General features: G+C 67.4%; 49 protein-coding genes. 34 read left to right on the forward strand and 15 right to left on the reverse strand.

What is annotated here, in order from left to right:
* Window positions 1–305: 305 nt before the first annotated feature.
* Window positions 306–3,161, reverse strand: a complete 2,856-nt coding sequence (locus WCE59_RS11175; RefSeq protein ID WP_343258855.1) for a TonB-dependent receptor — start codon at window positions 3,159–3,161, stop codon at window positions 306–308.
* A gap of 290 nt (window positions 3,162–3,451) precedes the next feature.
* Between WCE59_RS11175 and WCE59_RS11180 the strand changes: the two genes are divergently transcribed.
* Both WCE59_RS11180 and WCE59_RS11185 read left to right on the forward strand, forming a co-directional pair.
* Entirely contained in the window at window positions 3,452–4,528 is a 1,077-nt protein-coding gene (locus WCE59_RS11180) for a phytase (protein WP_343258856.1), read from the forward strand.
* Between the two features lie 44 nt (window positions 4,529–4,572).
* Window positions 4,573–5,946, forward strand: a complete 1,374-nt coding sequence (locus tag WCE59_RS11185) for a metallophosphoesterase (protein WP_449284156.1) — start codon at window positions 4,573–4,575, stop codon at window positions 5,944–5,946.
* Window positions 5,947–6,041: 95 nt separating this feature from the next.
* On the opposite strand, the gene WCE59_RS11190 is transcribed toward WCE59_RS11185, so the two are convergent.
* Window positions 6,042–7,523: an aminotransferase class III-fold pyridoxal phosphate-dependent enzyme gene (locus WCE59_RS11190; protein ID WP_343258858.1), complete on the reverse strand. Its 1,482-nt coding sequence runs from the start codon at window positions 7,521–7,523 to the stop codon at window positions 6,042–6,044.
* 176 nt (window positions 7,524–7,699) lie between these two features.
* Here WCE59_RS11190 and WCE59_RS11195 point away from each other — a divergent pair, with 176 nt between their 5' ends.
* The 9 genes from WCE59_RS11195 to secF all read left to right on the forward strand — a co-directional run bounded on the left by WCE59_RS11195 (window position 7,700) and on the right by secF (window position 17,570).
* Window positions 7,700–8,131: an Lrp/AsnC family transcriptional regulator gene (locus WCE59_RS11195; RefSeq protein WP_343258859.1), complete on the forward strand. Its 432-nt coding sequence runs from the start codon at window positions 7,700–7,702 to the stop codon at window positions 8,129–8,131.
* Window positions 8,131–9,174, forward strand: coding sequence for a tRNA preQ1(34) S-adenosylmethionine ribosyltransferase-isomerase QueA (gene queA / locus WCE59_RS11200; RefSeq protein WP_343258860.1), 1,044 nt, complete (start codon window positions 8,131–8,133; stop codon window positions 9,172–9,174). The genes WCE59_RS11195 and queA overlap by 1 nt, the downstream gene beginning before the upstream one ends.
* A gap of 94 nt (window positions 9,175–9,268) precedes the next feature.
* Window positions 9,269–10,363: a Fe(3+) ABC transporter substrate-binding protein gene (locus tag WCE59_RS11205; protein ID WP_343258861.1), complete on the forward strand. Its 1,095-nt coding sequence runs from the start codon at window positions 9,269–9,271 to the stop codon at window positions 10,361–10,363.
* Between the two features lie 73 nt (window positions 10,364–10,436).
* Window positions 10,437–12,083: an ABC transporter permease gene (locus WCE59_RS11210; RefSeq protein ID WP_343258862.1), complete on the forward strand. Its 1,647-nt coding sequence runs from the start codon at window positions 10,437–10,439 to the stop codon at window positions 12,081–12,083.
* Entirely contained in the window at window positions 12,080–13,093 is a 1,014-nt protein-coding gene (locus tag WCE59_RS11215) for an ABC transporter ATP-binding protein (RefSeq protein WP_343258863.1), read from the forward strand. Before WCE59_RS11210 ends, WCE59_RS11215 begins: the two co-directional genes overlap by 4 nt.
* A complete protein-coding gene (gene tgt / locus WCE59_RS11220) occupies window positions 13,090–14,214 on the forward strand; it encodes a tRNA guanosine(34) transglycosylase Tgt (RefSeq protein ID WP_343258864.1) in 1,125 nt (374 codons plus the stop codon). Before WCE59_RS11215 ends, tgt begins: the two co-directional genes overlap by 4 nt.
* 108 nt (window positions 14,215–14,322) lie before the next feature.
* Window positions 14,323–14,658, forward strand: coding sequence for a preprotein translocase subunit YajC (gene yajC / locus WCE59_RS11225; protein ID WP_343258865.1), 336 nt, complete (start codon window positions 14,323–14,325; stop codon window positions 14,656–14,658).
* Window positions 14,659–14,722: 64 nt separating this feature from the next.
* Window positions 14,723–16,588 carry a protein translocase subunit SecD gene (gene secD / locus WCE59_RS11230; RefSeq protein WP_343258866.1) on the forward strand — a complete coding sequence of 622 codons (1,866 nt, stop codon included), beginning with the start codon at window positions 14,723–14,725 and terminating at the stop codon, window positions 16,586–16,588.
* A gap of 16 nt (window positions 16,589–16,604) precedes the next feature.
* On the forward strand, window positions 16,605–17,570 hold the full coding sequence (gene secF, locus WCE59_RS11235; protein ID WP_343258867.1) for a protein translocase subunit SecF: 966 nt from the start codon (window positions 16,605–16,607) through the stop codon (window positions 17,568–17,570).
* A gap of 72 nt (window positions 17,571–17,642) precedes the next feature.
* Here secF and WCE59_RS11240 read toward each other — a convergent pair whose 3' ends face one another.
* Complete coding sequence (locus WCE59_RS11240; protein ID WP_343258868.1) at window positions 17,643–18,497, reverse strand: inositol monophosphatase family protein; 855 nt, start codon at window positions 18,495–18,497, stop codon at window positions 17,643–17,645.
* 86 nt (window positions 18,498–18,583) lie between these two features.
* On the opposite strand from WCE59_RS11240, the gene WCE59_RS11245 reads away from it, so the two are divergent.
* The 3 genes from WCE59_RS11245 (at window position 18,584) to WCE59_RS11255 (ending at window position 22,483) form a co-directional block, all read left to right on the forward strand.
* A complete protein-coding gene (locus tag WCE59_RS11245; RefSeq protein ID WP_343258869.1) occupies window positions 18,584–19,372 on the forward strand; it encodes an RNA methyltransferase in 789 nt (262 codons plus the stop codon).
* 82 nt (window positions 19,373–19,454) lie between these two features.
* The gene (locus WCE59_RS11250; protein ID WP_449284151.1) at window positions 19,455–20,372 is read left to right on the forward strand and encodes a phosphate/phosphite/phosphonate ABC transporter substrate-binding protein; all 918 of its coding nucleotides are present in this window, start codon (window positions 19,455–19,457) and stop codon (window positions 20,370–20,372) included.
* Window positions 20,369–22,483 (forward strand): putative bifunctional diguanylate cyclase/phosphodiesterase, encoded by a 2,115-nt coding sequence (locus tag WCE59_RS11255; RefSeq protein ID WP_343258870.1) that lies wholly within the window; start codon window positions 20,369–20,371, stop codon window positions 22,481–22,483. Before WCE59_RS11250 ends, WCE59_RS11255 begins: the two co-directional genes overlap by 4 nt.
* A gap of 10 nt (window positions 22,484–22,493) precedes the next feature.
* Here WCE59_RS11255 and WCE59_RS11260 read toward each other — a convergent pair whose 3' ends face one another.
* Together WCE59_RS11260 and WCE59_RS11265 are read right to left on the reverse strand one after the other, a co-directional pair.
* Complete coding sequence (locus WCE59_RS11260; protein ID WP_343258871.1) at window positions 22,494–23,156, reverse strand: exopolysaccharide biosynthesis protein; 663 nt, start codon at window positions 23,154–23,156, stop codon at window positions 22,494–22,496.
* Window positions 23,146–24,477 carry a hemolysin family protein gene (locus WCE59_RS11265; protein WP_343258872.1) on the reverse strand — a complete coding sequence of 444 codons (1,332 nt, stop codon included), beginning with the start codon at window positions 24,475–24,477 and terminating at the stop codon, window positions 23,146–23,148. The genes WCE59_RS11260 and WCE59_RS11265 overlap by 11 nt, the downstream gene beginning before the upstream one ends.
* Window positions 24,478–24,777: 300 nt before the next feature.
* On the opposite strand from WCE59_RS11265, the gene WCE59_RS11270 reads away from it, so the two are divergent.
* The 3 genes from WCE59_RS11270 to WCE59_RS11280 all read left to right on the forward strand — a co-directional run bounded on the left by WCE59_RS11270 (window position 24,778) and on the right by WCE59_RS11280 (window position 27,284).
* Complete coding sequence (locus tag WCE59_RS11270) at window positions 24,778–25,404, forward strand: DUF47 domain-containing protein (protein WP_343258873.1); 627 nt, start codon at window positions 24,778–24,780, stop codon at window positions 25,402–25,404.
* Window positions 25,405–25,416: 12 nt separating this feature from the next.
* The gene (locus WCE59_RS11275; protein ID WP_343258874.1) at window positions 25,417–26,544 is read left to right on the forward strand and encodes an inorganic phosphate transporter; all 1,128 of its coding nucleotides are present in this window, start codon (window positions 25,417–25,419) and stop codon (window positions 26,542–26,544) included.
* Window positions 26,545–26,630: 86 nt separating this feature from the next.
* The gene (locus WCE59_RS11280) at window positions 26,631–27,284 is read left to right on the forward strand and encodes a rhomboid family intramembrane serine protease (protein WP_343258875.1); all 654 of its coding nucleotides are present in this window, start codon (window positions 26,631–26,633) and stop codon (window positions 27,282–27,284) included.
* Between the two features lie 39 nt (window positions 27,285–27,323).
* Here the strand turns inward: WCE59_RS11280 and WCE59_RS11285 are convergent, their stop codons facing one another.
* Window positions 27,324–29,342 carry a M13 family metallopeptidase gene (locus WCE59_RS11285; protein WP_343258876.1) on the reverse strand — a complete coding sequence of 673 codons (2,019 nt, stop codon included), beginning with the start codon at window positions 29,340–29,342 and terminating at the stop codon, window positions 27,324–27,326.
* Window positions 29,343–29,741: 399 nt separating this feature from the next.
* Between WCE59_RS11285 and WCE59_RS11290 the strand changes: the two genes are divergently transcribed.
* Entirely contained in the window at window positions 29,742–31,073 is a 1,332-nt protein-coding gene (locus WCE59_RS11290) for a DEAD/DEAH box helicase (protein WP_343258877.1), read from the forward strand.
* 88 nt (window positions 31,074–31,161) lie between these two features.
* Here WCE59_RS11290 and WCE59_RS11295 read toward each other — a convergent pair whose 3' ends face one another.
* Window positions 31,162–33,198 (reverse strand): bifunctional serine/threonine-protein kinase/formylglycine-generating enzyme family protein, encoded by a 2,037-nt coding sequence (locus WCE59_RS11295; RefSeq protein ID WP_343258878.1) that lies wholly within the window; start codon window positions 33,196–33,198, stop codon window positions 31,162–31,164.
* A 117-nt stretch (window positions 33,199–33,315) separates the two neighbouring features.
* Here WCE59_RS11295 and WCE59_RS11300 point away from each other — a divergent pair, with 117 nt between their 5' ends.
* Window positions 33,316–34,662: a hypothetical protein gene (locus WCE59_RS11300; RefSeq protein WP_343258879.1), complete on the forward strand. Its 1,347-nt coding sequence runs from the start codon at window positions 33,316–33,318 to the stop codon at window positions 34,660–34,662.
* Between the two features lie 7 nt (window positions 34,663–34,669).
* Here the strand turns inward: WCE59_RS11300 and WCE59_RS11305 are convergent, their stop codons facing one another.
* Window positions 34,670–35,119 carry a DUF4442 domain-containing protein gene (locus WCE59_RS11305; RefSeq protein ID WP_343258880.1) on the reverse strand — a complete coding sequence of 150 codons (450 nt, stop codon included), beginning with the start codon at window positions 35,117–35,119 and terminating at the stop codon, window positions 34,670–34,672.
* Between the two features lie 7 nt (window positions 35,120–35,126).
* Window positions 35,127–36,023, reverse strand: a complete 897-nt coding sequence (gene trxA, locus WCE59_RS11310) for a thioredoxin (RefSeq protein ID WP_343258881.1) — start codon at window positions 36,021–36,023, stop codon at window positions 35,127–35,129.
* A gap of 133 nt (window positions 36,024–36,156) precedes the next feature.
* Here trxA and WCE59_RS11315 point away from each other — a divergent pair, with 133 nt between their 5' ends.
* Genes WCE59_RS11315 through WCE59_RS11325 form a run of 3 tightly spaced genes read left to right on the forward strand, consistent with a single transcriptional unit; the run spans window position 36,157 to window position 37,579 of the window.
* The gene (locus WCE59_RS11315) at window positions 36,157–36,774 is read left to right on the forward strand and encodes a hypothetical protein (RefSeq protein WP_343258882.1); all 618 of its coding nucleotides are present in this window, start codon (window positions 36,157–36,159) and stop codon (window positions 36,772–36,774) included.
* Window positions 36,771–36,989 carry a helix-turn-helix transcriptional regulator gene (locus WCE59_RS11320; RefSeq protein ID WP_449284152.1) on the forward strand — a complete coding sequence of 73 codons (219 nt, stop codon included), beginning with the start codon at window positions 36,771–36,773 and terminating at the stop codon, window positions 36,987–36,989. Before WCE59_RS11315 ends, WCE59_RS11320 begins: the two co-directional genes overlap by 4 nt.
* Complete coding sequence (locus tag WCE59_RS11325; RefSeq protein WP_343258883.1) at window positions 36,986–37,579, forward strand: DUF998 domain-containing protein; 594 nt, start codon at window positions 36,986–36,988, stop codon at window positions 37,577–37,579. Before WCE59_RS11320 ends, WCE59_RS11325 begins: the two co-directional genes overlap by 4 nt.
* A gap of 86 nt (window positions 37,580–37,665) precedes the next feature.
* Here WCE59_RS11325 and WCE59_RS11330 read toward each other — a convergent pair whose 3' ends face one another.
* Complete coding sequence (locus WCE59_RS11330) at window positions 37,666–37,917, reverse strand: SemiSWEET transporter (RefSeq protein WP_343258884.1); 252 nt, start codon at window positions 37,915–37,917, stop codon at window positions 37,666–37,668.
* 181 nt (window positions 37,918–38,098) lie between these two features.
* On the opposite strand from WCE59_RS11330, the gene leuS reads away from it, so the two are divergent.
* The 6 genes from leuS (at window position 38,099) to rlmH (ending at window position 44,191) form a co-directional block, all read left to right on the forward strand.
* Complete coding sequence (gene leuS, locus WCE59_RS13800) at window positions 38,099–40,864, forward strand: leucine--tRNA ligase (protein ID WP_449284153.1); 2,766 nt, start codon at window positions 38,099–38,101, stop codon at window positions 40,862–40,864.
* A gap of 106 nt (window positions 40,865–40,970) precedes the next feature.
* Window positions 40,971–41,471 (forward strand): LPS-assembly lipoprotein LptE, encoded by a 501-nt coding sequence (locus WCE59_RS11345; protein ID WP_343258885.1) that lies wholly within the window; start codon window positions 40,971–40,973, stop codon window positions 41,469–41,471.
* Window positions 41,468–42,535 carry a DNA polymerase III subunit delta gene (holA, locus tag WCE59_RS11350; protein WP_449284154.1) on the forward strand — a complete coding sequence of 356 codons (1,068 nt, stop codon included), beginning with the start codon at window positions 41,468–41,470 and terminating at the stop codon, window positions 42,533–42,535. Before WCE59_RS11345 ends, holA begins: the two co-directional genes overlap by 4 nt.
* Window positions 42,535–43,209 carry a nicotinate-nucleotide adenylyltransferase gene (gene nadD, locus WCE59_RS11355; protein WP_343258886.1) on the forward strand — a complete coding sequence of 225 codons (675 nt, stop codon included), beginning with the start codon at window positions 42,535–42,537 and terminating at the stop codon, window positions 43,207–43,209. Before holA ends, nadD begins: the two co-directional genes overlap by 1 nt.
* Window positions 43,210–43,237: 28 nt before the next feature.
* Complete coding sequence (rsfS, locus tag WCE59_RS11360; RefSeq protein WP_343258887.1) at window positions 43,238–43,660, forward strand: ribosome silencing factor; 423 nt, start codon at window positions 43,238–43,240, stop codon at window positions 43,658–43,660.
* 60 nt (window positions 43,661–43,720) lie between these two features.
* On the forward strand, window positions 43,721–44,191 hold the full coding sequence (gene rlmH, locus WCE59_RS11365; RefSeq protein WP_343258888.1) for a 23S rRNA (pseudouridine(1915)-N(3))-methyltransferase RlmH: 471 nt from the start codon (window positions 43,721–43,723) through the stop codon (window positions 44,189–44,191).
* A gap of 56 nt (window positions 44,192–44,247) precedes the next feature.
* On the opposite strand, the gene WCE59_RS11370 is transcribed toward rlmH, so the two are convergent.
* Window positions 44,248–44,451, reverse strand: coding sequence for a hypothetical protein (locus WCE59_RS11370; protein WP_343258889.1), 204 nt, complete (start codon window positions 44,449–44,451; stop codon window positions 44,248–44,250).
* 12 nt (window positions 44,452–44,463) lie between these two features.
* Complete coding sequence (locus WCE59_RS11375) at window positions 44,464–45,192, reverse strand: SIMPL domain-containing protein (RefSeq protein ID WP_343258890.1); 729 nt, start codon at window positions 45,190–45,192, stop codon at window positions 44,464–44,466.
* 123 nt (window positions 45,193–45,315) lie between these two features.
* On the opposite strand from WCE59_RS11375, the gene WCE59_RS11380 reads away from it, so the two are divergent.
* The 4 genes from WCE59_RS11380 to tldD all read left to right on the forward strand — a co-directional run bounded on the left by WCE59_RS11380 (window position 45,316) and on the right by tldD (window position 52,867).
* The gene (locus WCE59_RS11380) at window positions 45,316–45,972 is read left to right on the forward strand and encodes a Maf family protein (RefSeq protein WP_343258891.1); all 657 of its coding nucleotides are present in this window, start codon (window positions 45,316–45,318) and stop codon (window positions 45,970–45,972) included.
* Window positions 45,969–47,459 (forward strand): ribonuclease G, encoded by a 1,491-nt coding sequence (rng, locus tag WCE59_RS11385; RefSeq protein ID WP_343258892.1) that lies wholly within the window; start codon window positions 45,969–45,971, stop codon window positions 47,457–47,459. Before WCE59_RS11380 ends, rng begins: the two co-directional genes overlap by 4 nt.
* A 21-nt stretch (window positions 47,460–47,480) precedes the next feature.
* On the forward strand, window positions 47,481–51,335 hold the full coding sequence (locus WCE59_RS11390) for a YhdP family protein (RefSeq protein WP_343258893.1): 3,855 nt from the start codon (window positions 47,481–47,483) through the stop codon (window positions 51,333–51,335).
* An 80-nt stretch (window positions 51,336–51,415) separates the two neighbouring features.
* Window positions 51,416–52,867 carry a metalloprotease TldD gene (gene tldD, locus WCE59_RS11395; protein ID WP_343258894.1) on the forward strand — a complete coding sequence of 484 codons (1,452 nt, stop codon included), beginning with the start codon at window positions 51,416–51,418 and terminating at the stop codon, window positions 52,865–52,867.
* A gap of 24 nt (window positions 52,868–52,891) precedes the next feature.
* On the opposite strand, the gene yjgA is transcribed toward tldD, so the two are convergent.
* Window positions 52,892–53,434, reverse strand: a complete 543-nt coding sequence (gene yjgA / locus WCE59_RS11400) for a ribosome biogenesis factor YjgA (protein ID WP_343258895.1) — start codon at window positions 53,432–53,434, stop codon at window positions 52,892–52,894.
* Between the two features lie 55 nt (window positions 53,435–53,489).
* Between yjgA and pmbA the strand changes: the two genes are divergently transcribed.
* Window positions 53,490–54,893, forward strand: coding sequence for a metalloprotease PmbA (pmbA, locus tag WCE59_RS11405; RefSeq protein ID WP_449284155.1), 1,404 nt, complete (start codon window positions 53,490–53,492; stop codon window positions 54,891–54,893).
* A gap of 159 nt (window positions 54,894–55,052) precedes the next feature.
* Entirely contained in the window at window positions 55,053–55,388 is a 336-nt protein-coding gene (locus WCE59_RS11410; protein WP_449284157.1) for a DUF4870 domain-containing protein, read from the forward strand.
* Window positions 55,389–55,433: 45 nt separating this feature from the next.
* On the opposite strand, the gene WCE59_RS11415 is transcribed toward WCE59_RS11410, so the two are convergent.
* Both WCE59_RS11415 and WCE59_RS11420 read right to left on the reverse strand, forming a co-directional pair.
* The gene (locus tag WCE59_RS11415) at window positions 55,434–56,336 is read right to left on the reverse strand and encodes a polyprenyl synthetase family protein (protein ID WP_343258898.1); all 903 of its coding nucleotides are present in this window, start codon (window positions 56,334–56,336) and stop codon (window positions 55,434–55,436) included.
* Window positions 56,329–56,589, reverse strand: coding sequence for an exodeoxyribonuclease VII small subunit (locus WCE59_RS11420; protein WP_343258899.1), 261 nt, complete (start codon window positions 56,587–56,589; stop codon window positions 56,329–56,331). The genes WCE59_RS11415 and WCE59_RS11420 overlap by 8 nt, the downstream gene beginning before the upstream one ends.
* Between the last annotated feature and the right edge of the window lie 289 nt (window positions 56,590–56,878).

Raw genomic sequence — 56,878 nt, forward strand, 5'->3', positions numbered from 1 at the left:
ATTCACGCGGCTTCGCGCGCATGGCGCGCTCCTACAAAAAAGCAGTCCTCGAGCCGCAAGCCGGGGCCGGCACTCAGCCTTCCCGGAGCCGAGCCCCGCCGTGGCCGGGAGGCCTTTGCGCGTAAGTAAAGGAGGAGGCCTGCGCCTTGGCGCAGGCCGGGGGACATGGAGCGCAAAGGCCTGCCGGCCGCGGCGGGGCCCTTCAGATCACGGCGGAGGCTCAAAACGCGGATAGCCCTCCGGCTGGCGATAGAAAAGGGGCCGGATCAACCGGCCCCTCTCATATCTTCCAGGCGTCGCCCGGATCAATAGTCGTAGCGCACGCCCACCAGCCACGAGCGGCCGAAGCCCTCCATCTCCAGCACCCGGTTGCGCTGGCCCTGGTACCGGACCTGGCGGGTGTCGTTGATGTTGTTGACCTCGCCAAACAGGCTCACCCCGTTCCCGAACCGGTAGCTCGTAGTGAAGTCCAGGCTCGAACGACCATCCCACAGGATGTTGAGGTCCGGGTTGGTGATGTTGAACTCCTGGATGAACTCCGACCGGTGGTTGTAAGCCAGCCGCGCATTGAAGCCCGACTTCTCGTACGTCAGCGCCAGATTGTAGTTGTGCCGCGAAGTGCCCGGCAGCTCCGTCTCGCCCAGCCCGAACGGCAGCTCCGCCTTGGACTTGGCCCAGGTGTAGTTGGCGTACACGCCCAGACCGTTCCACGCGCCCGGCAGCATGTCGAAGGTCTGCTGCCACGCCAGCTCCATGCCGTAGATGCTGCCCTTGTCGCCGTTCTCCGGCCGGGTCACTTCCTGGCGGATGTCGCGCACCTCGCCGTCGTCCATCACCACGTCTTCCCACACCACGGTGCTGCTGGCCACGAACAGCGGATCGTTGATGCGCTTGTAGAAAGCCGCGGCCGACACCAGGCCCAGCGGGCGCAGGTAGCGCTCGTAGGACACGTCGAAGTTGTGCGCGTAGGCCGCCTTCACGTTCGGGTTGCCCACCGAGACGTCGTCCCAGTCACGCTCGCCGCGGATCCGGTAGGGCGCGGTGTGCATGAAGTCCGGGCGGTTCAGGCCGGTCGAGTACGAGGCGCGCAGGATGGTGTCCTGGTCGAACTCGTAGCGCAGGTGCACGCTCGGCAGGAAGTGGCCGTAGCTGCGGCTGGCATGGCGCGGCGCGAACTCCTCGGTGTCCTCGTTGAACTCGGTGGCGCTGCCTTCAAGTTCGGTGCGCTCGTAGCGTGCGCCGGCCAGCAGGGTCAGCTTGTCCCAGGTGGCATCGACCCGCACGTAGCCGGCGTAGACATCCTCGGAGGCGCGGTAGTCGCCGGTGATCGAGTCTTCAAGCAGGCGCTCATGGTTGCTGCTGGCGCGCAGCGGCTCGCCATGGTTGCTGAAGATGTCGCGGCAGAACCGGCGGCCGGTGAGGAAGTAATCGAAGTTGTTCGACCAGCTGTCGCACAGCATGTCCGAGTAGCTGATGCCCAGCGCGTCGAAGTCATCGCCTTCGCCGTTGCGGTGGCGCTCGTCGTTGAACAGCTTGTCGCGCTGGCGGGCGCGCAGGCCGAACTTGATGTCACCCATCTCGCCGAGGAAGTTCTGCTCGCGGGTCAGGTCGATGCGGAAGCTGTTTTCCTTCTCCTCGCTGTACTCGTAGCGGTCGTTGAGGCGGCGGAACTGGTACCAGTCCTCCGGCAGGTTGACGCCGCTGGCCGGCGCGTCGGCCACGTCCAGGATGTTCCAGACCGGGAAGTCCGGGTTGCTGTAGTCGTAGGCCATGCGCGGCCGGACCTGCGAGCGGAAGATGTACTGCATGCGCGGGCTGGTGGTCTTGTCGGCCTTGCTCTGCGCGGCCTGCCAGTCCAGCTTCCAGTGGTCGCCGATCCAGTGCTCGCCACCCAGGTTGTAGGTGCGGATGGTCTTGTCGTAGGTGCGCTCGCGCAGTTCCTTGTCGAAGGTGGCGCGGCCGGCCACGCCGGTGATTTCGCCCGAGCCGGGCTCGTGGCGCTCCAGCTCGATGGCCATGGCGTCACGGAACTCGCGGTCTTTGAAGTTGGAGTCCGAGGCGATGAAGTACAGCAGGTTCTCGGGGTTGATGCGGATGTCGAAGCGGCCGGTCAGGCCGGTGCGGGTGCGGGTGCCCTCGTAGTCCTTGATCTCGATCTCCGCCGGCATGATCTCGCCATCGAAGTCGTCAAACACCGCTTCCACGTTGTCGGTGTAGCGCTCCTGCTTGCTGCGTGAGGCGGCGATGAGGATGCCGATGTTGTCGTCCGGCCCGAAGCGGTTGCCGATGGTGGCGTTGTAGCGCTGGTTGTCGCCACTGCCCAGCTCGAACTCGCCCCGGGCCGCGGAAGCGCGCAGGGTCAGGCCGTCACGGTCCAGCGCACTCTGGGTGCGGATGTTGATGTTGCCGGCGATGGCGTCGGCGTCCATGTCCGGCGTCAGCGCCTTGGTCACTTCCAGCGCCGCGATCACGTCGGCCGGGATGGTGTCCAGCTCAACGCCACGGCTTTCCGCGTCCGGGTTGGCCAGCTGCACGCCGTCGATGGTGACGGTGGTGAACTCCTTGGGCGCGCCGCGCACGGTCACGTAGCGGCCTTCGCCCTGGTCACGCTCGATCGACACGCCGGGGATGCGCTGGGTGGACTCGGCGATGTTGTTGTCGGGGAACTGCCCCAGCAGGTCGGCTGACACTACGTTGATGTAGTTGGTGGAGGCGCGCTGCTGGTTCAGGGCCTGCGCGTTGGCATCGCGGGTGGCACGGACCTCAACGGTGCCGAAGTCGACGGCGTCGGCAGCCGCAACGGTGCTGTACAGGCTGATCTCGACGCGGGCGCCTTCGTTCGCAGGCAGCTCCACCTCGGTATCCACGCTGTGGTAGCCCAGGTAATCGATGGTGACGGTGTGGCGGCCGGGCGAGACGCTGGCGATGCGGAACTCGCCGTTGCGGCGGGTCACGGCCACCTGCTCGCCGTTGAGCGAGACGATGGCGCCATCAAGCGATGCACCAACCGAGGATTCACGCACCCGGCCGACGATGGTGCCGGCGGAGACGGCTTCGCCGACCAGGGCAGCCGCCTGGGGCTCGGCATGGGCAGGGGCAGCAGCGGCGAACGCGAGCGCCGAAGCAATGGCGGCAGCGATCAGTGAGCGTTGGATGGTCATTGACTACTCTGGTAACGGACAGGTGGAACCGCGGTCGCAGGCGATCGCGGATGCCGCATATGGTCGTGAGCGCTGATTGCCGCCCCATGACCGAATTGCTGCAGTTCGTTTACAGCGCAGCGGCTGGCCTGTAACCGGATGGACACATGCGCTGGCGACAATCGCCGCCTTTCCAACGCCTTTGTGACCAGTCAATGACAAACCGCCGCATCTCCCGAGCTGCTTCCCCGTCTTTCGCTTCCGGCAGCCGTCCCCCGGCGCTGGGTTGGCGCCTGGCTGGCGCCAGCCTGATGGCGCTTGCATTGGCTGCCTGTACCCAGCAGGAAGCGGTGGTCCCCGCCGTCGCTGATGACATGGCCGACAGCGCCACGCTCGGCCCGGTGCTGGTGAACGAGGCGTTCGCCACGCCGATGACCCCGGATGACAACATCGATTCAGTCGCCAGCTGGAGCAGTCCGGATGGCGATGTGCTGGTGCTGGCCACCGCCAAGTCCACCCATCGCCTGGTGGTATATGACGGCTTCACCGGCGAGTTCGTGCGTCACGTGGGTGAGCCGGGCGTGGGTCGTGGCGAATTCGATCGCCCCAACGGCATCGCGGTGGCCGATGACCTGGCATTCGTGGTTGAGCGTGACAATCGCCGGGTGCAGGTGCTGCAGCTGCCGGGCATGGAAACCGTGGCGATGTTCGGCAGCGATGTGCTCGAACTCCCCTACGGTCTGTGGGTGCAGGCCGTGGGCGATGGCTACGAGCTCTACGTGACCGACGCCTATATGGCCGGTGAAGACGAGGAGGGCGAAGACATCCTGCCGCCGCTTTCGGAGCTGGATCGGCGGGTGCACCGCTTTGCCTTCGATCCCGAAGCGGGAGACGCCGGTGCGCGACATCTTGGCGCGTCCGGCGACACCTCTGCCGAAGGGGCGCTGCGGGTGGTGGAGTCGCTGTGGGGCGACCCCGATAACAACCGCCTGCTGGTGGCCGAGGAAGACGAAACCTATTCCAACGAATTCAAGGTGTACGACCTGGAAGGCAGGTTCACCGGTGAGCTGGTAGGCGACACCGTGCTGGAAGCACAGGCCGAAGGGATCATGCTCAAGACCTGCGGCAATGGCGGCGGCTGGTGGATCACCACCGCCCAGGGCCGTGACCGGACCACGTTCCACCTGTTCGACAGGCTCAGCCTGGAACATGTTGGGGCCTTCACTGGCACCACCGTGGCCAACACTGATGGCATCTGGTTGCACGACCAGCCCACGCTGCGATTCCCGGCGGGTGTGCTGTATGCGGTGCACGACGACCAGGGCATGGTGGCCATCGACTGGCGCGGGATTGCGGTGGGCCTGGGATTGCAGGAGTGTCCGCGATGAAGCGCTGTGCCCTGCGTACGGTGAATCACGGCTTGGCGGCACTGGTGCTGGCGGGCCTGCTTGGTGTTCCGGGCCTGGCGCTTGCCGACACAGCCGCCTTACCTCCGACGCGGCAGCTGGAGCCCAATGTCCTCGTGCCGCCGGGCGACCTGCGCTATGCCCCTGCGGCGCAGCCGGACAGGATCATCGCGACTCCTGCAGCCGATCCCGCGCACGGTTTCCAGGTGGCATGGCGCACCTCGCTGGCCATTGAAAACCCGCTGCTGGAGCTTGCGCTGGCCGGTGATTCTCCGGATACCGGAGAGACCAGGAAAAGGGTAGCCCGCAGCACCCGCCTGGAGTCCGAAACCGGTGCGGGCTACCAGCACCAGGTCGAAGTGGACAGTCTGGATCCGGACACGCTGTACGCGTTTCGTGTGCAGGGCGCGAATGGCTGGTGGAGCCCTTGGCGGCAATTGCGCACGGCGGGCACCCCGGCTCAGCCGCTGGAGTTCCTGTATTTCGGCGACACCCAGAACAAGAACGCCAGCCACTCCACCCGGGTGATCCTGGAAGCGCTGCGCCACGCACCCCGCGCGCGGCTGGCGCTGTTCACCGGTGACCAGGTCAGCGGCGGCGACGGCGAGGATGACAGTGAGTGGGGCGAGTGGTTCGATGCCGCCGCCCCGGTGACGGCGACCATGCTGCTGGCCCCCGTGGCCGGCAACCACGAATACGCCAAGGAGTTCGAGGACACCCCGCAGGAGCGCCGCGTACTGGGTGCCCATTGGCCGCACGTGCATGCACTGCCCGGCAATGGTGCACCGGGCGCGAAGGCAACCACCTACTGGTTCGATATGCACGATGCGCGCTTCGTGGTGCTGGACGGCACCTCAGCGCTGGATCTGGGCACTGCCCGGGCACAGGCACGCTGGCTCGAAGAAGTGCTGTCGACCAACCCGCCAGAGTGGCTGATCGTGGCCATCCACCAGCCGATGTTCTCGCCCCGCCAGGACCGCGACAATGTGCTGCTGCGCGAGCAGGTGCTGCCGGTGCTCGAGCGTCATCGCGTGGACCTGGTGCTGCAGGGCCATGACCATGTCTACGGCCGCCGCGGCGGGCTGGTGGAAGGGCAGGGCACGCCGCAGTACCTGGTCAGCGTGGTGGGTGCCAAGCAGTACCGGCTGTCACCGCAGGCTCGTGACACGATGGCCCCCGTGGCCGAGGACACCCAGCTGTTCCAGGTGATCCGGATCGAAGGCGGCGAGCTGCACTATGAATCGCGTACCGCGACCGGCCGTCTGTATGACGCGTTCTCGCTGGCCGGAGATCGTGCTTCGGGCCGCCGGCTGGTGGAGCGTACGGAAGGCAGGATCCAGCAGCGCGACTGCCCCCGGCCGGCCACCCTCAAAGGCCGCACCGACCGCTGCTGGGAATGAGCAACGCGCGTCAGGCGCATCCCGCACAATCAAAAAGGCCCGGGCAATGCCCGGGCCTCCAGTGCTCAAACCCTGCTTGCTCAGGTCCGGCGTGCTCAGGCCTTGCGCGGGCCTTCCTTCAGCACCCGGCGGACCATGTCGACCAGCAGGTCGAGCTCGTCCTCGGCCATTTCAAAGCGCGGGGTGAAGCGCAGCGAGTTCTCGCCGCCGTGGATCACGCCCAGGCCGTTCTCACGCAGCCACTCCTCGCTCGAGCCCGCGCCGTAACCCTTGAACTCGCCCGACAGCTCGCACGAGAACAGCAGGCCGGTGCCCTGCACCTTGGTGATCAGCCCGCCCAGCTCGGTCTTCAGCGCTTCCAGCTTCTCCACCGCCTGGCGGCCGCGCTGCTGGATATTGGCCCGCACCTTGGGAGTCACCATGCCCAGTACCGCCGTGCCCACATCCGCTGCGCGCGGGTTGGCGGTCATGGTGTTGCCGTAGGTGCCGCGCTTGTAGATGCCGGCAGCACGCTCGTTGACCGCCAGTACCGACAGCGGGAACTGGCCGGCGTTGAGTGCCTTTGAATAGGTTTCCATGTCCGGAGCTTCCTGGCCCTCGAACCCGGGGTAGTCAACGATCGACAGGGTGCCGGTGGCGCGCAGGCCGGCCTGGATCGAGTCGATCAGCAGCAGCGATCCGTGGGCTTTGGTCAGCTCGCGCGCAGCGGCGTAGAACTCCGGTGGCACGCTGCGGCCGGGGTCGCCTTCGCCCATCACCGGCTCCAGGAACATCGCCTCGATGAACCAGCCGTTGGCATCGGCATCGGCAAATGCCTGCTTCAGCGCGTCCAGGTCGTACGGCGCGATCACCAGCACGCTGTCTTCGGTGCGGTAGCTTGCCAGCGCGCCCTGGTAGGCCTTGCGGGTGGAATCGGAATACAGGGCCGGGGCCTCGGTGCGGCCGTGGAAGGCCCCCTTGACCACCAGGCGCTTGACCGTGCGGCCGGCGTGGCGGCCATCCGGATCGGTCATGGTCTTGGCGTTGGTGTCGGCAATGCGCGCGGCCAGCGAGACCGACTCGGAGCCGGAGTTGAGGCACATGAACGCCGTGAACGGGCAGCCGCTGCCGGTGTGGCCGATCTCGGCCCGCAGCATCTTCGCCAGGCGCATCTGCGAAACGTTCGGGGTCATGATGTTGGCCAGCGCCTGTGGCTTGCTCATGGCGTCGATCACCGGCTTGGGCGCATGGCCGAAGCCGAGCATGCCGTAGCCGCCGGTGTCATACAGCACGGCGCCCTTCAGGGTCACGATCCAGGGGCCGCGGGCGGTCAGCGCCACGTAGGGGTTCACGCCGTCCTGCGGGTAGAAGTTGACGAAGTCCGCCTGGGTCTTCTGGATCTGCTGGTCTTCATCCAGGTCCAGCAGGTCCGCATACTCGGTGCGGATCAGCGCGTATTCCTCCGCGGCCGCCTCGATCGCTTCCACCAGCTCCGGGTGGCCGGAGGCGAAGCGCTCGATGGTGGCGTCATCCAGGCCATTGGTGCGGCGTGCGCCGGCGTGGGCGCGGAGCGCGGAAAGCTTGTCGATCACGGACATGGGCGTGTTCCTCTGGTTCAAAAAAGTGTCGGGGCGCCCCGGTTGGGACGCGGCGTGCGCAGCGGGTGGGAGGCACGCACGTGGTCCATTGTCTGAAATTAAATCGTCGTTTGAAAGGTATGGATTGCACGGATTGGTGCATAATTTCGTCATATCGACGATAAAGCGAGGCCTCCATGAAGCTCACGACTGCCGACGAACAGCTGCTTTCCCTGCTGCGAGAGGACGCGCGCCTGTCGACCGCAGAGATCGCGCGGCGGCTGCAGCTCTCGCGCACCACGGTACACAGCCGGATCGAACGCCTGGAGCGGCGCGGAGTGATCGAGGGCTACACGGTGCGCGTTTCCGATGATTACGAGCGGGCCCAGATCAGGGCCCACATCCTGATCGCGGTGCTGCCCCGGCAGATGGCGTCAGTGGTCCAGGCCCTGCATGACATCCCGGAAGTGCGCGCGCTGCATTCGGTCAGCGGGGCCTCGGATCTGGTGGCGCTGGGGGCCGCGCCGACGGTGGGCGACATGGACGTCCTGACCGATCGCATCGGCGCCATCGATGGTGTTGAACGCACCACATCCTCCATCATTCTCTCCACCAAATTTTCGCGCTGATGAAAAAGTCCGACTTCCATTACGAGCTTCCACCCGAACTGATCGCCCAGGAACCATTGCCCGAGCGCTCCGCCAGCCGCCTGCTGCTGGTGCCGCCGGACAGCACGGGGTTCGATGACCGCAACGTGGCCGATCTGCCCGATCTGCTGCAGCCCGGCGACCTGCTGGTGTTCAATGACACCCGGGTGATCCCGGCGCGCCTGTTTGGCAACAAGCAGAGCGGTGGCAGGGTGGAGCTGCTGATCGAACGGGTGCTGTCGGATTCCAGGGCCCGTGCGCAGCTGCGGGCGAGCAAGCCGCCCAAGCCCGGCGCGGTGATCGAACTGGATGGCGGCGGCAGCGCCGAGGTGCTGGAGCGCGATGGCGGCTTCTATCTGCTGCGCTTTGACGTGCCGGAGGCGCTGGAATCGTGGCTGCTGGAAGCGGGGCGCATGCCGTTGCCGCCGTATATCCAGCGGGCCCCGGGCCGGGATGACGCAGAGCGCTACCAGACCGTTTTTGCACGCGAGTCCGGGGCGGTGGCGGCGCCAACGGCGGGCCTGCACTTCGACGAGCGGCTGCTGGAAGCGCTGCAGGCGCGCGGGGTGGAATTCGGCCACGTCACCCTGCACGTGGGCGCAGGCACGTTCCTGCCAATGCGGGTGGATGACCTGCATGCGCACCGCATGCACAGCGAATGGCTGAACGTGGGGGCGGAGCTGGTGGCGCAGATCCGCCGCACCCGCGAGGCCGGGGGGCGGGTGATTGCGGTCGGCACCACGGTGGTGCGGGCGCTGGAAAGTGCCATGCGCCTGAACGAAGCCGGCGAGGGTGCGCTGCATCCGTTTTCCGGAGAGACGCAGATCTTCATCTTCCCGGGCTACCGGATCCGCAGCGTGGATGCGCTGCTGACCAACTTCCACCTGCCCGAGTCGACGCTGCTGATGCTGGTCTCGGCATTTGCCGGCAAGGAGCGCGTGTTTCAGGCCTATGCGCATGCGGTGCAGCAGCGTTACCGGTTTTTTTCCTATGGCGACGCGATGCTGCTGTTCCCCAGCCCGTGACGTCAATGATTATAATTCCCATCTGCGCTCAGCACCTTCAGCCGGGCTCGCCAGAGCGTCATCCCCCCAATTTGTGGAGTTGTTCATGCGCCTGATGTCCCGATCGTTCCGCCTGTCCCGTCCCACCGGCCTGCTGGCCGCCGCCTGCGCCGCGCTGCTGCTGGCCGCGTGCGGAGGGCAGGAGGATTCCACCTCCGCAGCCGCCACCGGCGCGTCGGACGCAGCGGCTTCCGGCGAGGTGAATCTGTACACCACCCGTGAGCCGGGCCTGATCCAGCCGCTGCTGGATGCCTTCACCGACAACACCGGCATCGCGGTCAACACGGTGTTCCTGAAGGACGGCCTGATGGAGCGGCTGGGCGCGGAAGGCGAGCGCTCGCCGGCCGACGTGCTGATGACCGTGGATACCGGCAACCTGCTGGACGTGGTCAACGCCGGCTACACCCAGGCCGTGCAGTCCGATGTGCTGGAATCCGCCATCCCCACGCACCTGCGGGGCGGGGATGGCCAGTGGTTCGCGCTGTCGCTGCGCGACCGCGTGCTGTACGCCGACAAGGACCTGGAGCTTGAAGGCTTCACCTACGAGAACCTGGCCGATCCGCAGTGGAAGGGCCGGGTGTGCATCCGCTCGGGCCAGCACCCGTACAACACCAGCCTGTTCGCGGCGATGATCGCCCACTCCGGCGCCGAGGCCACCGAGCAGTGGCTGCGCGGGGTCAAGGACAACCTGGCCCGCAAGGCTGCCGGCGGCGACCGCGATGTGGCCCGCGACATCCTCGCCGGCATCTGCGACATCGGCATCGCCAACGCCTATTACGTCGGCCGGATGAAAAACAGCGAAGAGGGCAGCGAGCAGCGCCAGTGGGGCGATGCGATCCAGGTGGTGCGCCCGGTGTTCGCCAGCGCTGAAGACGGCGGCACCCACGTGAACATCAGCGGTGGCGCGATTGCTGCCAACTCGCCCAACCGCGACAACGCGGTGCAGCTGCTGGAATACCTGGTGTCCGACGCGGCCCAGAGCATGTACGCCATGGCCAACTACGAGTATCCGGTGAAGGCGGGCGTTGAGCTTGACCCGGTGGTGGCCAGCTTCGGCGAGATGGAGATCGATCCGCTGCCGCTGACCGAGGTGGCGCGCTATCGCAAGCAGGCGAGCGAGCTGGCCGACAAGGTCGGGTTCGACAACTGATGCCTGGATGCCGGGCCAGCGCGGTAGCGGGATGACGCTGGCATCGACCTGGCGGGCGCAACCGGTTTCGCGGTTGCGCCCCGACTTCTGGCAGCCCGCGGCAACGGTGGTCGCCGCGATCATGCTGTTGCCGCTGCTGGCGCTCGGCTGGAGCGCCCTGCAGGGCAGTGACGGGCTGTGGTCGCATATCGCGGTCCATGTGCTGCCGCGCTCCGCGCTCAATACCCTGATCCTGCTGGGCGGGGTGGGCGCGCTGGTGATCGCGATCGGCACCGGCGCGGCCTGGCTGGTCACGGCCTACGAGTTTCCCGGCCGGCGGTTCGTGTCCTGGGCCCTGCTGCTGCCGCTGGCGGTGCCCACCTATATCGTCGCGTTCTCCTACCTGGACCTGCTGCATCCGCTGGGGCCGGTGCAGGGCGTGCTGCGCAGCCTGCTGGGCTACGACAGTCCGCGCGATTTCCGGCTGCCGGATATCCGCTCGCTGACCGGCTGCATCGTGCTGCTTGGCTTCGTGCTCTATCCCTATGTGTACCTGACCACCCGGGCCATGTTCATGACCCAGGCGGCGAGCCTGCTGGAAGCGGCGCGCTCGCTGGGCGCCTCGCCGCTGCGGGTGTTCACCCGGGTTGCCCTGCCGATGGCGCGCCCGGCGATTGCCATCGGCGCGGTACTGGCGCTGCTGGAAACGCTCAACGATATCGGCGCTTCCGAATTCCTCGGCGTGCAGACCCTGACCGTGGCGGTCTACACCACCTGGGTGACCCGCAGCGACCTGCCGGGGGCTTCGCAGATCGCGATGGCGATGCTGGCGATCGTGGTGCTGCTGATCCTGATCGAACGCTACGGTCGCCGCCGCCAGCGCTACGCCGCCACGCAGCGGCCCCGGCCCATGCGCCCGCTGCAACTGCGCGGTGCGCCGGCCTGGCTGGCGCTGGGGCTGGGCGTGGTGCCGGTGCTGATCGGCTTCGCCATCCCGGCATCGCATCTGGCGTGGGAATCCTTTGAACGCCTGGGCAGCAGCGGGGTGTCTCCGCAGCTGCTGGCCAGCGCCCGCAACACCCTGCTGATCGCACTGGCCGCAACGGTGGTGACGTTGGTGGCCGGGCTGACGGTGGCCTGGGCGCTGCGCCTTGCCCAGGGACGCCGGCGCAGCAGGCTGGCCGCGTTGAACCTGCGCGTTGCAAGTCTTGGCTACGCGGTACCTGGCACCGTGCTGGCCATCGGCCTGCTGGTGCCGCTGGCCTGGTTCGACGACGGTGCCAACGTGGTGATCGCGGCTTTCGGCGGCGCTCCGCAGATGGTGCTCATGGGCTCGGCGACGGCGCTGGTGATCGCGTACATGCTGCGCTTCCTGGCCATATCCGCGGGCGGGATCGAAGCCGGCCTGACCCGGGTGCCGCGTTCGCTGGACCAGGCCGCGGCCAGTCTTGGCCATTCGCCCGGGGCGATGCTGCAGCGGGTGCATCTGCCGCTGCTGCGCCCGGCCATGGCCGCGGCGGCACTGCTGGTGTTCGTCGATACCATGAAGGAACTGCCGGCCACGCTGCTGCTGCGGCCGCTGAATTTCGAAACCCTGGCGACCTGGCTGTATGCCGAAGCGTCGCGGGGGACCTATGAGGAGGGCGCTGTGGCGGCCTTGATGATCGTTTTGGTGGGACTGCTGCCGGTGGTGCTGTTGGCGCGGACCGGCCTGGGCTACGGCCGGGAGCATGCATCGTGAGTGACCAGGCATTGCTGCAGCTGGCCGATGTGCAGGTGGGTTACCCGACGTCGGCCGGCATGAAGGTGGTGGTGGATGGCCTGTCGCTGGAGCTGCAGGCGGGCGAAATCGGCTGCCTGCTCGGCGCGTCGGGCTGCGGCAAGACCACCGTGCTGCGGGCTATCGCCGGTTTCGAGCCGCTGATTGCCGGGCGTCTTGAACTGGAAGGCAAGTTGATTGCCGACGCGCATGGCGGCCAGGCGCCGGAGCAGCGCAGGGTCGGCATGATGTTCCAGGACTACGCGCTGTTCCCGCATCTGGACGTGGCCGCCAACGTTGCCTTCGGCCTGCGGCACCGGCCACGGGCCGAGCGGGCGGAGCGGGTGCGTGAGCTGCTGGAGCTTGTGGGGCTGGAGGCGTCCGCCGACGCGTTCCCCCATGAGCTGTCCGGAGGCCAGCAGCAGCGGGTGGCGCTGGCGCGCGCGCTGGCCCCGGAACCGGCCCTGCTGTTGCTGGACGAGCCGTTCTCCAATCTGGATATCGACACCCGCCAGCGCCTGGCCGGCGAGCTGCGCACGCTGCTCAAGGCCACCGGCACGACCGTGCTGATGGTGACCCACGACCAGGCCGAGGCGTTCGCCATGGCCGACCGGATCGGGGTGATGGAACGCGGCCGGATCCTGCAGTGGGATTCGGCGGTCTCGCTTTACCGGCGTCCGGCCGACCGCTTCGTGGCCGACTTCATCGGACGCGGCAGCCTGGTATCGGCCGCCGCGCTGGGGCTGGCTGGCGACGGCGAGGTGCTGCTGCGGCCGGAGTCGCTGAGCTGCGATCCCGCGGGCGCGATCCGCGGTGAACTGGTCAACGTCGGCTTCCGCGGCCCGCACCATATCGGCAGCGTGCGTCTGGGTGGCGGTGAAGTGGTCGAGGTGGACCTGTGTGACGAGCATGCGGCCCAGGCCGGAGCTGAAATCGGGCTGCGCCTGGTGGGCGATCCGCTGGTGGTGCCTGGAGCCGGGGAAGGGCGATGAGTTCACGCATGGATTTTGAATTGCTGGCCAGCGATGGCGCGGCCCGCCGCGGGCGGATGCGCTTTCCGCGCGGCACGGTGGAAACGCCGGCATTCATGCCGGTGGGCACCTACGGCACGGTCAAGGGCGTATTGCCGGACCAGGTGCGCGCGTTGGGCGCGCAGATGATCCTGGGCAATACCTTCCACCTGTATCTGCGCCCGGGTCTGGAGGTGATCGGCGATCACGGCGGCCTGCACGGCTTCACCCGCTGGGATGGGCCGATCCTGACCGACTCGGGTGGGTTCCAGGTGTTCTCGCTGGCGCACAAACGCCGCATCACCGAGCAGGGGGTGACCTTCCAGGCGCCCACCGACGGGCGCACCGTGTTCCTGGGCCCGGAAGAGAGCATGCACATCCAGAAGGTGCTCGACTCGGACGTGGTGATGATTTTCGACGAATGCCCGCCGGTGCACGTGGATGGCAAGCCGGTGGAGCGCCAGGTGATCGAACGCTCGATGGAGCTGTCGCTGCGCTGGGCCGAGCGCTCCAGGCGCGCCCACGAAGGCAACGACGCGGCGCTGTTCGGGATCGTCCAGGGCGGGATATTCCAGGATCTGCGCACGCGTTCGGCGGAAGGGCTGAAGGGCATTGGCTTCGACGGCTACGCCATCGGCGGGCTGGCGGTGGGCGAGACCGAGGACGAGCGCAACGCCATGCTCGACCACACCTGCCCGCAGCTGCCGACCGACCGGCCGCGCTACCTGATGGGGGTCGGCCGGCCCGAGGACCTGGTGGAGGCGGTGGCGCGCGGGGTGGACATGTTTGACTGCGTGATGCCCACCCGCAACGCCCGCAACGGCCACTATTTCACCAGTACCGGCACCGTCCGGATCCGCAATTCCAAATACGAACGCGACCTGCGCCCGATTGAGGAGGGCTGTGGCTGCGCCGCATGCGCTGGCGGCTACACCCGCGCCTATCTGCGCCACCTGGTGCGCTGCAATGAAATGCTGGGACCGATCCTCGGCACCCTGCACAACCTCTGGTACTACCAGCAGCTCATGGCCGGCATGCGTGATGCGATCGCCGCGGGAACCTTCGCCGCCTTCCGCGAGTCTTTCTACGCAGCCCGCACGTAGGTCGGGGCTACGCCCCCGACGCGCGTCCCCCATGCTGCGGGCCCCGCCAGCGCCAACCTCCGCCGCCGTGGCATAATTCCCGGCTGTTTTCCCTTCTTGGATATCCCGATGACCCTGCTCGACTTCTTCATCGCCCCCGCCCACGCCGCTGCAGCACCCGCCGGAGGCAGCATGCTGCAGGCGCTGATGTTCCCGCTGCTGCTGATCGCGATCATGTACTTCCTGCTGATCCGTCCGCAGATGAAGCGCAACAAGGAGCATCGGGGCATGCTCGAGAAGCTGTCCGTGGGTGACGAGGTCATCTCGGGCGGCGGCATCGCCGGCACCGTGCGCGCCATTGGCGACAGCTTCGTGACGATCGAGATCGCCGACCGCGTGGAGATCCGCGTGCAGAAGGGTTCGATCGGCAATGTGCTGCCCAAGGGCACCCTCAAGTCCGCCTGAGCGGACATCTACTTCCAAATACTTGACAGGCGTCAGCTGAAAGGCTGCCGCGCAGGGACCCGCAATGCTGGAATTTCCCCGTTGGAAATACGCCTTGATCGTGCTGGTGGCACTGCTCGGCTTGCTGTACGCGCTGCCGAACATGTATCCGCAGGATCCGTCGGTGCAGGTGACGGCCACCCGCGGCAACCAGGTCAGTCAGCCGCTGGTTGAGCGTATCCGCACCCAGCTGGATGAAGCCGGCATCGCGCTCAAGTCGATCGACGTCGATATCGAGGGCGGCAACCTGATGGTGCGCCTGCCGGATCTGGATTCGCAGACCCTGGCATCGGATCTGCTGCGGGAGTCCCTGGGTGAAAACTACACCGTCACCCTGAACCTGGCCTCCACTGTGCCGGACTGGCTCAGCCGGCTCGGCGCCAATCCGATGGTGCTGGGGCTCGACCTGCAGGGCGGCGTGCATTTCGTGATGCAGGTGGACCAGCAGGCCGCGCTTGAGCGGCGGCTTGATTCCTACGCAGAAGCCATCCGCGCCAGCCTGCGCGATGCCCGCGTGCGTTACACCTCTGTGGAACGGCGCGCCGACGGCAGCATCCAGACCGTGCTGGCCGATGAAGCAGACGTCAGCCGGGCCATGCGGCTGATGGCCACCGATCAGCCAACGCTCAACCGCAGCGTGAGCGGCAACCGCATCACCACCCGGGTGCCGGATACGGAACTGAACCAGATCGCGATCGATGCGATCGACCAGAACATCACCACGCTGCGCAACCGCGTGGACGAAGTGGGCGTGTCCGAGCCGGTCATCCAGCGCCAGGGCGACGACCGCGTGGTGGTGCAGCTGCCCGGCGTGCAGGACACCGCCGAGGCGAAGCGCATGATTGGCGCCACCGCAACGCTCGCCTATCACGCGGTGCTGGACGGCGACGCCTTCGAGGCCGCCCGCACCGGCGTGGTGCCGCCCGACGGGCGCATCTACTACAGCCGCGATGTGGGTATCGACGGCAACCCGATTCCCTACATCCTCAGCCGCCGGGTGATCGCCACCGGCGAGGAAATGGTGAACGCGCAGTCCAGCTATGACCAGAACGGCCTGCCCGCGGTCAGCGTGACCCTGAATGCCTCGGCCGGAAAGCGCATGTTCGACTTCACCAGCATGAGCGTCGGCAAGCCGATGGCGGTGGTCTACATCGAACGCGTGCCGCAGGTGCGGATGGTCAACGGCGAGGAAGTGCGTACCTTCCGCGACAGCGAGGAAATCATCAGCGTCGCCAACATCTCCGGCGTCTTCAGCCGCGAGTTCCAGACCACCGGCCTGGAGAAGCAGGAGGCCGACGACCTGGCCCGCATGCTGCGCTCCGGCTCGCTGGCCGCGCCGATGGACTTCATCGAAGAGCGCATCGTCGGCCCCAGCCTGGGCGCCGAGAACGTCTCGCGCGGTATCACCGCGGTGGGCTATGCGTTCCTGTTCACCCTGTTCTTCTTCATGCTGTATTACCGGATGTTCGGGCTGATCACCAGCGTGGCGCTGCTGATGAACCTGGTGCTGGTCATCGCAGTGATGTCGATCTTTACCGCCACCATGACGCTGCCTGGCTTCGCCGGTCTCGCGCTGTCGATCGGCCTGTCGGTTGACGCCAACGTGCTGATCAACGAGCGAATACGCGAGGAGTTGCGTAACGGCATGCCGCCCAAGTCGGCCATCGCCACCGGTTACGACAAGGCATCGAGTTCGATCCTGGACGCCAACCTCACCGGCATCCTGGCGGGTGTTGCCCTGTACGCCTTCGGCACCGGCCCGCTGCGCGGGTTTGCCATCACCCTGGTGGTCGGTATCAGCGCTTCGATGTTCACCGCCCTGGTGGTGACGCGCGGAATTGCAACGCTGATCTACGGGCGTCGCAAGAAGCTCAAGACGCTGGCCATTTGACGGGAGAACCGACGATATGAAGATTTTCCCGATTTCCCTGCTTCCCGCGAACCCGAGCGTCGACTTCATGCGGATGCGCTGGGTCACGATGATCGCGGGCCTGGTGGTATTTCTGGTGGCGATCGGAGCGATTGCCACGCAGGGCTTCAACTACGCGCTGGACTTCACCGGAGGCACATCGGTCACCCTGCGTTTCGACCAGGCCCCCGATGTCGACAGCGTGCGTGAGCAGCTGGCACAGGCCGGCCACGACAACGCTCAGGTGCAGACCTTCGGCAGCGGTGCGGACCTGTTGGTGCGCCTGCGTGCGGAGGAAGAGCAGCTGACGGTGGACCAGAACGCCCAGCTGGTGCAGGACGTGATTGCCGCGGTGAGCACGCCCGACAACCCGGCCACGGTGATCAGCAGCGAGTCCATTGGCTCGCAGGTGTCCGATGAGCTGGCTGCCAAGGCCATCAACGCGATTATTTTCGTGCTGGTTGGCTTCATGATCTACATCGGCTTCCGGTTTGAATGGAAGTTCGCGGTGGTGGCCAGCGCGACCACGTTCTTCGACGTGATCGTGGTGGCGGGCTTCTGGGCCATGACCGGGCGCGAGTTCGACCTGACCGTGCTGGCGGGCCTGCTGGCGGTGATGGGCTTCTCGATCAACGACAAGATCGTGGTGTTTGACCGCGTGCGTGAGAACTTCCGCAGCATGCGCGCCGATCCGCTGACCGTGTTCAACGCGTCGATCAACCAGACCCTGTCGCGCACGATCATCACCTCTGTGGTGTTCCTGCTGTCGGTGACCGCGCTGTACTTCTACGGCGGCGGCTCACTGGAAGGCCTGGCACTGACCCAGATGATGGGCGCGGTGATTGGCACGCTGTCCTCGATCCTGCTGGCCTGTCCGCTGCTGACGGTCGGCTTCTTGACCGTTACCAAGCAGGACCTGCTGCCCAAGGCCAAGGATGAGGAGGCGCTGGCGCGGCGTCCCTGATCGGGAAGGCATCGCCCACGAAAAAGGCCGCGCACTGCGCGGCCTTTTTCGTTTCTGTCCAACCCGGAAGCGTCAGTCGGTTGCGACGGTTGCCAGGCCGGTGAACGCGGCGGCGTAGCCGGAGGAGGCGATGATCCTCTGCAGCGGCTCGGTTACGCGTACGTTGCCGGCCAGCAGCTGGCGGCTGGCGGTGCCGCGGTCGTCCATGCGGCCTGTGGCGGCGTTCTTGAAGTCGGCCACCCGGCCTCCTGCTTCGCGGACCAGCAGCGCGCCGGCGGCGATATCCCAGGGCTTGAGCCCCGCTTCGAAATACGCGTCCAGGCGACCACAGGCCACGTAGGCCAGGTCCAGCGCTGCAGAGCCGCTGCGGCGCACGTCCTCGGCATCGATCAACAACTGGCGCACGCATTCAAGCTGGGCGCCGGCGCGGGCGCGCTCGCGCGGAGCGAAGCCGGTGCCCACCAGTGCGCCGGAGAGCTCGCGACGATCGGCAACCCGGATCCGGCGCTCGTTGAGCTGCGCGCCGCCGCCGCGGCTGGCCGTGAACAGCTCGTTGCGCAGCGGATCGAAGATCACCCCGTGCTGCGGCTCACCGTCTTCGACCAGCGCGATCGACACGCACCAGTGGGGAATGCCGCGCAGGTAGTTGCTGGTGCCATCGAGCGGATCGATCACCCACATGGTGCGGGTGGGGCCGCGGTTGCCCTTCAGCAGGCCGCTTTCCTCGCCGAGCACGGCGTATTCGGGGTTGGCGCGGCGCAGCTCCTTGATGACCTCGGCCTCGGCCAGGCCATCCACCTCGCTGGCATAGTCGTAACGGTCTTTTTCGACCACGTTCAGTGCATCCAGACGGTGCATGTGGCGCAGCAGCACGTTGCCGCCGGCGCGGGCCGCCTTGATCATGATGTTGACGGCAGGTTTTAGCATCGCGACGGGCTCCGGGCGCTTGGGGGGACAGCAGGGGGAAAGAACGGGCAGCGCTGTTGGCTGGCCGGACAGTTTAACATCCGTGCATGGCTGACGATCCGATTGAACTCCAACCCTCCGCAGCACCGTCCGGTGCGTCCAGCAGGATCCGCATTGTGCTGGTGGGAACCCAGCACCCCGGCAATATCGGTGCCGCGGCGCGGGCCATGCTCACGATGGGCCTGGCCCGGCTGGCGCTGGTGGCCCCCCGGCATTTCCCGCACGCCGAAGCCGAAGCCATGGCTGCCGGCGCCGATTCGGTATTGCAGCAGGCGACGCTCCACGCGGACCTCGCCGAAGCGGTGGCGGACTGCCACCTGGTGCTGGGCTGTACCGCCCGCGACCGGCGGATTGCGCTCCAGCAGCTTGCTCCCCGTGAAGCGGCTGGGCAGGCCGTGCAAGCCGCGCAGGCCGCGGAAGTGGCGCTGGTGTTTGGACGGGAGCGCACCGGGCTGGAGAACTCCGAACTCCAGCTCTGCCACCGGGCCATCCATATTCCCTCCAATCCCGGCTACAGCTCGCTCAATCTCGCTGCCGCGGTTCAGGTGATCAGCTACGAATTGCGCCTGGCGTTGCTGGAGCAGGGCCAGGCAGGCCCGCTGCCCCCAGCCGCCAGCGCAGATCAGCTGGCCAGCCATGCCGAAGTTGAAGGGTTTTTCGGCCAGCTGCATGACACCCTGGACGAGATCGAATTTCACAAGGGCCGCAACCCGGACGCGGCCATGCGCAAGTTGCGCCGCATTTTCGTGCGCACGGACCTGAATGCCGGCGAGGTGCGCCTGCTGCGCGGGGTGCTGGCTGATTGCCAGCGCATGGCCCGGTTGGCCCGGGACTGACGGGGCCGATGGACACTGCCAGGCCATTGGGGATTGGGCTAATCTCGATTCCAGTCATTCCGGGGACACTGATCTGAACGCCGTGACCCGCAGCCTGCTTTTCCTCCTGTCGGGTGTCTTCGCCGCGCTGCTGGCCGCATCACCCGTCGCCGCCGAGGGCGATGACGTGCTGGTGCTGGGGCGGATCAGCGATGACCCGGCCAGCCACTACGCCCAGCTCCAGCCGCTGCTGGACTACGTGGTGCCGCGGATGGCCGACGTCGGAATCCGCGAGGGCCGGATCCTGATGGCGCGTGACGCCCAGCAGATGCTCAGCTACCTGCGCCGTGGCCGGGTGGACTGGGTCACCGAAACCGCCGCCGCCGCGATGCTGCTGGAGCACAGGGCCGGCGCCGAACCGCTGCTGTTGACCGAGCGCAGCGGCGTCAGCCGCTACCGCACCGTGTTTTTCGTACGTCGGGACAGCGGGATCCAGACCCTCGAAGCGCTGCGCGGCCGCAGTGTCGCCTTCCAGAACCGCTCGTCCACCAGCGCCTACTTCGTCCCCGTCACCGAACTGCTCGCGCGTGATCTTCCGATGGAGATCCTGCTTTCCCCAGTCGATCAACCTGACCCGGAGTCGGTGGGTTACCTGTTCGCCGGATCGGAATCAAACATCGCCACCTGGGTGCACAAGCGGCTGGTGGACGCGGGCGCAATGAGCGACCTGGACTGGAACAACACCCGCGCCATGCCGCCTTCCTACCGTCGTGACCTGGTGCTGATCCACGAGACCCCGGACTTCCCGCGGGCGCTGGAAATTACCCGCGCCGGCATGGATCCGAAGGTGCGCGAACGACTGCGCAGCGTGTTGGAACAAGCGGCTGATGATCCGCAGGCTGCAGAGGCATTGCAGCACTTCTTCGGCACCACGCGCTTCCTGCCGATTGATGGGGAGGCCGCGCACCAGCTGCAGTATCTGCGCACCGCGGTACTGCGGGTCAGCGACGAGATCGAATGAAGATGCGTTACGGCCTGCAAGCCAGAGTGCTCACCGCGATGCTGGCGGCCCTGCTGATCACGTTGACGGTGATGGCCCTGGTGCTGCAGCGCCAGGATGCAATGCGCGAGGACATGCTGGACGGCGCCCGCGATGCCATGAATACGCTGGTGCACGGCAGGTTGCAGGCCAACGTACAGGCCAGTGTGGACCGGTTGGCCGGCGACCTGGTGAATCCGCTCTACTACTTCGATCTGGAGGCAATCGGCAAAACCATTGCCAGCGTGCACCGGCAGGCAGACGTTGAATACGTGGTGGTGTATTCAACAACGGGCGAGGTGGTGCACGACGGCTCGCGTGAAATCACCACGTTCGGCCGGGAAGTGGATGAGGCCCTGGCGTCGGGCGCGATCGGCGCTGAGGAAAACCAGGCGCTGGGCGCTGGCCGCGGCTTCGAGGTATCTGCGCCGATCACCATCGGCGACCAGAGCCTGGGCGGGGTCCGGGTGGGCTATTCGCTCGACTCTGTGCGCCAGGACGCACGCCAGGCGACCGGTGGCCTGCGTGCCGGCCTGGAGGAGATCGCCAGCCGCCACGGCATAGCGATCGCGGCGCTGCTTTCATTGCTGGTGGTGTTGGCGGCGGTCATGGTGCTGCTGGCCCAGCGCACCCTGGTGCGCCCGGTGCGCCAGCTGGCCGAGGCCGCACGTGAGATCGAATCGGGCAACTTCACGGTCAGCGTCCCGGACAGTCGCCGTCACGACGAGGTGGGCGAGCTGATGCGCGGCTTCCGCCGCATGAGTGAAAGCATCGCGCGCCACGACCGCGATATCCGCCGGATGGCCTATACCGACGCCCTGACCGGGTTGCACAACCGGGTGGCGTTCCGGGAAATCCTGGACCAGCGTGTCGAGGCGAACGGCGTTGGCGGCCACATGGCCCTGCTGTTTGCCGATATCGACAACTTCAAGCGGGTCAACGACACCCTGGGCCACGATGCCGGGGACGAAGTGCTGGTGCAGTTTGCAGAGCGCATCCGCGACGTGGTCGAGCGATATGCCCCTTCGGCGGTGGTGGCCAGGTTTGGCGGGGATGAATTCGTGGTGCTGTTGCCGGTTCCGGACGGTGCGGATGTGCATGAGGTGGCCGGGCAGCTGGGCGGCATCCTGGTCGAGGAGCTGGGCCGGCCGCTGATGGTGGCAGAGCGGCCGGTGTTCCTGGGGCTGTCGATCGGCGTCACGCTGTTCCCCGACGATGCGTCCAGTGCGGCGCTGCTGATGAAAAACGGCGATATCGCCATGTACCAGGCCAAGGTGGCGGGCAAAAACTGCCATCGCTTCTACAGCCGGGCCATGGACCAGGCGGTGGAGCGCCGGGTCCGCATGGAACAGGACCTGCGCGGGGCCTGGGAGCGGGGCGAGCTGAGCGTGGTGTACCAGCCGCTGTTCAACATGGCCGACAACCGCCTGGTGGGCGCCGAAGCGCTGCTGCGCTGGCGGCACCCGACCCAGGGCATGGTGGCGCCATCGGTGTTCATCGACGTGGCCGAACAGAGCGGGTTGATCGAGAGCCTGGGCGTGGCGGTGCTGACGACCGCGTGCAAGGAGGCCGCGGGCTGGCAGGAGCGCGCCGGGCCGGATGGCATGTTCGTCTCGGTCAACGTGTCTCCGCGCCAGCTGCGCAGTGGCGATCTGGCCCAGCAGGTGGAGGACGTACTGAGCCAGACCTCCCTGCCGGCGACGCGCCTGCATCTGGAGCTGACCGAGACCGCGGTGCTGGGCGATGAATTGCGCACGGACCGGCCGCTGGCCCGTCTGCGCGCGGCGGGGGTGCGGATCTGGCTGGACGATTTCGGTACCGGGTTCTCCGGGCTTAGCCACCTGCGGCGCATTCCGATCGATGGGGTGAAGATCGACCGCAGCTTCATCGCTGACGTGTTGCGCGATCCGGACGACCTGGCCCTCACCACCGCGATCATCGCCATGGCCCGCTCGCTGGGCATGACCGTGGTGGCCGAAGGGGTGGAGCGGGAAGGGCAGTACGAGCTGCTGCGTGAGCGCGGCTGCGACCTGGCCCAGGGCTACTGGTTGGGCCACCCGGTCAGCGGCGAAGAGCTGCGGTTGCTGATCTAACCCTGCTGATCTAGCCCGCGCCCTGGAGCAGCGGCGTCAGCCACTGGGCCACTGCGGCAGCCAGAGCGCCGCTGGCCACGCCGAACACCGCGATCGCAATCAGCCCGGCGGCCCAGCACAGCAGCATCAGCGCGCCGTCGCGCTCAAGCAGGGCCAGCGCAAAGGCCAACAGCAGCACGCCGAACAGGTAATTGGTGAACGGGATCGGCAGCGCCAGCAGGATGCCCAGCAGCACCACCAGCAGGCCGGTGAACGAGGCCGCCAGGCGCGAGTCGAGCACGCCCGCCATGCGCGGGCGGATGCGGCGCTCGATGCGCGCCAGCAGCGGTGAAATCCGCCGCTCGAACCCGATCAGGGTGTGCCGGTACGGGCCGCGGCGTTTCAGGAAGCGGGGCAGCCACGGCCGCCGGAAACCCAGCAGCAGCTGCGCGCCCACGATCACGGTGAGCGGGCCGCTGATGGCCCCGGCCAGGCCCGGGACCGGGATGAAAGCGGGGATCGCCGCGATGACCAGCAGCATGCCGAAGACCCGTTTGCCCAGTCCGGCCAGCAGGTCATCAAGGCGCAGCGGCTCGTCGGGATCACCTACGGTGTAGGCGGCCAGCAGGGCCCGCACGCCGGCCTCGCGGCGTTGCTTGCTGCTAGTGCCGGGACCGCTGGCGTCAGTCGTCATCGCCGGACGCAGGTTCGGGCAGCTTCTGCAGCAGCAGCTTGTCCACGCGCGGGCCGTCCAGATCGACCACTTCTATTCGCCAGCCGCCCCATTCGAACCATTCGCCGGTATTGGGGATGCGGCCGAAGTGGGCGATCACCATGCCCGCGGCGGTGTGGTAATCGTGGTCGGACTCGTCGGGCAGGCGCGTGCCCAGCAGTTCGCGCATGGTGTCGTTGGTCACGCCGCCATCCACCAGCATTGAACCGTCGTCGCGGGTGATCACCAGCGGGGTCGCGCCCTCACCCTCGCCGCTGCGGGTGCGTCCGATCACCGCCTCCAGCAGATCATTGACCGTGATCAGACCGGAGATGTCGCCGTATTCATCCACCACCAGGGCCAGCGACTGCTTTTCCTCGCGGAATATTTCCAGCAGCTTCAGCGCCGGGGTGGATTCGGACACGAACAGGGCCGTGCGCAGCTGGGTGAACAGGTCGAATCCGCCCGGATTGAGCCGGTCCAGCAGCGACTTCACCTCGAGCACCCCGATCACCTCCGCATCGGAATCGCGATAGACCGGATAGCGCGAGAACGGCGTGGCCCGCATGCAGGCCATGTTCTCCTCGAAACTCTCGGTGTCATCCAGCCACACGATCCGGGTGCGCGGCGTCATCAGGCTCTCGGCGCTGCGGTCACCCAGCTGCAGCACCCGGTTCATCATGTTGCGTTCGTCGTCGTCGATGACGCCCTGCTCATGGCTTTCACTGACCAGCAGCAGGATCTCCTCTTCGCTCACCTTGGCCGCTTCGGTGTCGGACAGCCGCAGCAGGCGCAGCGCCGCATGCACGCTGGAACTGAGCAGCCACACGGCCGGTTTGGCGACCCGCGAAATGGCGTTCATGGGCAGCGCGATCAGCGAAGCGATGCGCTCCGGTGCCAGCAGCGCCAGGCGCTTGGGCAGCAGCTCGCCGAAAATGATGGTCAGGTAGGTGATCAGGCTCACCGCCAGCAGCAGGCCGGTGGTGTCGGCCCAGCTGGTCTCCATGAACGGCACCGTGGCCGCCAGCTGCGGCGCTGCCTGGAGCAGCTGCTCGCTGATCGACTGGCCGATGGCGCGGCCACCGAACATGCCGGTCAGGATGCCGATCAGGGTGATTCCCACCTGGACCGTGGACAGGAAGCGCTCGGGCTCGTTGGCCAGCTCCAGCGCCTTGCGGGCGGAGCGGCTGTCACCGGCGCGCTGCCTGAGCCGCGATTTTCGCGACGTGACCACCGACATTTCCGACAGCGCGAAGAACGCGTTGCAGGCGATCAGGACCAGAACGATCAGGAATTCCAGCATCAGGAGAAGTCCCGTGCCGGGGTGGGGTGGGACGGGGCGGGCAGGCCGGCAGCGCGGAAGGCGGTGCGGCAGGGCGGTAAGGGAATGTCGTCCATGGGTTCTTCAGCGCAACAGCGCGGAGCAGGATGATACCAGCCAGCATGTGTTGGCGACCCACTTTGAGCCATGGTGCCGGCCGGGGTCCGGGCGAGGCCCCGGGGCACATGGAGTGTGACAACTAGGCGAAAGTGTCTTGCAACCGTCATAATCCGCTCCCGTAGACGCCGGGCATCCGCCGCTGGCATTTGAAAAGGTCTCCAGATGTTTTCCCTGCAAACCATCTTCGGCCGGGGCAACCGGTTCTATTCCCTGCTTGAGGACGCGGCCGTGTCCGCCCAGGATGCCGCCCAGGCCCTGCACCTCATGCTGCGGGAAGCCGATCGCCAGCCTGCGCTGGACGCATTCCGCCTGGCGCGTACGCGCACCCGCGAAACCTCCAATCTCATCAGCCAGGAGCTGGTGGACAGCTTCATCACGCCGATGGAGCGCGAGGACATCGAGGCGTTGGGCTCGGCGCTGTACCGCATTCCCAAGCAGATCGAGAAATTTGCCGATCGCTACGCGCTGGCCGTGCAGAACCTGGAGCACATCGATTTCGCCCCGCGCGCGGCCATGCTCGAACAGGCCGCCGGCGTGGTGGTGCAGATGGTCCGCCTGCTGCCGAAGATGAAGCTGGAGCCGATGAAGGCGCTCAACGACGAGCTGCGTTCGATCGAGAACGAGGCCGACCGGCTGATGCTCGAGCTCTACGGCGACATCTATTCGGGCAAGCTCGACCCGCTGCACATGTTCCTGCTCAAGGAGTTCTTTGAAATCCTTGAAAAGGCCATCGACCGCTGCCGCGAAGCCGGCGTGGTCGCCTACGACATCGTGCTCAAGAACTCGTAAGGGACCGTCAGGATGCTCAGCCTTGTCCTGGTCGTGGTCCTGACCGCGCTGGTGTTCGAATACATCAACGGGTTCCACGATACCGCCAACTCGATCGCCACCGTGGTGGCGACCAAGGTGCTCTCGCCGATGCAGGCGGTGGGCCTGGCGGCATCCATGAACCTGCTTGGCGCGCTGGCCGGTACCGCGGTGGCGCAGACCATCGCGTCGGGCCTGATCGACGCCGGCGTGGTGGAGGTCGGATCGCAGCTGATTCTGTGCGCGCTGATGGGCGGCATCATCTGGAACCTGATCACCTGGTGGTTCGGACTGCCTTCCTCGTCCTCGCATGCGCTGATCGGTGGCCTGATTGGTGCGGCGCTGGCAGCGGCGGAAATGAATTTCGACGTGGTGATCTGGTCCGAGCCGGCCGAGCCGGTGTGGCGCAGCGCAGGCGTGCTGTGGAAAGTGGTGGTGCCGATGGTGGGCTCGCCCGTGCTCGGCTTCGCCTCGGGCTTCCTGATGATGGGAGTGCTGTTTTTCATCATTGCCATGCTGGCGCGTGCGGGCGGCGTGTTTGCGCGCATGGTGCGCCCGCGCTGGGTCAATGCATTCTTCGGCAAGAGCCAGATCGTGTCCGCGGCCGGCATGGGCTTTGCCCACGGCATGAACGACGCGCAGAAGACCATGGGCATCGTGGCCTTGACCCTGGTCAGCGCGGAGGCAACCGGCGCGCTGGACAACCTGCCGGCCCTGCTGGGCTTCCTGCATCCATCCGAGGAAGCCCTCACCGAGGGCGGCATCGACCTGTGGATCAAGATCACCTGCGCAGTGGTGATGGCGGCGGGGACGGCTGCCGGTGGCTGGCGGATCATCAAGACCCTGGGCCACAAGCTGGTCAAGCTGCACCCCATCCACGGTTTTGCTGCTGAAACCAGCGCCGCTTCGGTGATTCTTGGCGCTTCGGCGCTGGGTATTCCGGTGTCGACCACCCACAACATTTCCTCGGCGATCATGGGCGTGGGCACGGCCAAGCGCCTGAACGCGATCAAGTGGGGCGTGGTCAACAAAATGGTCTGGGCCTGGATCCTCACTATCCCGATGTCGGCCGGCATGGCCTACGGAATGTTCCGCGCCCTGCAGGCGCTGGGTTGGGCGTAAGCGCGGACTGTGCTTGCGCGCGCCATCACAGGCGCCGACAGCCCCGGGCCAGGCGGTTATGATGGCCAGTCATCTCAGGAGTGCGGATGTTTTCCAACCTTCCCCCCGTCACCAGGGCCCTGCTGGTCATCAACGTGGTTGTGTTCCTGCTGCAGGCACTGATCGGGAATCAGCTGTTTTTACCGTTCATGCTCTGGCCACTGGGTGGCAGTGATGCCGGCGGCCTGCCGTTCCTGCCCTGGCAGCTGGTGAGCTATGGCTTCCTGCATGCCGGGCTGTTCCACCTGTTGTTCAACATGGTGGTGTTGTTCATGTTCGGCGCGCCGCTGGAACACACCTGGGGGCCGCGCCGGTTCCTGACCTATTTCCTGGTCTGCGTGGTGGGTGCCGGGCTGTGCCAGCTGGTGGTCGTCTCGTGGTCACTGGCACAGGGCGGGCCGCCGTACCCCACCCTCGGTGCTTCGGGCGGCGTGTTCGGGGTGCTGCTGGCCTTCGGCATGCTGTTTCCGAACCAGCGGGTGATGCTGATGATCCCGCCGATCCCGATGAAGGCACGCACGCTGGTGATCGCGCTGGGCGTGATCGAGCTGGTCGCCGGCATCAGCGGCACGCGTTCGGGCGTGGCCCATTTCGCGCACCTGGGCGGCATGCTGTTCGGCTGGCTGCTGATCCAGCAGTGGCGCGGCCGGCCGCCTTTCAGCAGGCGACCGGGCGGCGGCGGCAACGTACGCCGGTTCTGAGACATCGCCGGGCCGTGGGCCCGGCTCTGTCCTCAACGGTCAGCGCCAGATGCTGACCTGTTCCTCTTCGGCGCGCTGCATCGGCGTGCCGGGTTTGCATTCGAACGCTTCACCGAAGGCCGGCAGGTTGGCCAGCGGGCCATTGGTGCGCCACTGGCCGGGCGTCTGCAGCTGATTGGCTGCGGATACGGCCGCTGCATCCGGCGAGACCTGCTGGCGCCAGAGGCCGGCCCAGCTGCGGAAGAACTCCTGCGGGACTTCGCTGGAAGGCCTGTCGTCAGACGCCTGGTAGGCCGCCCACGCCAGTTCCAGTCCGGCCAGATCCGCGGCGTTGGCGTCGCGGTTGCGGGTGCCGTCCCCCATGGCATCGGGCGCGCCCGGGAACACATAGGTGTGGTACTGGGTGGCCAGGCCGTGGGTGCGCTCGGTCCAGGCGGTCTGGTCGGCCTGCGTCCACCAGTCGCGCACGTTGCCGTCGGCATCCACGTTGCGGCCGAGGATATCGATGCTGCGGCCCAGCTCATGGCCCACCAGCGCGCCGAAGCTGCCGTAGTGGCTGGCCGGATCGGCGGCCATGTCCAGCACCGGTGGCTGCAGCACGGCGGCCGACACGATCAGCCGGTTCTGGGCCAGGTCATAGCCAAGGGCGGGCTGCTGCGGCAGGACATCCCAGCGCTGTGACACATTGGCCTGGCCGATCCGACGCATCTCCTGGGCGTGGCGCCAGGTGGAGGCGATCAGCATGTTGGCGCCGAAGCTGTCGCGGCCCATCGGCTGCACGCTGAAATCAAGGTCCTGGACCGGCGCACCAATTTCGATGCGCAGACCCTGCAGCTTGCGGGCGGCCTCGGCCCGGGTGGTGGGGTCCATCCAGGCGTTGTCCTGCAGGGCCGCGGAAAGGGCATCGCGCACCTGGCCGGCGATCCGCTCGGCGCGGGTGCGGGTGATGTCGGGCAGGTGGCGGGCAACGTACTCGCGGGCAAGCATGGGGCCGGCGGCCTGGTTGATCGCGGCGAGCACCTGGTCAGGGCGCGCGGCCGGAGCGGTTTCACCGCGCAGCACCCTGCCATGGAACGCAAACTCCGCATCGCGGAATGCCTGCGACAGGTACGGCGCCATCGCGTTGCCCACGTGGAAGCGCAGGTACGACTGCCACTGCGAGGCCGGGGCATTGGCCACCAGGTGATCCAGCAGTCCGAACAGCTCCGGATTGGCCAGCGACACCTGTTCGCTCTCGACACCCTGTTCGCTGAGGAACTGGTCCAGCCGCAGCTGGCGGAACTGCCTGCGCAGCCCGGCCGTGGGGACCAGCGCATGGTTGTTGCGCGGGTCACGCATCTCCGCGCCGCGCCAGTGGCCGGCCAGCTGCGTTTCCAGATCCAGCACCGCTTCGACCTGCGTATCCAGGGCGTCTTCGGGCACCCCGGTCAGCGCCAGGATGCTGCGCACGTACTGGCGGTAGCGCTCCATCAGCGCGCCGGTTTCCTCGTCATCCCGGCTGTAGAACTCCGCGCCCGGCAGGCCCAGGCCGCCCTGGGTGAAGTAGCCGATGTGGCGGTCGAGGTCGGCCAGGTCCACGTCGGCGTTGAACCCGAACGCCACCGGGATACCCACCTGGTGCAGGGCCGTGATGGTCGGTGCAATGTCACGGGCACGACGGATGCCATCGATACGGGCGAGCAGCGGAGCGATGGGCGCGGAGCCGTCGGTCTCCACGGCGGCCTCGTCCAGGCCGCTGGCCCAGAAGTTGCCCAGCAATTGCTGGATCTCGTTTTGCGGCGCATTCATGGCCTGGTCCAGCAGCTGCCGCTGCTGGCGCGCAGCCAGGTCGCGCAGCTCCTGCAGAGCCGATGCCGAAGCAATGCCGGGGCCGGGCAGGGCGTTCGCTTCCAGCCAGTCCTTGTTGCTGAAGGAATAGAAGTCGGTGCAGGCGGTCGGTGCAGCGGGCGCAGCGGCGCGGCGCTGTGCGCTGACGTCCGCTGCCAGCCCGGCGAACAGGATCGTGGCAAGTGCGAGGGCGGTCGGACGCAGGAAAGCGCGGGAAGGGTCGAACGACATGTGCTGGCTCCTTTGGGGCGGACCCGGTGGGCCGGGCCGCAGCAGCGCGGGAGTTTAGCAAGCACGCGGGCAACCGGTCCGGCCTTCCGTCGCATGAACGGGGCGACGGCAAATGCGCGCCAGTCCGCGTTTTGACGTAAACTCGCCCTGTTCTGCAAAACGGCTGCCCCCTGCTTTCAAGCAGTGACGATCCTGGTATGCCCGCCTCGGCTCCGGCCCGGCTTCTTATCCCGCACGTCCTTTTCGTCGCGCAGACACGGCCCGGAACCTCCGGCAGCCGTCACAAATTTGCCTGCAGCGCGGTATTGGATAGCTCCGGGCAAGCCAAAGATCAGACCGGTCAACGGTGCGCAGCTGCGTACCGCTTCGGCGCGATCGCTTTCTCGGAGTAATACAACAATGACGTTTGAAACCCTCGGCCTGTCGCCGGCACTGCTGCGCGCGCTGAATGAAACCGGCTACAACATTCCCACCCCGATCCAGGCCCAGTCGATCCCGGGCGCACTGGAAGGTCGTGACATCCTCGGTGCGGCCCAGACCGGTACCGGCAAGACCGCCGCCTTTGGCCTGCCGCTGCTGCAGCGCCTGGCCAAGGAAACCCCGCCCAAGGGTCCGCGCAAGCCGCGCGCCCTGGTGCTGGTGCCCACGCGTGAGCTGGCGGTGCAGGTTGCCGACAGCATCAAGGCCTACGGCCGTCACCTGCGCCTCAACGTCACCATGATCTTTGGTGGCGTTGGCATGCAGCCGCAGATCGACAACCTGCGCCGCGGCGTTGACGTGCTGGTCGCCTGCCCGGGCCGCCTGCTCGACCATCTCGATTCCGGCCACGTGAAGCTGGATGCCATCGAAGTACTGGTGCTGGACGAAGCCGACCGCATGCTCGACATGGGCTTTTTGCCCTCGATCAAGCGGGTGCTCTCGCGCGTGCCCAAGCAGCGTCAGACGATGCTGTTCTCGGCCACGTTCGAGTCGCGCATCCGGTCTTTGGCCATGGAGCTGCTGGACCGTCCGGTTGAAGTGCAGGTGGCGACGCAGAACACGATTGCCGACACCATCGTGCATCGCGTGCATCCGGTTGATTCGAGCCGCAAGCGCGATCTGCTGATCGATATCCTTGCCAAGCGTCACACCGACCGGGTGCTTGTATTCGGGCGCACCAAGCACGGCTGCAACCGCCTGGCCGAACAGCTTGGCGAGGCCGGCCTGCCGGCAGTGGCGATCCACGGCAACAAGAGCCAGGCGCAGCGGCAGAAGGCGCTGGACGCGTTCAAGGCCGGTCGCGCACGGATCCTGGTGGCAACCGACGTGGCCGCCCGCGGCCTGGATATTCCCGACCTGCCGCTGGTGATCAACCACGATCTGCCGATGGTGGCCGAAGACTACGTGCACCGGATCGGCCGCACCGGCCGCAACGGTGCCCAGGGTGAGGCCCTGTCACTGGTGGCTCCGGAGGAAGGTGGCCTGCTGCGCGACATCCAGCGCCTGCTCAAGACCGATATCGCCCTGGAAACCGTGGCCGGATTCGAGCCCAGCCATCCGCTGCGCATGGATGCCAGGCCCGCCCAGGGCCGTGGTGGTGGACGCGGTGCCGGTCAGCGGCCCGACGGACAGCGCCCGGCGCGCAAGCCGGCGGCCCGTGGACACGGCAAGCCGCAGCAGCGCGGTGCGGCCCCGCATGCGGGGCCCAAGCAGCACCGCGGCGGTGGCGGACGGACGCGCCGCACCGCCTGACGGCGAATGCTGAAGTAGTCAACATGACGGGCGCAGATTGCGCCCGTCATGCTTTCCGGGGTCCGGTTCCAGTCCCCGGCGGGGGGCTTCAGGGTTCGCGCACCAGGCGGAAGCCCACGTCGTCGTAGCCGCGTTCGGTCGAGCGCATGGCGGCTCTGTTGCGGCGCCAGCTTTCGCCGGCCACCGCACGGGTCTGGCAATCGCCATTGCAGTCCAGCAGCCATTCCGCCACCGGCTGGGAGCCAGCGGTGACGGGCAGCGCGCTGGCTTCACTGGCAGTGGGCAGGCGGTAGCGGGCACCGTTCTGCTGGCCCAGCCAGCGTGCGTAGGCGTCGGCATCATCCCAGGACACGCAGACCACGGCATCACTGCCGGATTGTTCGAAACCGGGTGAAGTCCAGTCACGCGGCGAGAGCATCCGCAGCAGCGAGGCGCGCTCGCGGCACAGGGCCGGCTCGCGTCCGGTGGCTTCGGCAAAGCGGGTGTACTCGTTGCGGCTGATGTGCAGCCGGGTCAGCGCGTATGCGTCGTCGCCGCCACGCTGCACGGTCATCCGGGCCGGATCACCGGGCACCACCTGGCCAACCGCGGGGATGGCCCGGACCAGTCCGGCCAGGCGCTCACGGGAAGCGGTGTCCAACCCGATCCCCGCCACTGTCTCGAGGTTGCGCTGTGCCGCTTCGCGGTCGAACTGTCGCGCGGCTTCCTGCACGCGCGCCTCGATTGCCGTGGCGAGAGTGCGCCGTGTCGCTTCCAATTCCGCTTCGGCGGCGGGGGCCACCAGCTCGCCGATCCGGCTGGCCTTTTCCAGCGCGGCGACGGTGCCGGAGGTGTCGCCGGCCTGCAGCCTGCGTGCGCCTTCCTGTCCCAACGCGCCGACCAGTGTCGCCGCCGTCGGGGCGAGTTCTAGATGCTCGGTGTCCTCTGCGATGGCTTCAATCAGCGTGTCGTATGCGTTGTCACCGGCCGGGGTGGTCAACCGGCGGGCCTGGATCTGACGCTTGGCGTCGGCGATGAGGTGTCCGGCCCGCGACTGGGGCGCAGCTGCTTCGCTGAGCGGGGTCCCGTCTTCCGAAGCCGAAGCCTCCTGCGGTGCACGGGTGTTTGCGGGTGCTTCCGCGCCAGCACGGAAGAAGCGCTCTGCGGGCGTATCTGGAGCGTTGCCGAAGCGCTGCAGGCCAAGCCCCAGCAGCGCGGCCAGCACCAGGCCGCCGATGATCCAGGCGGAGCTGGGCATGCGCCGGGGCCTGGCAGCGGAGCGCAGCCAGGCGCCTGGCGCGAAGCGCCGCGGACGGCCAGGCATGGGCACCTGTTCGATCGCCTGCAGCATGTCGTTGGCGTCGTGGAAACGCTTGAGCGGGTACTTGGCCAGCGCCCGGTCCATGAAGCGCTGCCAGTGGCGCAGGTGCGGCGGCAGGCGAGGGATCGGATCGCGCGCGTGCATCACGGCCATCGCCAGCGCGTCCTGTGCCTGGTAGGGCAGTTCGCCGGCCAGCATCTCCCAGGCCAGCACGCCCACGCTGTAGAGGTCGGCACGCGGATCGACTTCTTCGCCACGCGCCTGCTCCGGTGCCATGTAGGCGGTGCTGCCCACGGCCAGGCCGGCGCTGGTGACGCGGCTGCCGTAGCCCCGGCGCAGGGCAATGCCGAAGTCCGCCAGCAACGGACCGCCGGCATCGTCAAACAGGACGTTTTCCGCCTTGACGTCACGGTGGATCACTCCGCGGCCGTGGGCATAGGCCAGGGCCGAGAGCAGGCCGCGCAGGACCTCGCGTGCACCAGCCTCGTCGTTGCTGAAGTCGCGCTGTCCCAGGTGGCCGTTGGCCAGGTAGGGCATGGAGTAATACGGCAGCCCGTCGGTGGTCCGGCCGATGTGGAAGATGCCGACAATGTGCGAATGATCCAGCCGGCCAACGGTGCGGATCTCGTTCTCGAACCGGCGCCGGCTCACTTCATCGGCCAGCGCATCCGGGCGCATCACCTTCAGCGCCACCTGGCGGCCGAGTGACTCCTGCTCGGCCAGAAAGATGATTGAGGTGAGGCCTTCGGCCAGCACGCGCAGCAGCCGGTAGCCGACGATCTCCGGCATGGATGCACTGTTCGGTGGCGATGGCTGAATCGTCATCACATTCCCCCCTGGAACTGCCAGCAAGCATACGGCGCCCGGTTCGCGCCGTGGTGTGAAATGGCCTACGGTTACGGGATTCAATCGGCCGGGCGCGGCCGTCAGGGAGGGCAGGGGATGCGTCGTTGGCTGGTGCGGATCGGGATTGCGCTGTTGGCATTGGGGGTGGTTCTGGCCGCGCTGTGGGGATTCTCGCGGTTACGCGGGCCTTCGGCGGAACAGCGTGCGGCGCTGGCGCTGTTCGAGCAGATCCCCGAGCCCATCGGCCGCAATGCCTGGCCGCTGGCGTGGCTGCTGCAGTGGGATGTGCCGTTTGCAGAACTCGAGCGGGTGGCGGCGGAGGATGTGGCACGGTTTGACACGTTGCCGGCGGTCGGTGGTTCCCGGAGCGTTGCGGCCGAGCGCTATCGCGATCTGGCACTGTTGCTCGCCGATGAGCCCGCTTCATGCGAGCTGCGTGAAAGCGGCTGCCTGGCCCACGTGCGCAGCGATCGTCAGGCTCACGCCGAGCGTCTGTCTGCGGCGGGTCCGCTTGTGGATCGGGTGGAGGCTCTGGTGGATTACGACTACGCATACACCTTGGCCCCTCCGACGGTGAATACGCCGTACCCATCCCTGCAGTGGCTCGGCCTGCCGATGACGCGCCACGCATTGTGGTTTGTCGACGGAGAGCATGACCGGGCGCTGGCCGGAAGCTGTCGGGCCATTGCCGGCTATCGCAGGTTGGCCACCAACAGCAATTCGCTGCTGGTTTCCATGGTCGGCGTGGGGGCGATTGAAGGTCAGGCAGCTTTACTGGCCGAAATGCTGGCTGAACTGCCGGCGGGTCACGACCTTCCGTCCGAATGCGGGGAGGCGCTCGCGTCCTTGCAGCCGCATGAGCTGGGCACCTGCCAGGCCATGCGTGGTGAATGGCAGCTGGGCGCATCGGCCATCGCCGGGATGCAGACCGATCTGTCGACCGCGGAGCGCTTGCAGACGGCCCTGATATACGACCAGGAAGCGAGCGATGCCATGCGAGCCAGCTACCTGGCCTGGCCCTGCAGCGAAGAAGCCGCGAACCTGCGCGAGCAGGGAGTGCCCATAGAAGTGCCTGGGGTCCCAACGGGGCTGGGACGGGTTGAATGCTGGGCCAATCTGGCGGGCTGCATCCTGTTCGAGATTGCCGCGCCGGCATATGTAGCCTACGAATCCCGGGCGCAGGACGCCGCCGCCCGCATCCGGCTGCTGCAGGCGCTGGTGTGGATGCGTGGGCAGGTGACAGATGGCGACACGCGGGATACCCGCGCGCTGCTGGCAGCAAGCCCGCAGCTGCCGCGGGGAGGGTCGCGCCGTATCGAAGTGAATGAGGGCGGGACGGGTTTGCGCATGTCGCTGTTCAACCAGCAGCGCGACACGCACTGGGCGATCCCGCTGCCGCCGCAGCTGCACGTGCCGGTGGCGACAGCCGGCGGCGGGCACTGAAGGGTCGTCAGCGCCCCGGCTTGCGCCGGGCGTAGACCTGTTTGCGCACGCGCGCGACCACTTCGCCTTCGGCGTCGAGCACTTTGGTTTCAAACCAGTGCAGATACTTGGCGCCGCCAGCGGTGGCCACGCGGATGGTGTCCAGCGTGGCCTCGTCCAGTTCAAAGCTGGCGTGCACGGTGCCGCGGCCGGGCTTGAGGAATTCGATTTCGCCGGCCTGGTCCCAGACGTAGTGGTCGCGGCCGAGGGATTCCTTGACCAGCATCATCCAGAACGGATCGGTCATGGAAAACAGGCTTCCACCGAAGTGGGTGCCGACGTAATTGCGGTTCCACGGCCGCATGCGCAGCTCCACCCGGGCGCTGCGCCAGTCGTCCGCGATCGCCGCCACGTGGATGCCGGAGAACAGGAATGGTGGCCACAGGTTCATGCCGTGGCGCAGGGTGGACGGCTTCATGGCTGGGTCAGAACAGCAGCGAGGACATCTTCCTGCGGTAGCGACCCACCACGGCGGGATCCTCGACGATCTGGAACGCGTCGATCAATGCCTTGCGCGGCAGCCCGTCCTGGTAATCACGGTCGCGCTGGAGCATCTCGATGAACTGCTCCAAGCCCGCTTCGGCATCGCCGCCGACAATCAGGTGCACGCCCAGCAGGTGCCGCGCGCGCAGGTCGGAAGGATCCGCCGCAATGGCCGCTTCCAGCTCGGCGGGCGCCGGTGCGTCGGCCAGCAGGGCGGCGAATTCAAGTCGCGCGCGCGCAGCGACCGTGCGGTCGTCGGTGGCCAGGTTGGCCGGGAGTCCGTCGAGCAGCTTGCGGGCTTCATCGGTGGCACCGGTGCGCAGCAGGGCCAGGGCCAGGTCGAGCTTGTGTTCGTCAACGTCGGGCTCGGCTTCCACCTGGGCCTGCAGGCGGGCTACTTCGGCGTGCGGATCGACCGGTTTGGCCGGAGTGGCAGCGGCGGAATCGTCATCCGGATTCTCAAAACCTTCCAGTGCAGGCGCGGCCGGCTCGATACCGTTGCGCTTGAGGAATTCGCGCACCTCGCCCTCGCTGATGGCGCTGGCGAATCCATCCACCGGCTGGCCGTTGGCCAGCAGGAACACGGTGGGGATGGAGCGGATCTGGAACGCGGCGGCCAGCTGCTGCTCGGCTTCCACGTCCACCTTGGCCAGTTCGAAAGCGCCGTTGTATTCGCCGGCCACCTTTTCAAGGATCGGTCCGAGCGTCTTGCACGGGCCGCACCATTCGGCCCAGAAATCGATCAGGACCGGGACCTGGGTGGATTTCTGCAGGACGTCGGTTTCGAAATTGGCGGCGGTGGCGTCGAAGACGTGGGAGGAAGAGGACGGCTGGTTCATTCGAAGTTTCCTGATGCGATGACGCAAGCATGGTGGCGGCGGTTCACGAATCCAAGCCGATGTAAAAAGAACTTGACATGCCGGCGCGGCAAAGTAAAAGATACTTTACGTTTAGTCCGGTTGAGGTGACATCATGATGATCCAACGTTGGCACGGGGGAGGGTTGCTTGCGGTCGCAGGGTTCGGCCTGTGGCTGCTGCTGGGCAGCGGGCGCGTGTTTGGCGCCGATGTCGGCGGACTGGGCGTGGCCCTGCTGATCGGCGTGACCGCGGTATCGATGCGTGCGGTGTCGCGGATGCCGACGGGAGAGTTCGAGCGCGCTGTGTCACCGGGCGAATGGAAGGCCTGGATCGGCCTGGCTTTCATGCTGGTGGCGACCGCCTATCTGGCCACGAATCTGAAGCTGATGGACGGCAGCTCCATGGCGGCGGCGTCGGCGGTGGCGCGCAAGCTGGTGCTGCTGCTGGTGGCCTGGATCGTGCTGTCGAAGCTGATGGCTTCGCGCTGGAAGGATCAGGTGCAGGAGGATGAACGCGACCGCCAGATCGAAGTGCGTGCCGCCGCCTGGAGCCGAGGGACGCTGGTGGTTGGCGTGGTCGCCCTGGCAGTATTGCTCGGGTTTTCGCCGCCCGATCGGCTGCAGTGGGCCAGCCACTTCATGATCGGCAACCTGCTGGTATTTGCCCTGGTGTGCAGTTGGCTGGTGGAGTGCGGGGCGACGGCGGCAATGTATTGGCGGGACCGGCATTGAGCGGCACGCCGATCGCCAACGACATCCGCCGGTTGCGCTTCGAGCACGGCGAAATGACCCAGCAGGCGCTGGCCGATGCCTGCGGGGTCACCAGGCAGACGATCATCGCGCTGGAGGCGGAGCGCTACGCGCCCTCGCTGGAGCTGGCGTTCCGCATCGCGCATGTGTTCGGGGTGGGTGTGGAGCAGGTATTTCGCTGGGAGGGAAAGCGATGAGCCGATGGACGATGAGTCAATGGATGAACGTGGCCGCCTGGTGTGCGGCGCTGTGCTGCATCGCGGCTGTGGTGTTGGGCGGGATGGCGCTGGAGGGCTATTCGCACGCGCTGTACCCGCTGGCCCTGCCCGGCGCTCGCGGGGTGCCCGCGGCGCTGGCGTTCAATCTGGTGGGGTTTGTGATGCCTGGCCTGCTTGCCGCGATGGTGGCGCATGGGCTGTATCGGCGGCTTCCCGTGCGGGCCGGCTGGCTGGCGCGCATTGGTGCGCGAATGCTGCTGCTGTCGGCGCTGGCCTTTGCCGCTCAGGGCCTGTTGCCGCTGGATCCGATGAACCTCGACGCTCGTGCCAGCGGGCTGCATGCGAGCGCGTGGATGATCTGGTGGATCGCGTTTGCCGCCGGCGCGCCGCTGTTGGCCGTGGGCATGCGGGAGGTGCGTGCAATTACCAGCGCGGCGGTGATTGTGCTGCTGGCGATGATGTTCATCCCGGCAGCGGTGCTGGAACCCCCCATCGCCCAGCGCATCGCTCTCGCAACGTGGCTTTTGTGGCTGGCTCTCACGCCGTGGCTCGCCACCCGCAACCAGTAGGAGCGCGCCATGCGCGCGAAGCCGCGTGAACCGGAATACCGGCACATCGCGGCCATGTTGAGGGCCGGCGGGTCTACGGGGGACCTTCACCCGTGTCGCAGCTTCATCACCAGGATTGTTCCGGCCAGGACGAAGGTGGTGATGTTGGCGAGGATCATCGGCCAGGAGCCGAGCGCGACACCATAGGCGAACCAGAAGCCGATGCCGATGGTGAAAATCACATACATGCCCAGCGAGATGCCGCTGGTGTCGCGGCTGCGGATGGTTTTCACCGCCTGCGGAACAAATGCGATGGAGGTCAGCACCGCGGCGGCGTAGCCGAACCATTCGATGCTCATGGCGCGTCCGCGTGTCTGGACCCCGTGGTGTCGGCGATCAGCAGTCTGTGCATGTTTTTCCCCGGTCAGAAGCCTGCCATTAGAAGCACCGCCCGTCAGTACGGCAAGCCGGCCGGCCCGATGGCGGGACTTTGTGCGCTGCGGTAGGCTTTCCAGTCCCCTCGCACAGTTGCCCATGCCCGTGTCCGAATCCGCTTCCTCCTCCACCGATCAGGCCGGCGATCAGGCCAGCTACCAGCCCGCCAGGGTTGAATCCGACGCCCAGCGTTTCTGGGATGACACCCGCGCCTTCCAGGTGACCGAGGATCCGGACAAGCCATCGTTCTTCTGCCTGTCCATGCTGCCGTACCCCTCCGGTGCGCTGCACATGGGCCACGTGCGCAACTACACCATCGGCGATGTGATCAGCCGCTACCAGCGGATGACCGGCAAAAATGTGCTGCAGCCGATGGGCTGGGATGCGTTCGGGCTGCCGGCCGAGAACGCCGCGATCCAGAACCGCACCGCGCCGGCCAAGTGGACCTACGCCAACATCGCCCACATGCGCCAGCAGCTCAAGGCGCTGGGCTATGCGATCGACTGGAGCCGCGAGTTCGCCACCTGTTCGCCGGATTATTACGTGCACGAGCAGCGCATGTTCGTGCGCCTGATGAAAAAGGGCATGGCGTACCGCAAGAACGCGGTGGTGAACTGGGATCCGGTGGACCAGACCGTGCTGGCCAACGAGCAGGTGATCGATGGCAGGGGCTGGCGCTCGGGTGCCACGGTGGAAAAGCGCGAGATCCCGCAGTGGTTCCTGAAGATCACCGACTACGCACAGGAACTGCTGGACGGGCTGGATACGCTGGATGGCTGGCCGGAGTCGGTCAAGACCATGCAGCGCAACTGGATCGGCCGCAGTGAGGGCCTGGAATTCGGCTTCCGCGTCGATGGCGAGGATGAGCTGCTGCGGGTGTACACCACCCGTCCGGACACGCTGATGGGCGTGACCTTCATTTCCATTGCCGCCGAGCATCCGCTGGCGCAGAAGGCCGCGCAGGACAATGCCGAGCTGGCCGCCTTCATCGAGGAACTGCGCAAGGGCGGAGTGTCCGAGGCCGATCTGGAAGGGCAGGAAAAGCGCGGCATGGCCTCCGGGCAGTGGGCGATCCACCCGGTGACCGGCGAGGACGTGCCGATCTACGTGGCCAACTTCGTGCTGATGGGCTACGGCACCGGCGCGGTGATGGCGGTGCCGGCCCACGACCAGCGCGATTGGGAATTTGCCAAGCAGTACGGCCTGCCGGTTCGGCCGGTGGTGGTGCCGCCTGCTGTGCGCGACGCGCTGGATGAGCTGGTGCGGGACGTGGCGGCGGATGTGGACCCGTTCCAGGCGGCGCTGTCCGGCACCACGGTTGACGCATACGACACCTCGGCCGCAGTGGCGGTGGTGCGTGAATATCTGGAGCACATCGAACAGCAGGGTGCCTACGTCGAGCAGGGCCACCTGATCAACTCGGCCGAGTACAACGGCATGGATTTCGATGCCGCATTCGACGCGCTGGCCAAGCGCTTCCAGGACGAGGGCATCGGCCAGCGCAAGGTCAACTTCCGCCTGCGCGACTGGGGCGTGAGCCGCCAGCGCTACTGGGGCTGCCCGATCCCGGTGATCTACTGCGACGACTGTGGTGCGGTGGCGGTGCCGGAGGATCAGCTGCCGGTAGTGCTGCCCGAAGACGTGGAAGACGCCTTCGCCTGCGGCACCGTGCAGTCGCCGATCAAGGCCGACCCGGAATGGCGTAAAACCACCTGCCCGCAGTGCGGGGCCGCGGCCGAGCGCGAAACCGACACCTTCGACACCTTCATGGAGTCCAGCTGGTACTACGCCCGCTACACCTCGCCCGGAGCGGACGACATGGTGGACGGCCGTGCCAACTACTGGACCCCGGTGGACCAGTACATCGGCGGGGTGGAGCACGCGATCCTGCACCTGCTGTATTTCCGCTTCTTCCACAAGCTGCTGCGCGATCAGGGGCTGGTGAGCAGCGACGAGCCGGTCAAGCGCCTGCTCACCCAGGGCATGGTGATCGCCGATACCTATTTCCGCGAGAACCAGGACGGCTCGAAGAGCTGGTTCAACCCGGCCGAGGTCGAAGTCACCCGCGACGATAAGGGCAAGGTCACCGGCGCCAGGCTGAAGGCCGATGGCCGTCCGGTGGGCATCGGCGGGATCGAGAAGATGTCCAAGTCGAAGAACAACGGCGTGGATCCGCAGGCCATGATCGATCGCTACGGCGCCGATACCGTGCGCCTGTTTTCCATGTTCGCTTCGCCGCCGGAATTGTCGCTGGAATGGAACGAGGCCGGGGTGGAAGGCATGGCCCGCTTCCTTCGGCGGCTGTGGGCGCAGGTGCACAAGCATGCCGATGAGGGTCCCGCGCCGGTGCTCGACAAGGGCGCATTGGATGATGCCGGCCGCGCCCTGCGCCGCCAGCTGCACCAGGTGATCCAGAAGGTCGGTGACGACTACGGCCGGCGCTACAGCTTCAACACCGCCATCGCCTCGGTGATGGAGCTGCTCAACAGCGTGGCCCGGTACGACGACCGATCCGCCAACGGGCGGGCCCTGCGCCATGAGGTGTTCAGCGCCATGGTGCTGCTGCTCAATCCGATCACCCCGCACACCAGCCACCGCCTGTGGCAGCTGCTGGGCCATGCGGAAACGCTGCTGGAAGACGTGCCGTTTCCCAACGTCGACCCCGATGCGCTGACCAGTGAGACGGCGACCCTGGCGGTGCAGGTCAACGGCAAGCTGCGCGGCACCATCGAAGTGGCGGCCGATGCGGACCGCGATGCCATCCAGGCCCAGGCCATGGCCGAACCCGCCGTGGCCCGTTTTCTGGAAGACAAGCAGGTGCGCAAGGTGATCGTGGTGCCGGGACGGATCGTCAATATCGTGGCCGGCTGAAGCGTAGCCGGCTGAACACCGGCCCCACCGGCGGCGGGCCCCTGCGTGCACCCGCCGCCGGATTGGTAATCTTGCCGCCTGCCGACCCCTCAGACACACTGCACCCATGATCCGAGCCGCGACCGCCCTCATCCTCACCCTCGTCCTTGCCGGCTGCGGTTTCCAGCTGCGCAGCGCGCTGAGCCTGCCATCCGACCTGGGCCCAATCCAGGTGGAGGGGCAGGGGCGCTACAGCCCGCTGGCCGACTCCCTGTCACAGGCGCTGATCCGTTCCGGCGCCACGGTGGTGGAAGGGCGCGGCCGCGATGAAGACGTGGCGCGATTGCGGGTCCTGTCCGAACGCTGGGGCAGCACCCCGATCAGCATCGACGCCCGCGGCCGTGCCCAGGAATACACCCTGCGCTATGCGGTGGTGTTTGAGCTGGTGCGTGCCGACGGCGAAGACCTGGTGCCCCAGCAGGCGGTGGAGCTGGCGCGCGATTACATCCAGAGCCCGTCCGACCTGACCGGTGCGGACAGCGAGCGCGAGCTGCTCAGCCGCGAGATGCGCCGCGACATGGTGGCCTCGATCCTGCGCCGCATCGACGGCGCTTCACGCCAGCCTTGAGCGCTTCGGCGCGAGGGCGCGGACAGGCAAAGCCCCGCGAGCTGTCTCCGGAAGAGCTGGGACGGCAGCTGCAGGCAGGCACCCTTCACCGCGCCTATCTGATCGCCGGCCCCGAAACCCTGCGGGTGTTGGAAGCTGCCGATGCGGTCCGCGCCCAGGCGATCGCCCAGGGCTACGCCGAACGCGAGGTGTTCGAAGCCGATGGCCGCAGCTTTGACTGGGCCGCACTGGAAGCGAGCTTCCGCGCTCCGAGTCTGTTTGCGTCGCGCCGCGTGATCGAGGTGCGCCTGCCCACCACCAAGCCCGGCAAGGAGGGCGCGGCGGTGCTCAGCGCCTTCTGCGAGCAGCCGCCAGACGATGTGCTGCTGCTGGTGACCGGTGGTGAATGGAGCCGCCAGCACGGCGGGAAATGGAGCGAGGCGATTGCCCGCATCGGCTGCGTGGTGGTGGCCTGGGCGATCAAGCCGCACGAAATTTCCAGCTGGATCGAGCAGCGCCTGCGCAGTCGCGGTGTTGCTGCAGATCGCGAGGCGGTGCAGCTGCTGGCCGACCGGGTGGAAGGCAATCTGCTGGCTGCGGCGCAGGAAGTCGACAAGTTGGTCCTGCTGGCCGGGGACAGCCGTCTGGACGTGGCCAGCATGCAGGAGCTGGTGGCCGACGCGGCCCGTTTCGACGTGTTCCGCCTGATCGACGGCGCCCTCAACGGCCAGCCCGGCCAGGTGACGCGGATGCTGGCCGGCCTGCGCGCTGAAGGCGTCGCGGTGCATGCGCTGATGGGCATGGTGGTGATGGAGCTGCAGCGGGCGGCCACGCTGGCACGGGTTGAAGCCCGTGGCGGCAATCTGGCGTCCGAATTCCGTGCGCTGCGGGTCTGGGAAGCCAAGCAGGCGGTGTTCCGCCGCGCCCTGCAGCGCCACGGCGCCAGCCGCTGGGAACAGTTCCTGGCCGAGGCCGGCCACATCGACCGGATCGCCAAGGGCCGGGCCGCTGGCGACGCCTGGCAGGCGCTGGAGCGGCTGCTGCTGGCGGTCGCCGACCGGCGCGCGCTGCCCATGCTGGCGTGATGGGGCAGGCCGGGCTGGTTGTCCTGTACGGCGGCACGTTCGATCCCGTCCACAACGGCCATCTGGCTATCGCGCGCGCGGCCAGGAAGAAGCTGGGCTGCGCCATACGGATGATGCCGGCCGCCGATCCGCCGCACCGGCCGCCGCCAGGCGCTTCGGCCGACGAGCGCGCGGCCATGCTTGAACTGGCCGTGGCCGATGAGCCGGGCCTGTGCGTGGACCGCCGCGAGCTGGAGCGCACTGGCGCCAGCTATACCGTCGATACCCTGCGTCAGCTGCGCGCAGTGCAGCCGGATGTGTCGGTGGCCCTGCTGCTGGGTGCCGACAGCTTCATCAGTCTGCCGGGCTGGAAGGACTGGCGTGACCTGTTCGATCTGGCGCACTTCGTGGTGGCCGCGCGGCCGGGGCAGGACAGCGTGCTGGATCCGCTGCCCGAACCACTGGCCAGCGCTGTTCAGGATCGCTGGGTGGACGCCGTGGATGCCCTGACGGCGACGCCGGCCGGCAAGGTGCTGCGCCTCGGTCAGCCGCTTCACGACGTCTCGGCCACCGGGTTGCGGGCCTGGATTGCCAGTGGCCGTCCCTGGAAACACCTGCTGCCGGCGCCGGTTGCGGCCAGGATCGAAGCCAGGGGCCTGTACCGAGACGCTGCCGACACGGCGTCTTCGCTATAATCGGCGCAAATCCCACGAGCCGAACCCTTTGAGCAATCCCGCGCAAGTCATCAAGACCAGCCTTCCCGATCCTGCCCCGTCCGCCGACGCACTGCTGCGGCAGGTTCACATTGCCCTTGAGGAGCTGAAAGCCAAAGAGGTCACCGAGCTCGATGTGCGCGGCAAGACCAGCGTGTGCGACTTCATGGTCGTCGCCTCCGGTACCTCCAGCCGCCACGTGAAGTCGATTGCCGACGAGGTCGTGCGCCAGGCCAAGGTGCTTGATGTGCGGCCGCTGGGCGTTGAAGGCCAGACCGAAGCCGAATGGGTGCTGGTGGACCTGGGCGATGTGGTGGTGCACGTGATGCTGCCGCGGGTGCGCGAGTTCTACGCGCTGGAGCGGCTGTGGTCGGTCGGCGATGACGCCGCGCCGGACTCGGACGGTCCCGCTGGCGACGATGCCGCGCGCTGAGCGCGGCAAATCCGGCCTGGCTGACGGCCGGCCTTCCCTGTACAGATCTGCCTTCTACACATGAAAGCGCGCCTGGTTGCCGTGGGCGATCGCGCACCGGCGTGGGTGGCGGAAGGCTTCGGCGAGTATCGCAAGCGGCTCTCGCACTGGTTGCCATTGGAGCTGGTGGAAGTCAGCCCGGGCATGCGCGGCAAAGGCCGCGATCCTGCCAGGGCGATGGATGATGAAGGCCAGCGCGTGCTGGCGGCACTGCCGCGGGATATCCACGTAGTGGCCCTGGATGGGCGTGGGCGCGAGTGGGATTCGGAAGCGCTTTCCGTGCGGCTGGAGCATTGGCGCGGCCAGGGGCGCGATCTGGCCTTCCTGATCGGCGGGCCCGAAGGCCACGCCGATCAGGTGCTGGAACGGGCCGATGAGCGCTGGTCACTCGGTCGCCTGACCCTGCCGCACATGCTGGTCAGGCTGCTGGTGGCCGAGCAGCTCTACCGCGCCGCCGCCATGCTGGCCAACCACCCTTACCACCGCGCCTGAAGGGCAGCGCGCCTGAAGGGCAGCGCGCCTGAAGGGCAGCGCGTCCGAGGAGCGGCTCAGTCCTCGTCGCCGGCCGGATCGGCACTGTCCCCCGGCTCGCGATCCAGCCCGCCGTCGTCCGGGTCGCGGGGCTGCTCTTTGCCCAGGTTTCGGGCGTCATCCCGGTCGCGCGGCGTGCGTTCGGCGTAGCCGGACTTGTCGTCGTCACGGCCGGCCGGGGTGGTTTTTCCGTGTTCGCCGGTGCGGTGTTGTCCAGTCATGGAGTTGGCCTCTCAGCGGCCCAGTTCGAAGACGACATCCAGACTGACCGACAGCGTGCTTTCACCGGGTGAAACCGGGGTCGATTCGGCGCTGTCCATGGCCCGGGCGGCCATCATCCGCATCGGGGGAGGCATGAAACCGCCGCCCTCGCTGATGCTGACAATGCGGCGGACCTGCAGGTCAAGCGTGTCGGCATACAGTGCGGCCCGTGCCTGGGCAATTTCCAGCGCGGCGCGGCGGGCTTCGTTGTAGGCCTCCTCCGGCTCGCCGATCTCGAATTGCGGGCCGTGGATCTGATTCGCGCCGCTGGCCACCAGCGCGTCCATCACCTGGCCCAGCTTGCTGATGTCGCGCACGGTCACGTTGACCGTATTGCGGGCCTCGTAGCCGCTGATCTGCGGGGCTTCGTTCTCGGTATGGCGGTACCGGGGGGAAATGCTGATGCCGCTGGTACGCACGTCGCGCTCGGCAATGCCGGCCTCGCGGATAGCGGCCATGACCTGGTTCATCTGCTGGGCATTGGCCTGCATGGCGGCGCTGGAATCGGCCGCTTGCGTGACCACCCCGGTCGACAGCGTGGCCACATCGGGAACGCGTTTGCTTTCACCTTGGGCCGATACGGAGAGCAGGGTGCCGGTCGGGCTGGCTTGGGCAGCGGGGCTGGGCTGCTGGGCATGAGCGCTGCCAGCGGCGGCGCCTACGGCAACGGCGAGAAGGGCGGGAAAGAGGAAACGGGCCATCGGATGCTCCTGAAGGGATCGGGTTAAGGATTGTCGTTGTCCAGTGAACAGTCCGTGAGTCGCAGTGGGTTCGAGTGCGGGTGCGCCCCGGTGCGGCGAGGCGTGGAGGGTATCCTTGTCCAGATGCTCTATCTGGCCTCCAAATCCCCACGCCGCCGCGAATTGCTCGCCCGCCTGGACGTGCCGTTTTCAGTGCGTGCGGTGGATATTCCCGAAGTGCGCAGCGAAGGCGAGACGCCGGTGGACTATGTGGTCCGGGTTGCGGATCAAAAGGCCGCTGCGGCGCTGGCCGAGCTTGGGAGCAGTGCCGACACGTGGGTACTGGGCTCGGATACCGAGGTGGTGCTGGATGGCGAGGTGTTCGGCAAGCCGGCGGATGCCGATGACGCGGCGCGGATGCTGGTGCGGCTGTCCGGACGCGAGCACCGGGTGCTCACCGCCGTCTCGCTGCGACGGCCCGATCGGAACCTGCAGGCGCTGTCGGTGACAGTGGTGGAGTTCGCGCCGCTCTCTCCGGCGCAGATCGATGCGTACGTGCGTGGCGGCGAGCCTATGGGCAAGGCGGGCGGATATGCGATCCAGGGCGGGGCGGAGGCATTCGTTGTGCGCCTGACGGGAAGCTATTCGGGCGTGATGGGCCTGCCGCTGTACGAGACGGCCCGCCTGCTGCGCGAAGCCGGCATTGAAGGCCGGCCCGGCGCGGAGATGGGGATGGGGATGGGAATGGGATTGGAAAAGGGTGCAGAGCCCGGGACGGTTCCGCAGGGGGCAGGGCAATGAGCGAAGAAATCCTGGTCAACGTCACCCCGCGCGAGACCCGCGTGGCGGTGGTTGAAAACGGCATGCTGCAGGAGCTGTACATCGAGCGCGGCTGGAATCGCGGGGTGGTCGGCAACATTTACAAGGGCAAGGTGCAGCGGGTCATGCCCGGCATGCAGGCGGCGTTCGTGGACATCGGCCTGGACCGGGCCGCGTTCCTGCACGCCAACGATGTCATGCGTCCGCTGCCCGAGCCGGCCATGGAGGCCGATGCTGCCGGCCTGCCGGCGCCCGCCCCGGTGCCGCCGATCACCGAGCTGCTGCGTGACGGCCAGGACATCGTGGTGCAGGTGGTGAAGGAGCCGATCGGCGGCAAGGGCGCGCGCATCACCACCCAGATCAGCATTCCCTCGCGCTTCCTGGTGCTGCTGCCGCATTCGAGCGTGATCGGCGTATCGGTGCGCATCGAGGACGAGCAGGAGCGGACCCGGCTGAAGACGATCGTGTCCGGCCTGTCGGCTGCGGGCAGGGGCCACGGATACATCGTGCGCACCAATGCCGAAAGCCAGTCGGTCGACGCGTTGAGTGAGGACACCGCCTACCTGGCGCGGGTCTGGGAGCTGGTGGAACAGCAGTCGCGCGAGGCGAAAGTGGGCAGCTGCATCTACGAAGACCTGACCCTGCCCATGCGCGCGGTGCGCGATCTCATGCGCCACGACGTGGAAAAGGTGAAGGTGGATTCGCGCGAAACCTGCGACCGCCTGCGCACGTTCGCGGCCCAGTACGTGCCTGGCCTGGCGGAGAAGATCGAGCACTACGGCGGCGAGCGCCCGGTGTTCGATCTGTATGGCGTGGAAGACGAAATTGCCCGCGCGCTGAACAAGGAAGTACCGCTGAAATCCGGCGGCTATCTGGTGATCGACCAGACCGAGGCAATGACCACGGTTGACGTGAACACCGGCTCGTTCCTGGGCCAGCGCAACCTGGAGGAAACCGTCTACCGCACCAACCTGGAGGCGGCCCAGGCGGTGGCCCGGCAGCTGCGCCTGCGCAATCTGGGCGGGATCATCATCATCGACTTCATCGACATGGTGGAGCCCGAGCACCGGCGCCAGGTGCTGCGCACGCTGGAGAAATCGCTGGCCCGCGACCACGCCAAGACCACGGTGTACGACTTCTCGCCGCTGGGCCTGGTTGAAATGACCCGCAAGCGCACCGTGGAAAGCCTGCAGCGCCAGCTCAGCGAGCCGTGCGGTACCTGCGGCGGGCGCGGCATGCTCAAAACCGCCGAAACCGTCACCTACGAAGTGTTCCGCGAAATCACCCGCGCCGTGCGTCAGTTCGACGCCGAGCGGCTGCTGGTAATCGCATCGTCCCCGGTGGTCAATCGCATCACCGAGGAAGAATCAGTGGCGGTGGCGGAGCTGGAGGAATTTCTCGGCAAGTCGATCCGCTTCCAGGCCGACGACCAGTATCCGCAGGAGCAGTTCGATGTGGTGCTGCTCTGATTCCGTGACCGGCCCGGCACGGTGAATGCGGCAGCTCGCACTGGTCTGCGGATAACGCGGCGCACGCTCTGGTATGCCCTGGCCACGGTGCTGGTGCTCATGGCGCTGGGTGCGGTGGCGGCCAGCCGGCTGCTGCCTGCGCTGGAGCAGAATCCGCAGCGGGTCGCGCAATGGCTGACTGATCGCAGCGGCCATCCGGTGGCATTTGATGACCTGCAGGCGGAATGGACCCGGCGTGGGCCCGTGCTGCAGCTGCGCGGCCTGCAGGTGGGCCAGGGCGACGGTGCGGTGACCGTTGGCGAGGCCGAGGTACTGGTGGCCCAGTACAGCGGCCTGCTGCCGGGGCGTTCACTGACCGAGCTGCGGCTGCGCAACCTCGATCTGACCCTGGAGCGCGATCCCGACGGCCGTTGGCACGTGCGCGGCCTGCCCGGCCAGGACGGCGGCGGGGATGATCCGTTCGCCGCGCTTGAGCGTCTGGGCGAGCTGCAGGTGATTGATGCCAGCCTGACCGTGGATGCGCCGGACCTGGCGCTGCGCGCCCGGCTTCCCCACATCGACCTGCGCCTGCGCGTCAACGGCAGCCGCGTGCGTGCGGCAAGCCGGGCCCGGATATCGGCCGATGGCGCCCCGCTGATGGCCACCGCGCGATTTGATCGCAACAGCGGAAACGGACGGCTGCATGCAAGCGTGGATGGCGACAATCTCGATGACTGGTCGCCGCTGCTGCAGCTGGCCGGCGTCAGGCTGGAGCAGGGCCAGGGACGGATCCAGGCGTGGGCTGACCTGGACGACGCGCGCGTTGGATCGGTGATGGCGCGCGCAGCGCTCGAAGACGTGGCTTTGGCCGCCTCCGCTGACAGCCCTGCGCCGGTGCGGATCGGATTCGAGCAGCTGGACGCGCAATTCCAGTGGCGCCAGACGAACGATGGCTGGCGGGTGGATGTGCCCGAGCTGCGCGTGCAGCGCGGCGGGCAGGAATGGCTGAGCACGGGACTCGCGGCCCGGATCGGCAGCGATTTTGCCCTGGCGGCGGATCGGATCGAGGCCGCGCCGCTGCTGCAGATCCTTGCCCTCAGCGACAGACCAGCCCCCGAGGTGCGTGCATGGCTGGAGCGCTCAGGCGCCAACGCGGTGCTGACAGACGTGGAGCTGGCCGGCGTGCGTGACGGGCCGCTGCGGGCGCGGGCGCAGGTCGAAACGCTGGCATTCGATCCCGTGGGCGAGCAGCCGGGGCTGGCGGGCCTGCGTGGCGAACTCGTGGCGGATGCCCGTGGCCTGGTGTTTACCTTCGATCCGGAAGCGCGGGTGCAATTCGACTGGCCCAGCGGCTTCGGCCAGGCCCATCTGGTGACCCTTACTGGCGAAGTGGCAGCGTGGCTGGAAGACGACGGCTGGCGGGTGCAGACCCCCGCGCTGCGCCTGGTGGGCGACGGCTACGGCGCCGATGTGCGCGGCGGGCTGGCGTTCCAGGGCGACGGCAGCCGTCCGCGGATCGATCTGGCGGCACGCGTGGACGAGGCCCGGATTCCGGTAGCCAGCAAGTTCTGGGTGCGTCACAAAATGTCGGAGCAGACGCTGGCCTGGCTGGATGCGGCGCTCGTTGAAGGGCGGGTGCGCAACGGCCGCGCGGTGCTGTCCGGCGATCTCGATGACTGGCCTTTCGATGCGGACTCAGGACCTGCCGGCGCCGGCCTGTTCCACGCCGAGGCCGAGCTGGTGGATGCGACTCTCGCGTTCCAGCCGGATTGGCCGGCTGCGGAACGGTTGCAGGGCCAGCTGCGTTTCATCGGGGCGGGGTTCGATTTCCGCGGCACGGGGGCGATTGCCGACGTGGCGGTGGAGCAGGTTGAAGCCGGTATCCCGGAATTCGGACGCGCGGAACTCGCCATCACCGCCACGGCCGCGCCGGATACCGACATCGGGGATGCCATCGCCATGCTGCAGCGCAGCCCGCTGGCGGTCGAGGCGCTGGAAGGGCTGCAGACCGAAGGTCCATTGCGGGCCGACTTCGCCATGCTGCTGCCGCTGCACGGCGATGGAGCCGGACTGCAGATCGAGGGCCGCGCTGGTCTGGGCGGGGTAGAGGCCGCCATTCCGGAGTGGGCGGTGGACTTCCAGGACCTGCGGGGCGAGCTGACGTACAACCAGCATGGCTTCCAGGCCCGATCACTCAGCGCCCGGGTCGATGGGCATCCGGGCCGGCTGGCGCTGCGCGCCGGCAGCGGACATGTGGTGGACGCGACGGCCCTGTTCGAAGGCGAATTCAGTAGCGCCCTGGACGCGCCCAGGCTGCTGGCGCGCGCGCCGCAGTTGGACTGGCTGCGGCCGCACCTGCACGGTCGCTCCGCCTGGAGGGTTGCCGTTACCGTGCCCGGAAACAATGCCGAGGCAACCGCGGCGCGGCTGACGCTCGCGTCCGATCTGGTGGGCACGACGCTGGACCTGCCGGCCCCGCTGGCCAAGTCCGCCGTGGTGGCGCTGCCGGCGCGGGTCGCCATCCCGCTGCCGCTGGGCAGTGGCGACGTGGAAGTGCAGCTGGGTGAGCGGATGTCGCTGCGCGCGCATGCGGGCGAAGGACCGCCGGCCGTATCGGTAAGCATGGGCGGCGCCGCCGCTGGCGCGCCCTCAGCGGGTCTGGTGGTCAAAGGCCGGACGCCCGAGCTGGACGCGCTGGAGTGGGCTGCCCTGGTGGGTGGGGGTGGCAGCGGCGAGACCGATGGCCTGGCGCTGGCCGGCATGGATCTGCGGGTCGACCGGTTGCAGCTGGCTGGCGGCGGTTTCGGCAGTGTCCACGTGCGTGCCGTGGAGGACCAGGAAGGCACGCGCCTGGAGTTCGATGGTGAGGCGATTGCGGGCACGCTGACCCTGCCCGCAGGTGAAAGCACCGCGCTGGCAGGACACTTCCCGCGACTGCATTGGCGCAGGCCGAACGGTGAGGGCCCTGTGGCCGGGCAGGCCGACGTTGTGGAGAAGGCCGACGCCGTGGAGGAAGCCGTCGTGGCCGGAGAGGGGCCGGATCCATCCCGGATCCCCCCCATCCGCCTGTCGGTCGAGGATCTGCGGGTGGAGCAGGCGCAGCTGGGAACCGCCACCCTGATCACCAGTCGGACTTCCAGCGGGATGCGTATCGAGCAGGTGGAAGCCCAGTCGCCTGTCCACCACATCGTGGCCAGCGGCGAGTGGACAGGCCGCGGCGGCGCGGCACACACGCGGATGGAAATGCGCGTGGCCAGCGCCAATTTTGGCCAGCTGCTGGACGGACTGGGCTATCACGGACACGTCAACGGCGCCGATGGACGCGTGCAGCTGGCTGCCGCATGGCCTGCAAGCCCGGCCGGATTCAAGGCTGAGCTGCTGGATGGAACACTTGATGTGCGGCTCAGTGACGGCCAGCTGCTTGAGGTCCAGCCCGGGGCGGGGCGGCTGCTGGGGCTGCTCAGCATCGCTGAACTGCCGCGCCGCCTGTCGCTGGACTTTCGCGATTTCTTCGCCAAGGGCTTTGCCTTCAATCGCATCGAAGGTGCAGTGCAGGTGGTGGCCGGGCAGGCGCGCAGCGAAAGCCTGGTGATGGACGGACCCGCGGCCCGGATCCAGATCTCGGGCCAGGCCGACCTGCGTGCGCGGACCTACGATCAGACCGTTGAAGTGCTGCCCAAATCCGGCAACGTGCTGGCTGCGGTGGGCGCAATTACCGCGGGCCCGGTAGGCGCCGCGGTCGGTGCGATGGCCAACGCCGTCCTGCGCCGGCCACTGAGCGAGCTCGGGTCCACCACCTACCGGATCCGCGGCCCGTGGAGCGAGCCGGAGGTGGAGGTGGTCCGCCGCGAAGCCCCGCGTGTGGCCGAGCGTGAGCGCCCGCCGCCGCAGCAGTAACCCTGGCCTTGGCGCCGTGCCGCTGCCATGGTGGCCGCGCCCGCTTGGCCTTTGACCTTCCAGCCCCCATTCAGAACGCTATGACCAATACCGCCGAACCGCTCGCCATCGCCCACACCCGCCTGCTGCAGCCCGCCGGACTCGACAGCGGGGCGCTGGAGCGCGCCTTTGGCACCCTGATGGGGCCGGGCATCGACTTTGGCGATCTCTACTTCCAGCACATCCGTCGCGAGGGCTGGGCGGTGGAGGACGGCATCGTCAAGGATGGCGCGCATGCGATCGAGCAGGGCGTTGGAGTGCGGGCGATCTCCGGCGAGAAAACCGGCTTTGCCTATTCCGATGAGATCGATGCGCAGGCGCTGCTGGCTGCTTCAGGATCGGCGCGTGCCATCGCCCGTGCCGGCGACGCCCACGCCCCACACCCGCTGACGGCTGGCAGCGGCCGCCTGCTGTATCCGGCCGATGACCCCATCGATGCGCTGGACAGCCAGGTGAAGGTGGAAGCCCTGCGCCGCGTGGACCGCTTCCTGCGCGCTGCCGATCCACGCGTGTTCCAGGTGATGGTGAATTTGAGTGGCGCGGTTGAAACCATCCTGGTGGCGCGCTCGGACGGCGTGCTGGCCGGCGATGTCCGGCCGCTGGTGCGGATGAACATCCAGGTGATCGTGGAGCAGGGCGGACGCCGCGAATCGGGCTATGCCGGGTTTGGCGGACGCTACTCCTATGCCGAGCTGCTGGGCGATGGCCGGCCAGAGCACTTCGCGCGCGAAGCACTGCGCCAGGCGCTGGTGAACCTGGAGGCCGTGGATGCGCCGGCCGGCGTGATGCCGGTGGTGCTCGGTGCCGGCTGGCCGGGCGTGCTGCTGCACGAGGCCGTCGGTCACGGGCTGGAGGGCGACTTCAATCGCAAGGGCACCAGCACCTATGCCGGGCGCATCGGCCAGCGCGTGGCCTCGCCCGGCGTGACGATTGTCGATGACGGCACCCTGGCCGGGCGCCGTGGCTCGCTGAACATTGACGATGAGGGCACGCCGACCCGCTGCACCACCCTGATCGAAGACGGCGTGCTGGTGGGTTACATGCAGGACACCCACAACGCCCGCCTGATGGGCGCCGAGCCCACCGGCAACGGCCGGCGCGAGTCGTTCTCGCACCTGGTCATGCCGCGGATGACCAACACCTACATGCTGGCCGGACGCCACTCGCGCGAGGAAATGATCCGCTCGGTGAAGAAGGGGCTGTACGCAGTCAACTTCGGCGGCGGCCAGGTCGACATCACCAGCGGCAAATACGTGTTCTCGGCCACCGAGGCCTACCTGATCGAGGACGGGCGGATCACCGCGCCGGTCAAGGGCGCAACGCTGATTGGCAGCGGCCCCGAGACCATGCAGCGGGTGACCATGATCGGCGACGACTTCGCCCTGGACGACGGCGTGGGCACCTGCGGCAAGGACGGGCAGAGCGTGCCGGTTGGCGTCGGCCAGCCGTCGCTGCTGATCGACCAGCTGACGGTGGGCGGCACCCGGGCCTGAGCCGGCGCGCCGTCGACGCTGGATCTATTCGCCGTCGGCGCTGTCTTCCGGCTGCTCGAGGATTCCGCGCAGCAGCCTGAACAGTTCGCGGAAGGCGCGCGGCGGCTTGTTCTTCTTACGCTCGGCGTGCGAGTTGCGCACCAGCTGGCGCAGCTGCTGGGCTTCGACCTGCGGGTGTTCGGCAATCAATGCGGCCAGGGCGGCATCACCGTCTTCCAGCAGCCGCTCGCGCCAGGCCTCGACCCGGTGCAGCAGGGCGGTTTCCTGCCGGGACGCCTCACCGCCGGCATCCAGCGCATCGCTGATTGCGTGCAGGGTGTCGTCATCTTCCCGCCGCATCTGCTTGGCCAGGAACTGCAGCTGGCGCTTGCGGGCGATGTGGGCGGTGATCTTCTGCGTGTCGTGGATGTGTGGCAGCAGCTGCTCGGGAATGGGCAGCCGGGCCAGCCGGGCCGGGGGCAGCTCCACCAGCGTTTCCGCGAGCGTGCGCACTTCCAGCGCCTCACGCCGCTGCTGGCTGCGGCTGGGGCCGCGGAATTCACCGGTTTCTTCGTCGATGCCGCGCATCGGAACTCCTGGATCGTTGAAATGCTGCGACACCGGAATGGCCGGATGGGCGAGAATGGCGCCAGGCAGCGGACTTGCAAAGGATAATCCATTGACGACCCCGACCCCCGTGGCAGCGGAGACAGATGACAGCCGGGAACGGCTGGCGCGCCTTGAGCACCTGGCCGGGCGCCTGCTGGACGCATGCAGGGCCGCCGGCGCCGACCAGGCCGAAGTGAGCTGCTCCGAGGAGCGCGGGCTGACGGTTGGCGCGCGCATGGGCGAGGTGGAGACCGTTGAAGCTACCCGCGACCGTGGCATCGGCGTGACCGTGTACTTCGGCCAGCGCAAGGGCAGCGCGAGCACTGCCGATCTGCGCGATGCGAGCCTGAAGGCCACCGTGGAGCAGGCCTGCGCGATCGCCCAGGTGACCGAGCCGGATCCGGCATCCGGCCTCGCCGATCCGGCCCGCATGGCAGCCCGGGCGCTCGACCTGGACACCTGGCATCCCTGGGGCCTTGATGCCGATCGTGCGGTGGAACTGGCGCTGGCCTGCGAGACCGCAGGGCGGGATGCGGATCAGCGGATCACCAATTCCGATGGTGCCTCCGTGGGCAGCGGGCAGTCGCTGGGGGTGTACGCCAACAGCCACGGCTTCGTAGGCACCGAGCGCGACACACTGCACAGCATCTCGTGCGCGCTGATCGCCGGGCGCGGCGATGCCATGCAGCGTGCCGGCTGGTACAGCATCGGGCTGGCCGAGTCCGACCTGGAGCCGGCGGCCGCGATCGGACGCCGCGCCGCATTGCAGACCGTGGGCCGGCTTGATCCGCGGCCGCTGGCGACGGGTGATTACCCGATCCTGTTTGATGCGCCGGTGGCGCGCTCACTGATTGGCCACCTGCTGGGCGCAGTGTCCGGCGGGGCGCAGTACCGGCGCTCCAGCTTCCTGCCCGACAGCGTGGGCGAGCAGCTGTTTCCGGAATGGTTTGCGCTGCATGAGCAGCCGCATCTGGTCCATGGCCTGCGTTCGGCCTGGTTCGACGCCGAGGGCGTTGCCACCCGTGACTCGGCGCTGGTGGCCGACGGCGTGCTGCAGCGCTACGTGCTGGGCAGCTACTCCGCGCGACGTCTGGGTCTGGAAACGACCGGCAACGCGGGCGGCGTGCGCAACCTGCAGGTCGCTGCAAACGCCGGGGGCCAGGATGAGCTGCTGCGCACCATGGGCCGCGGCGTGCTGGTGACCGAACTGATGGGCCAGGGCGTGAATCCGATCACCGGCGACTACTCCCGGGGTGCCGCCGGTTTCCTGGTGGAAAACGGCGAGATCGTGCATCCGGTCGACGGCATCACCATCGCCGGCAACCTGAAGAACATGTTCCGCAATATCCAGGCGGTCGGCAGCGATGTCGATTCGCGTTCGCACATGCGAACGGGCTCGATCCTGATGGGCCCGATGACCTTGGCGGGAAGCCAATAACGCTATGCTTTCGATCGTTTGGGCCATCCGGGCCCGCAAGGAGGGGAAATGACTGAACCAAATACAGGCGCGACGCCACCACCACCACCACCGCCGCAGCAGCCGCCACCGCAGCAGCCGCATTCCAGTGGCATCAGCGCCGAGGAGCGGCAGTGGGCGATGTTCGCGCACCTGTCGGCCCTGCTGGGGCTGGTGACCGGCGGGCTGGGCTGTTTCCTCGGGCCGCTGGTCATCTGGCTGGTCAAGCGCGAAACGATGCCGTTCGTTGATGATCAGGGGAAGGAAGCCCTGAACTTCAACATCACCGTGTTCGGAGTGTCTGTGATCCTGATGATCATCGGCACCATCCTTATGGTGATCCTGATCGGGTTCCTGTTCTACCTGATGGTGTTCGCGATCGGGGTGTTCTGGCTGGTGATCACGATCATTGCCGCGATCAAGGCCAACGAGGGGGTCCGTTACCGCTACCCGTTCGCCATTCGGCTGATCAAGTAATCCCGGCGGGCGGCGTGCGTCATGCGCGTCGCCCGTCTTTCTGCGTCAGTGGGAACGGTGGATCGCCAGCTCTGCGAGAGCGCGTAACGCGTCGGTGCGTGGGCCGAGCGGGGCCAGTGCGGCGGACATGGTGTCGGCCAGTTCCGCCAGCCGGGCCCGTGAGGCTTCGATGCCGATCAGGGCGGGGAAGGTGGCTTTGTCCTGCGCGGCATCCTTGCCTGCGGTCTTGCCCAGGGTTTCGCTTTCGCCTTCCACGTCCAGCAGGTCGTCGCGGATCTGGAAGGCCAGTCCGAGCGCATCGGCGAAACTATCGAGGTGCTTGTGTTGATCACTTCCGGCCCCGGCCGCAAGCGCACCCATGCGCACCGCGGCGCGGATCAGGGCGCCGGTCTTGAGTGCGTGGAGCTGTTCGAGATTCTGCAGGCTGGCGTTCGAACCCTTGCCGGTAGCCGCCAGATCTAGCGCCTGGCCCCCGCACATGCCGTGGGCGCCGGCGGCCATCGCCAGCTCGCGCAACAGGGACACGCGCCGGTCATCGCTCACCGGCGTGTCGGCCAGTACCTGGAAAGCCAGCGCTTGCAGGGCGTCGCCGACGAGGATGGCCGTGCCCTCATCGAACGCCATATGTACGGTGGGTTGCCCGCGACGCAGGGCGTCGTCGTCCATCGCCGGAAGGTCGTCGTGGACCAGCGAATAAGCGTGGATCAGCTCGATCGCGGTGGCCGGGCCGTCCAGTGCATCAGGGTCCGCGCCGCAGGCATGCCCACTGGCGTGGGCCAGCAGCGGCCGCATGCGCTTGCCGCCCAACAGCACGGCATGGCGCATGCCGGCAACCAGGCGTGGCTCTGCACCGGTGACCAGGTCCAGCGCGCGCTCCAGCGCGGCGTCGATCCGCGTGCGCCAGGCATCCAGCTGCAACGTGGGATCCGCGCCGGCGGTGTCAGCCATCGTCGGACGTTCCGGGGAACGGCACGGCGTCATCGGGCCTGTCCGGGTCGCTGAGCAGCTTCACCCGCAGCTCGGCCTGTTCAAGCGCCTGCTGGCAGCTGCGGTACAGGCCGACGCCGCGCTCATAGGCTTCCAAGGATTTTTCGAGGCTCAGTTCGCCCCGTTCCATGGTGTCGACGAGGGATTCGAGCTGTTCGAGGGATTTTTCGAAATCAGCGACGGGGGAGGGGGTGGTGGTGGGGTCTTTTGGCATGTGGGGAGTTTAAGCGATCGTGTGGGGATGGGACTGTGGGTAGAGCGGGGCTGATGCGCCGTGGGGCGCCGGGTGGCGGTGCCCTTCAGGCTCCATGTCCCCCGGCGTCGGCCTGCGGCCGCCACCTCCTCCTTTACTTACGCCTGAAGGGCACCCCCACCCGGCGCTGGCGGGTTCGTGGCGGCGGTCCGAAAAGCGGTGTGGTGTTGCGGTACCTACCGGAGCCGAGCCCCGTCGTGGTCGGGAGGCCTTTGCGCGTAAGTAAAGGAGGAGGCCGTAGCCGCAGGCG

The sequence above is a fragment of the Luteimonas qiangzhengi genome, from assembly GCF_039548515.1.
In the GTDB taxonomy this organism is placed as follows: Bacteria; Pseudomonadota; Gammaproteobacteria; order Xanthomonadales; family Xanthomonadaceae; genus Luteimonas.

Coding starts and splice junctions, on each gene's coding strand:
- WCE59_RS11175 (WP_343258855.1), bottom strand. CDS start 3,161: ATGACCATCCAACGCTCACTGATCGCTGCCGCCATTGCTTCGGCGCTC.
- WCE59_RS11180 (WP_343258856.1), top strand. CDS start 3,452: ATGGCGCTTGCATTGGCTGCCTGTACCCAGCAGGAAGCGGTGGTCCCC.
- WCE59_RS11190 (WP_343258858.1), bottom strand. CDS start 7,523: ATGTCCGTGATCGACAAGCTTTCCGCGCTCCGCGCCCACGCCGGCGCA.
- WCE59_RS11195 (WP_343258859.1), top strand. CDS start 7,700: ATGAAGCTCACGACTGCCGACGAACAGCTGCTTTCCCTGCTGCGAGAG.
- queA (WP_343258860.1), top strand. CDS start 8,131: ATGAAAAAGTCCGACTTCCATTACGAGCTTCCACCCGAACTGATCGCC.
- WCE59_RS11205 (WP_343258861.1), top strand. CDS start 9,269: ATGTCCCGATCGTTCCGCCTGTCCCGTCCCACCGGCCTGCTGGCCGCC.
- tgt (WP_343258864.1), top strand. CDS start 13,090: ATGAGTTCACGCATGGATTTTGAATTGCTGGCCAGCGATGGCGCGGCC.
- yajC (WP_343258865.1), top strand. CDS start 14,323: ATGACCCTGCTCGACTTCTTCATCGCCCCCGCCCACGCCGCTGCAGCA.
- secD (WP_343258866.1), top strand. CDS start 14,723: ATGCTGGAATTTCCCCGTTGGAAATACGCCTTGATCGTGCTGGTGGCA.
- secF (WP_343258867.1), top strand. CDS start 16,605: ATGAAGATTTTCCCGATTTCCCTGCTTCCCGCGAACCCGAGCGTCGAC.
- WCE59_RS11240 (WP_343258868.1), bottom strand. CDS start 18,497: ATGCTAAAACCTGCCGTCAACATCATGATCAAGGCGGCCCGCGCCGGC.
- WCE59_RS11245 (WP_343258869.1), top strand. CDS start 18,584: ATGGCTGACGATCCGATTGAACTCCAACCCTCCGCAGCACCGTCCGGT.
- WCE59_RS11255 (WP_343258870.1), top strand. CDS start 20,369: ATGAAGATGCGTTACGGCCTGCAAGCCAGAGTGCTCACCGCGATGCTG.
- WCE59_RS11260 (WP_343258871.1), bottom strand. CDS start 23,156: ATGACGACTGACGCCAGCGGTCCCGGCACTAGCAGCAAGCAACGCCGC.
- WCE59_RS11265 (WP_343258872.1), bottom strand. CDS start 24,477: ATGCTGGAATTCCTGATCGTTCTGGTCCTGATCGCCTGCAACGCGTTC.
- WCE59_RS11270 (WP_343258873.1), top strand. CDS start 24,778: ATGTTTTCCCTGCAAACCATCTTCGGCCGGGGCAACCGGTTCTATTCC.
- WCE59_RS11275 (WP_343258874.1), top strand. CDS start 25,417: ATGCTCAGCCTTGTCCTGGTCGTGGTCCTGACCGCGCTGGTGTTCGAA.
- WCE59_RS11280 (WP_343258875.1), top strand. CDS start 26,631: ATGTTTTCCAACCTTCCCCCCGTCACCAGGGCCCTGCTGGTCATCAAC.
- WCE59_RS11285 (WP_343258876.1), bottom strand. CDS start 29,342: ATGTCGTTCGACCCTTCCCGCGCTTTCCTGCGTCCGACCGCCCTCGCA.
- WCE59_RS11290 (WP_343258877.1), top strand. CDS start 29,742: ATGACGTTTGAAACCCTCGGCCTGTCGCCGGCACTGCTGCGCGCGCTG.
- WCE59_RS11295 (WP_343258878.1), bottom strand. CDS start 33,198: ATGACGATTCAGCCATCGCCACCGAACAGTGCATCCATGCCGGAGATC.
- WCE59_RS11300 (WP_343258879.1), top strand. CDS start 33,316: ATGCGTCGTTGGCTGGTGCGGATCGGGATTGCGCTGTTGGCATTGGGG.
- WCE59_RS11305 (WP_343258880.1), bottom strand. CDS start 35,119: ATGAAGCCGTCCACCCTGCGCCACGGCATGAACCTGTGGCCACCATTC.
- trxA (WP_343258881.1), bottom strand. CDS start 36,023: ATGAACCAGCCGTCCTCTTCCTCCCACGTCTTCGACGCCACCGCCGCC.
- WCE59_RS11315 (WP_343258882.1), top strand. CDS start 36,157: ATGATGATCCAACGTTGGCACGGGGGAGGGTTGCTTGCGGTCGCAGGG.
- WCE59_RS11325 (WP_343258883.1), top strand. CDS start 36,986: ATGAGCCGATGGACGATGAGTCAATGGATGAACGTGGCCGCCTGGTGT.
- WCE59_RS11330 (WP_343258884.1), bottom strand. CDS start 37,917: ATGAGCATCGAATGGTTCGGCTACGCCGCCGCGGTGCTGACCTCCATC.
- WCE59_RS11345 (WP_343258885.1), top strand. CDS start 40,971: ATGATCCGAGCCGCGACCGCCCTCATCCTCACCCTCGTCCTTGCCGGC.
- nadD (WP_343258886.1), top strand. CDS start 42,535: ATGGGGCAGGCCGGGCTGGTTGTCCTGTACGGCGGCACGTTCGATCCC.
- rlmH (WP_343258888.1), top strand. CDS start 43,721: ATGAAAGCGCGCCTGGTTGCCGTGGGCGATCGCGCACCGGCGTGGGTG.
- WCE59_RS11370 (WP_343258889.1), bottom strand. CDS start 44,451: ATGACTGGACAACACCGCACCGGCGAACACGGAAAAACCACCCCGGCC.
- WCE59_RS11375 (WP_343258890.1), bottom strand. CDS start 45,192: ATGGCCCGTTTCCTCTTTCCCGCCCTTCTCGCCGTTGCCGTAGGCGCC.
- WCE59_RS11380 (WP_343258891.1), top strand. CDS start 45,316: ATGCTCTATCTGGCCTCCAAATCCCCACGCCGCCGCGAATTGCTCGCC.
- rng (WP_343258892.1), top strand. CDS start 45,969: ATGAGCGAAGAAATCCTGGTCAACGTCACCCCGCGCGAGACCCGCGTG.
- tldD (WP_343258894.1), top strand. CDS start 51,416: ATGACCAATACCGCCGAACCGCTCGCCATCGCCCACACCCGCCTGCTG.
- yjgA (WP_343258895.1), bottom strand. CDS start 53,434: ATGCGCGGCATCGACGAAGAAACCGGTGAATTCCGCGGCCCCAGCCGC.
- pmbA (WP_449284155.1), top strand. CDS start 53,490: ATGGCGCCAGGCAGCGGACTTGCAAAGGATAATCCATTGACGACCCCG.
- WCE59_RS11410 (WP_449284157.1), top strand. CDS start 55,053: ATGTTCGCGCACCTGTCGGCCCTGCTGGGGCTGGTGACCGGCGGGCTG.
- WCE59_RS11415 (WP_343258898.1), bottom strand. CDS start 56,336: ATGGCTGACACCGCCGGCGCGGATCCCACGTTGCAGCTGGATGCCTGG.
- WCE59_RS11420 (WP_343258899.1), bottom strand. CDS start 56,589: ATGCCAAAAGACCCCACCACCACCCCCTCCCCCGTCGCTGATTTCGAA.